General features: G+C 70.9%; 45 protein-coding genes (2 of these 45 only partly in view). 35 read left to right on the top strand and 10 right to left on the bottom strand.

The genetic code is table 11. The features are described 5' to 3' along the window. The 4 genes in view from AB0D53_RS19015 to AB0D53_RS19000 are tightly spaced (each overlapping or abutting the next) and all read right to left on the bottom strand, a layout consistent with a single transcriptional unit that may run on beyond the window. Positions 1-86 carry the beginning of an MFS transporter gene (locus tag AB0D53_RS19015; RefSeq protein WP_362447634.1) on the bottom strand. It extends 1201 nt beyond the left edge of the window, so 86 of the gene's 1287 nt are visible here — the first part of the coding sequence; its start codon is at positions 84-86; its stop codon lies beyond the left edge, outside the window. Continuing rightward, positions 79-1344 (bottom strand): aminotransferase class I/II-fold pyridoxal phosphate-dependent enzyme, encoded by a 1266-nt coding sequence (locus AB0D53_RS19010; protein WP_362447632.1) that lies wholly within the window; start codon positions 1342-1344, stop codon positions 79-81. Before AB0D53_RS19010 ends, AB0D53_RS19015 begins: the two co-directional genes overlap by 8 nt. Further along, positions 1341-2189 (bottom strand): HemK/PrmC family methyltransferase, encoded by an 849-nt coding sequence (locus tag AB0D53_RS19005; protein WP_362447629.1) that lies wholly within the window; start codon positions 2187-2189, stop codon positions 1341-1343. Before AB0D53_RS19005 ends, AB0D53_RS19010 begins: the two co-directional genes overlap by 4 nt. Beyond that, entirely contained in the window at positions 2186-3622 is a 1437-nt protein-coding gene (locus AB0D53_RS19000) for an FAD-dependent oxidoreductase (protein ID WP_362447626.1), read from the bottom strand. Before AB0D53_RS19000 ends, AB0D53_RS19005 begins: the two co-directional genes overlap by 4 nt. A 585-nt stretch (positions 3623-4207) precedes the next feature. On the opposite strand from AB0D53_RS19000, the gene AB0D53_RS18995 reads away from it, so the two are divergent. From AB0D53_RS18995 to AB0D53_RS18975, 5 genes are all read left to right on the top strand, one after another. Further along, positions 4208-4780, top strand: a complete 573-nt coding sequence (locus AB0D53_RS18995; RefSeq protein WP_362447623.1) for a GNAT family N-acetyltransferase — start codon at positions 4208-4210, stop codon at positions 4778-4780. 349 nt (positions 4781-5129) lie between these two features. After that, positions 5130-6143, top strand: a complete 1014-nt coding sequence (locus AB0D53_RS18990; RefSeq protein WP_362447620.1) for a DUF5937 family protein — start codon at positions 5130-5132, stop codon at positions 6141-6143. A 519-nt stretch (positions 6144-6662) separates the two neighbouring features. Further along, the gene (locus AB0D53_RS18985) at positions 6663-7001 is read left to right on the top strand and encodes a chorismate mutase family protein (RefSeq protein WP_362447617.1); all 339 of its coding nucleotides are present in this window, start codon (positions 6663-6665) and stop codon (positions 6999-7001) included. Then, positions 6998-9064, top strand: a complete 2067-nt coding sequence (pabB, locus tag AB0D53_RS18980) for an aminodeoxychorismate synthase component I (RefSeq protein WP_362447614.1) — start codon at positions 6998-7000, stop codon at positions 9062-9064. The genes AB0D53_RS18985 and pabB overlap by 4 nt, the downstream gene beginning before the upstream one ends. Next, positions 9061-9378 (top strand): hypothetical protein, encoded by a 318-nt coding sequence (locus AB0D53_RS18975; RefSeq protein WP_362447610.1) that lies wholly within the window; start codon positions 9061-9063, stop codon positions 9376-9378. Before pabB ends, AB0D53_RS18975 begins: the two co-directional genes overlap by 4 nt. Positions 9379-9510: 132 nt before the next feature. Here AB0D53_RS18975 and AB0D53_RS18970 read toward each other — a convergent pair whose 3' ends face one another. Beyond that, on the bottom strand, positions 9511-9933 hold the full coding sequence (locus AB0D53_RS18970) for a thioesterase family protein (protein WP_362447607.1): 423 nt from the start codon (positions 9931-9933) through the stop codon (positions 9511-9513). 239 nt (positions 9934-10172) lie between these two features. On the opposite strand from AB0D53_RS18970, the gene AB0D53_RS18965 reads away from it, so the two are divergent. From AB0D53_RS18965 to AB0D53_RS18930, 8 genes are all read left to right on the top strand, one after another. Beyond that, positions 10173-11756, top strand: coding sequence for an amino acid adenylation domain-containing protein (locus AB0D53_RS18965; protein ID WP_362447604.1), 1584 nt, complete (start codon positions 10173-10175; stop codon positions 11754-11756). After that, positions 11753-11974, top strand: coding sequence for a phosphopantetheine-binding protein (locus tag AB0D53_RS18960; protein WP_362447601.1), 222 nt, complete (start codon positions 11753-11755; stop codon positions 11972-11974). Before AB0D53_RS18965 ends, AB0D53_RS18960 begins: the two co-directional genes overlap by 4 nt. After that, complete coding sequence (locus AB0D53_RS18955; protein WP_362447598.1) at positions 11971-13296, top strand: FAD-dependent oxidoreductase; 1326 nt, start codon at positions 11971-11973, stop codon at positions 13294-13296. Before AB0D53_RS18960 ends, AB0D53_RS18955 begins: the two co-directional genes overlap by 4 nt. 130 nt (positions 13297-13426) lie before the next feature. Further along, on the top strand, positions 13427-15151 hold the full coding sequence (locus tag AB0D53_RS18950) for a class I adenylate-forming enzyme family protein (protein ID WP_362447595.1): 1725 nt from the start codon (positions 13427-13429) through the stop codon (positions 15149-15151). After that, on the top strand, positions 15148-17121 hold the full coding sequence (locus tag AB0D53_RS18945) for an FAD/NAD(P)-binding protein (RefSeq protein ID WP_362447591.1): 1974 nt from the start codon (positions 15148-15150) through the stop codon (positions 17119-17121). The genes AB0D53_RS18950 and AB0D53_RS18945 overlap by 4 nt, the downstream gene beginning before the upstream one ends. 2 nt (positions 17122-17123) lie before the next feature. Further along, positions 17124-18557, top strand: a complete 1434-nt coding sequence (locus tag AB0D53_RS18940; protein WP_362447588.1) for a lyase family protein — start codon at positions 17124-17126, stop codon at positions 18555-18557. 7 nt (positions 18558-18564) lie between these two features. Beyond that, the gene (locus AB0D53_RS18935; protein WP_362447585.1) at positions 18565-19962 is read left to right on the top strand and encodes a lysine 2,3-aminomutase; all 1398 of its coding nucleotides are present in this window, start codon (positions 18565-18567) and stop codon (positions 19960-19962) included. A 2-nt stretch (positions 19963-19964) separates the two neighbouring features. Continuing rightward, on the top strand, positions 19965-20594 hold the full coding sequence (locus tag AB0D53_RS18930; RefSeq protein WP_362447582.1) for a TIGR03086 family metal-binding protein: 630 nt from the start codon (positions 19965-19967) through the stop codon (positions 20592-20594). Positions 20595-20599: 5 nt separating this feature from the next. Here AB0D53_RS18930 and paaI read toward each other — a convergent pair whose 3' ends face one another. Continuing rightward, positions 20600-21064, bottom strand: coding sequence for a hydroxyphenylacetyl-CoA thioesterase PaaI (paaI, locus tag AB0D53_RS18925; RefSeq protein WP_329819447.1), 465 nt, complete (start codon positions 21062-21064; stop codon positions 20600-20602). Between the two features lie 108 nt (positions 21065-21172). Here paaI and AB0D53_RS18920 point away from each other — a divergent pair, with 108 nt between their 5' ends. Genes AB0D53_RS18920 through AB0D53_RS18905 form a run of 4 tightly spaced genes read left to right on the top strand, consistent with a single transcriptional unit; the run spans position 21173 to position 31469 of the window. Then, positions 21173-21568 carry an acyl carrier protein gene (locus AB0D53_RS18920; protein WP_362447578.1) on the top strand — a complete coding sequence of 132 codons (396 nt, stop codon included), beginning with the start codon at positions 21173-21175 and terminating at the stop codon, positions 21566-21568. Beyond that, the gene (locus AB0D53_RS18915; protein WP_362447575.1) at positions 21565-28017 is read left to right on the top strand and encodes a type I polyketide synthase; all 6453 of its coding nucleotides are present in this window, start codon (positions 21565-21567) and stop codon (positions 28015-28017) included. Before AB0D53_RS18920 ends, AB0D53_RS18915 begins: the two co-directional genes overlap by 4 nt. Further along, positions 28014-29873 carry a beta-ketoacyl synthase N-terminal-like domain-containing protein gene (locus AB0D53_RS18910; RefSeq protein WP_362447572.1) on the top strand — a complete coding sequence of 620 codons (1860 nt, stop codon included), beginning with the start codon at positions 28014-28016 and terminating at the stop codon, positions 29871-29873. Before AB0D53_RS18915 ends, AB0D53_RS18910 begins: the two co-directional genes overlap by 4 nt. Positions 29874-29897: 24 nt before the next feature. Beyond that, positions 29898-31469, top strand: a complete 1572-nt coding sequence (locus tag AB0D53_RS18905; RefSeq protein WP_362447569.1) for a fatty acid--CoA ligase — start codon at positions 29898-29900, stop codon at positions 31467-31469. A gap of 78 nt (positions 31470-31547) precedes the next feature. Here AB0D53_RS18905 and AB0D53_RS18900 read toward each other — a convergent pair whose 3' ends face one another. Further along, positions 31548-34745: an amidohydrolase family protein gene (locus tag AB0D53_RS18900; RefSeq protein ID WP_362447566.1), complete on the bottom strand. Its 3198-nt coding sequence runs from the start codon at positions 34743-34745 to the stop codon at positions 31548-31550. Between the two features lie 369 nt (positions 34746-35114). On the opposite strand from AB0D53_RS18900, the gene AB0D53_RS18895 reads away from it, so the two are divergent. The 11 genes from AB0D53_RS18895 (at position 35115) to AB0D53_RS18845 (ending at position 46436) form a co-directional block, all read left to right on the top strand. Beyond that, positions 35115-35546, top strand: coding sequence for a hypothetical protein (locus AB0D53_RS18895; RefSeq protein WP_362447563.1), 432 nt, complete (start codon positions 35115-35117; stop codon positions 35544-35546). 220 nt (positions 35547-35766) lie between these two features. Next, the gene (locus tag AB0D53_RS18890; RefSeq protein WP_362447560.1) at positions 35767-36636 is read left to right on the top strand and encodes a Gfo/Idh/MocA family oxidoreductase; all 870 of its coding nucleotides are present in this window, start codon (positions 35767-35769) and stop codon (positions 36634-36636) included. 429 nt (positions 36637-37065) lie between these two features. After that, complete coding sequence (locus AB0D53_RS18885) at positions 37066-37998, top strand: helix-turn-helix domain-containing protein (RefSeq protein ID WP_362447557.1); 933 nt, start codon at positions 37066-37068, stop codon at positions 37996-37998. 331 nt (positions 37999-38329) lie between these two features. Continuing rightward, the gene (locus AB0D53_RS18880) at positions 38330-39430 is read left to right on the top strand and encodes a phytanoyl-CoA dioxygenase family protein (RefSeq protein ID WP_362447554.1); all 1101 of its coding nucleotides are present in this window, start codon (positions 38330-38332) and stop codon (positions 39428-39430) included. Next, positions 39412-40809 (top strand): DUF6271 family protein, encoded by a 1398-nt coding sequence (locus AB0D53_RS18875; RefSeq protein ID WP_362447551.1) that lies wholly within the window; start codon positions 39412-39414, stop codon positions 40807-40809. Before AB0D53_RS18880 ends, AB0D53_RS18875 begins: the two co-directional genes overlap by 19 nt. Continuing rightward, positions 40800-41969, top strand: a complete 1170-nt coding sequence (locus AB0D53_RS18870) for a type III PLP-dependent enzyme (RefSeq protein ID WP_362447548.1) — start codon at positions 40800-40802, stop codon at positions 41967-41969. Before AB0D53_RS18875 ends, AB0D53_RS18870 begins: the two co-directional genes overlap by 10 nt. A 13-nt stretch (positions 41970-41982) precedes the next feature. Continuing rightward, positions 41983-42540, top strand: a complete 558-nt coding sequence (locus AB0D53_RS18865) for a GNAT family N-acetyltransferase (protein ID WP_362447545.1) — start codon at positions 41983-41985, stop codon at positions 42538-42540. Positions 42541-42546: 6 nt separating this feature from the next. Further along, positions 42547-43740: an MFS transporter gene (locus tag AB0D53_RS18860; RefSeq protein ID WP_362447542.1), complete on the top strand. Its 1194-nt coding sequence runs from the start codon at positions 42547-42549 to the stop codon at positions 43738-43740. 144 nt (positions 43741-43884) lie between these two features. Then, positions 43885-44583, top strand: coding sequence for a 4'-phosphopantetheinyl transferase superfamily protein (locus AB0D53_RS18855; RefSeq protein WP_362447539.1), 699 nt, complete (start codon positions 43885-43887; stop codon positions 44581-44583). A gap of 23 nt (positions 44584-44606) precedes the next feature. Next, the gene (locus tag AB0D53_RS18850) at positions 44607-45749 is read left to right on the top strand and encodes a P1 family peptidase (RefSeq protein ID WP_362447536.1); all 1143 of its coding nucleotides are present in this window, start codon (positions 44607-44609) and stop codon (positions 45747-45749) included. A 99-nt stretch (positions 45750-45848) separates the two neighbouring features. Further along, a complete protein-coding gene (locus tag AB0D53_RS18845) occupies positions 45849-46436 on the top strand; it encodes a hypothetical protein (protein WP_362447533.1) in 588 nt (195 codons plus the stop codon). Between the two features lie 111 nt (positions 46437-46547). Here AB0D53_RS18845 and AB0D53_RS18840 read toward each other — a convergent pair whose 3' ends face one another. Together AB0D53_RS18840 and AB0D53_RS18835 are read right to left on the bottom strand one after the other, a co-directional pair. Beyond that, positions 46548-47501 carry an acyl-CoA thioester hydrolase/BAAT C-terminal domain-containing protein gene (locus AB0D53_RS18840; protein ID WP_362447530.1) on the bottom strand — a complete coding sequence of 318 codons (954 nt, stop codon included), beginning with the start codon at positions 47499-47501 and terminating at the stop codon, positions 46548-46550. A gap of 7 nt (positions 47502-47508) precedes the next feature. Then, positions 47509-48393, bottom strand: a complete 885-nt coding sequence (locus AB0D53_RS18835; protein ID WP_362447527.1) for a sugar isomerase — start codon at positions 48391-48393, stop codon at positions 47509-47511. A gap of 185 nt (positions 48394-48578) precedes the next feature. Between AB0D53_RS18835 and AB0D53_RS18830 the strand changes: the two genes are divergently transcribed. Further along, positions 48579-49379, top strand: coding sequence for a DeoR/GlpR family DNA-binding transcription regulator (locus AB0D53_RS18830; RefSeq protein WP_362447524.1), 801 nt, complete (start codon positions 48579-48581; stop codon positions 49377-49379). 25 nt (positions 49380-49404) lie between these two features. Here AB0D53_RS18830 and AB0D53_RS18825 read toward each other — a convergent pair whose 3' ends face one another. Then, positions 49405-50658 (bottom strand): ricin-type beta-trefoil lectin domain protein, encoded by a 1254-nt coding sequence (locus tag AB0D53_RS18825; protein WP_362447521.1) that lies wholly within the window; start codon positions 50656-50658, stop codon positions 49405-49407. Between the two features lie 467 nt (positions 50659-51125). Between AB0D53_RS18825 and AB0D53_RS18820 the strand changes: the two genes are divergently transcribed. The 6 genes from AB0D53_RS18820 to AB0D53_RS18795 all read left to right on the top strand — a co-directional run. Next, entirely contained in the window at positions 51126-52100 is a 975-nt protein-coding gene (locus AB0D53_RS18820) for an ABC transporter permease subunit (protein WP_329819914.1), read from the top strand. Beyond that, positions 52097-53056 carry a carbohydrate ABC transporter permease gene (locus tag AB0D53_RS18815; protein ID WP_329819476.1) on the top strand — a complete coding sequence of 320 codons (960 nt, stop codon included), beginning with the start codon at positions 52097-52099 and terminating at the stop codon, positions 53054-53056. Before AB0D53_RS18820 ends, AB0D53_RS18815 begins: the two co-directional genes overlap by 4 nt. A 57-nt stretch (positions 53057-53113) precedes the next feature. Beyond that, the gene (locus AB0D53_RS18810; protein ID WP_362447517.1) at positions 53114-54754 is read left to right on the top strand and encodes an extracellular solute-binding protein; all 1641 of its coding nucleotides are present in this window, start codon (positions 53114-53116) and stop codon (positions 54752-54754) included. A 52-nt stretch (positions 54755-54806) separates the two neighbouring features. Further along, on the top strand, positions 54807-55979 hold the full coding sequence (locus AB0D53_RS18805; RefSeq protein ID WP_362447514.1) for a Gfo/Idh/MocA family oxidoreductase: 1173 nt from the start codon (positions 54807-54809) through the stop codon (positions 55977-55979). A 370-nt stretch (positions 55980-56349) separates the two neighbouring features. Next, positions 56350-57351, top strand: a complete 1002-nt coding sequence (locus tag AB0D53_RS18800; RefSeq protein ID WP_362447511.1) for an MBL fold metallo-hydrolase — start codon at positions 56350-56352, stop codon at positions 57349-57351. 62 nt (positions 57352-57413) lie between these two features. Continuing rightward, positions 57414-57671, top strand: the 5' end (the start) of a protein-coding gene (locus AB0D53_RS18795) for an ATP-binding protein (RefSeq protein WP_362447508.1). The gene runs 1107 nt beyond the window's last position; only the first 258 of its 1365 coding nucleotides appear in the window; it begins with the start codon at positions 57414-57416; its stop codon lies beyond the right edge, outside the window.

Genomic DNA, 57671 nt, shown 5'->3' with positions numbered 1-57671 from the left:
GCGATGGGACGTACCAGTGGCCCCAGCCCCGGGCGGGGCGGTCCGGGCCGCTCCGCCGCGGCCGGCGGAGTGGATTGTTCAGTCACGGCCGTCGAGCTCCTGACCGCCGCTGTAGTGTCCGCTCTCCTCAAGAGTGTTCGCGAGAAGGACCAGGTCCTCCTCGCTGTGCAGTGCGGAGAGGGCGAAGCGCAGCAGGGACTGTCCCTGCGCCACCGTGGGGTAGAACGCGGGGAGCATGATCACACCGCGGTCCTTGAGGCGCCGGACGGCACGCAGACCCTCCTCCTCGGTACCGAACACCGCTCCGCGCACCGGGGTGCGGAGCCCCGCGTTGGACAGCTTCCCGCCGGTCAGTTCGTCGAGCCGGGCGGCGTTCGCCCAGAGCCCCGCCTGGAGTCCGGCGATCTCGGGGGAGAGATGGATGCGGGCCGCCGCGACATTGGCCGCCATCATCGGCACCATCACCGAATGGCCGAAGACCAGCGGATTGGCGAGCTTCCTGACGACGGCGACGTCCTCGTCGGACGCGGCCAGGAGGAAGCCGCCCGAGCCGCCGAAGCCCTTGGACAGCGAGCCGGCCAGGACGACGTTGTGGGGGAGTTTGCCGCCCAGTGCGTCGAAGGCGTAACCGCAGCCCGCGGCACCGTCGATGGAGATGCCGTGGGCGTCGTCGACGTAGAGATAGCCGCCGACGGCCGCCGCCCGCTGCGCCAGGTCGTGCACGGCGATGAGGCCGTTCATCGAACCGACCCCGTCCACCAGGAGGACGGGGGTGCGCCCCTCCGCCGTCGCCTGCTGCAGCGCCCGGTCCACCGAGGCGGAATCCTCCGAGCGGAACCGGTCGACCGGCCCGAACTGCGCGAAGATTCCCCGCAGTACCTGCATCGAGGCATGAGCGGTGCGGTCCACGAACAGATGAGGTCCGCCCTGTACGGGATAGCTGGGCAGCGACCCCGAGGCCAGGAGCGGCAGCACGCCGAGGTGGACGTTGCTGGTGGAGGTGAACACGCAGGGCCGGGTGCCGGGATAGATGCGCGCCAGCAGCTCCTCCAGCTCGGGGAGGTAGGAGGGCCGCATCCGGTTGCGCGAGGACGACAGGTGCACCCCGAAGCGGCCGACGGCCTCGACCACGGCCTCCCCCAGCGAGGGATGGGACTCCAGCCCGAGGTAGGAGCACGACACGAACTCCGTGGCCGTGGTGCCGTCCTGGAGGGTGACCCGCTTGCGGTCGCGGGCGACCACGGTGTGCCCGGTCAGCCCCTCGGCGAAGCACTGGTCCAGGGCCGAGGACGTGCGGTCCCTGCGGGTGGTCAGCCAGTTCTGTGGTGCTCGGTCCGTGCTCACCCGGTACCTCCCTGTCCGGTGCGGCGGGCGACGGTGATCCGCGGCTCGCCTGCGGTGTCGACGAAGGTGGTGATCTCCTCGAAGGAGTCACCGTGCAGGAGCTCGCGCACCTGCTCGGGCTGCGCCCGGTCGTGTTCGAGCGCCAGATGTCCGCCCGGACGCAGCGCCGCGGCGGCGAGGACCACGATCCGGCGGATCAGATCGAGACCGTCCACGCCGCTGTAGACGGCGGCCCGGGGCTGGTGCTCGGACCATTCGGGCAACAGCCGTACATCGGGGGAGACATACGGCGGGTTCGCCATGACGAGGTCGGTCCTGCCGAGGTACGCGTCGAGGCAGCCCGGCTGCGTGAGGTCGGCGGCGTGCACGGAGACCGGGCCCAGCACGTCCCGGTGCCGCGCCGCATTGCGGTTCAGATACTGCAGACAGGTGTCGTCGCGCTCCACGCACGTCACCGACGCGTCGGGGCGGCGCCGCGACAGGGCGAGGCCGAGGGCCCCGACGCCCGAGCACAGGTCGAGCGCGGTGCCCTCGTACGGCAGTGTCTTCTCGTCGGCCGCCCAGGCCACCAGCGCGGTGCTCTCGTGCCGCGGTACGAACACGCCGCTGCCGACGAGGAGTTCCAGGCCGTCGAACCCGGCCGAACCGATGATGTGGCCGAGCGGGATGCGCCGGCAGCGTTCCGCGACGGCGGCCTCGAAGCGGGCCTGTGCCGCGGGTGTCCCCGGGGCGAGGAAGCGTTCGCGCAATGCGTCCAGGTCGCCTTCGACGTCCCACACCCCTGCCTCGGTCAGGCGGGTGCGGGCCGCTTCGAGGGCCGATCGCGACTGCTCCGCCGTCATCATGACCAAGCCCCGTAGTAGCGCGTGAGGGACTCGCGGATGCCGTCGGTCATGGCGGCGACGAGCTCGGCGGGGGGAGTGAAGGACGGGTGCAGCTCCTCCACCAGGGCCCCGTAGAAACGGCGCAGGTGCCGCTCGATGCGCGGCGGCCACTCGGGCGCGACGTTCCACCGGTACTCGTAGCCGGTGGCCATCATGTGCTCGACCGTCGTCGTCACGACCTGCTCACGGGTCCCGCCGGCCAGCGGAGCGCGCACCGGGGAGAAGGACGACAGGAAGTCGTACTCGCTGGTGCCGCCCTCGATGAGGGTGGCGATGTGCCGGGCCAGCAGCGGCGACTGGTGCAGTCCGTCGCGGTAGGTGCCGGTGGCCAGCCACAGGCCCTCGGCCCCGGCCGCGCCGATCAGCGGGAAGCCGTCGGCGGGCACGGGCCGGTTGCCGACCTGCACGGACAGCAGCGAGGACTCGGAGAGGTCGGTGTGCAACTGGTCCACGGCACAGCCGAGCAGGAACTGGAGGTCCCCGACCGCGGCGAAGCGGCGCGGCTGCTCGGAGATGATGTTGGTGGCCCCGAGGTAGAGCACCCCGTCGGCGCGCGGCACGGCGTGCAGACCGCAGGCGAAGGCCCGGTTGGGGGTGCGCACCACGGACGAGGGCAGCGCGCGGTCCTCGGTCTCCACCAGTACGGAGACTCCGTAACCGCTCACCATGGGGGGCATCTGGGCGCGTGCCTCGGCCACCTCGTCCAGCAGTGTGAGGGACTTGGCCCCGGCGGCCACGACGACGTGGTCGGCGGCCAGGATCTCCCCGCCCACCAGCTCGACGCCGGTCGCGCGGCCGTTCGCCACCCGGACGCCCAGCGCCTCGGCATCGACGATCTTGCCGCCCGCCTTCACCAGCGCCTGATCGAGCTTGACCAGCAACCGGTGCGAGTCCACGGCGCGTTCACCCGGGATGAGCAGGCCGCGAAGCGAACGGGAGAGATCGTTCGGCGCCAGCCAGTCCAGTTCCTCGGGGTCGACCGTCTCGTACGGCTCCTCGTACTCCCGCAGCGTCGCCTCGATGGCCCGGTAGTTGCCGGAGTCGACGGGCGCCGATCCCATCGTGTTGAGCAGGACGAACGTCCCGTCGGCGCTGAAGAGGGTGCGGGAGTCGCCCGAGTCCTGACTGAGCCGCTCGTCCCACTCGTTCCAGTAGCGGCGGGCCCGGTGGTCCATGTCGAGCTTGGCCCGCCCGTGGTCACTGGCCAGCAGCGAGGTGGTGACCTCGCCGAAGCAGCCGAGCATCGCGCCGGCGGCGAGGGAGGCGGCGTACGGACGGTTCTCCCGGCCCACGCGCGTGACCTGGAATCCGCGGCTGCTCAGCTCGTAGGCGATCGAGGCGCCGACCGCCCCGTTGCCGACGACGACGGCAGTCTGCTGTGGCCCTGCGTGCATGATTCTCCTCGTGTCTTCGGGCAGGGCACGACGCCGCTCGGACGCGTGCCAACCGTGAGAAAGGGACGTATGCGGATGTCGTGGTGCCTGGAGCGGTCACTCCGGCCGGGCCGCCCGGGACGTAGGTGGTCGACGAGGCGGAGGGCTGGGCGCCGTTTCGGGGGACAGGGGTCGCGGGGCAGGGGACGGCCGGTGAACCGGCTCGGCGAGCCTTGCCGGCGTCGTCCGCCGGGGCGGCCTGCGGACGCGGGCGACCGCGGTCACCCGTTCTTTCACCGCGCGCACGCCGCCTGCCACCGGGGCGTGAAGTGCGGTGGGTGAGCACATCGTTGTGCGACCGGACCGCGGCCCGGGTACTGCCGCGCCGCGTATTCGTCTGTTCCGAGCCGCTCGAGGGTGATCGGTGAGAAGTGGGCGGTGGGGTGCTGTGAGCCCCCACATGCGCCCAGGACTGGCACATCGTCCATGTCGCCGCATCACACAGCGTTCCCCCGCTTGCAGATGCCCCTGGTCAGGTAGCGCAGTGGAGTCTAAGTTGCTGATGATGGGACGTCAATCATGGATTTCCGAGGAAGCCGGATGGGTATGAGTACGACTGTTTTCTCACAGCCGTTGACAACGGATCGGCTGGTTCTCCGTCTGTTCGCGGAGAATGACCTGGACGATATGCACGCATATCAAGGACTGCCCGAGGTGGCGAGGTATCTCTACCGGCCGCCGCGTGATCGCGCGCGCTGCGCGGAGGTCATCGAACGCATCGGGCAGGGCACCAACTGGAAGGAGGACGGAGACAGCCTCACGCTGGCGGTCTGCCGTCGTGACACTCCCGGGGTGATCGGCGAGGTGATGGTCTCGCTGTCCGGCGCGCACGCCGCGCAGGCCGAGATCGGGTGGGTCTTCCACCCGGACCACGGGGGCCGGGGCTATGCCACCGAGGCCGCGCTCGCCCTGCGTGACCTGGCCTTTCAGCAGCTATCCGTGCACCGGCTGTTCGCCCGTATCGATGCGGACAACGGGGCTTCCGTACGGATCTGCGAGCGGCTTTCGATGCGCCGGGAGGCGCACTTGATCGAGAACGACCGCGACGACCGGGGCTGGGGCAGCGAGTACGTCTACGCGATCCTCGCCCGGGAGGCCGAACTCGCCGGGACCGACTAGGCCGAGGGCGGCCGGACCTCTCGGCACCCCGTCCCGAGGCCGCGATTTTCGGACAGATTCAAGGCCGATTTCTTCCGTGTCGGGCATCGGACTCAGTGTGTCCGGAATACCGCTTCATTTGTTCCGGTTCGGACCGGCGTGAATCCAGGTCGGGACTTGCTGAGGCCGTCCGCTTTCGCCGGAACGGGCGTAGGCGGACGGCCTCTTCCATTCCGGATGGGCCATGCTCCGTTGCGGCCGCGTTGGTTCAGGTGTCCGGTTTTGGTTTCATGCGCGCATCTTCTCGGGCCTACCGTTCACCAGCACCCTTAACCAAGGGCGCCGGACCGATGGGTGGGACGGGGAAACGTTGATCAGCTACAGCGCGACCGCCGACGATGTCGCGAAGGTGCGGTTCTCGATGTCTCCGCTGGGGGAGACCGTCTACAGCTTCCGGACACTGGCCTGTCCCTCGCGCAGAAGCCAGCACCAGCCCTGGGTGGACGACATCCTCGGCAGACTGAAGGGGGTCGACCTGCGCCTTCTGCGGGCCGTGATCCCGGCGACCGGCTATGTGCCGGACTTCCTCACCCCGGCGCCGGCCGGGTCACCGGCGGACGTGGAGAGCGAACTGGAGGCGGTCCGCGCCACCGAACCCGCCCACTTCGTCGACGAGGTGGCCTGGATGCTGGGGGACACCGGAACACCGTCCGGCTGGCGCCGGGAGGCGGCGTCACTTCACCGCAAGATGCTGGACGAGCCCGAGAAGGCCATCGAACAGATCACGCAACTTCTGCGGATCTACTGGAAACTGGCCCTTGAACCGTACTGGCAGAGGCTGTATGGCGGGCTCGTCTCCGACGTGCGTTCCCGGATGCGGCTGATGGAGAACGCGGGGGCGGCCTCCGTCTTCTCCGCCCTGAACGAGCGGATCGGGTGGCGCGACGACCGCCTCACGGTCCGCAGCGCCTACCAGTTCGAGGAGACTCTCGGCGGCCAGGGCATCGTCCTGGTGCCGAGTGTCTTCTGCGGCCCGGAAGTGCTCACCATGCTGCCGCCGCTCCAGTCGATGATCGTGTACCCGAGACCCGGGGCCGCGAACATCTGGCACCACGACGGGCAGGACCGCCACAGCTCGCTCGCGGCGCTCCTCGGCGGTGTCCGGGCCTCCGTGCTGGAGGCGCTCCTCATGCCGGCCTCCACCGGCGAGCTGGCCGCTCAGGTCGAAGTCACACCCGGAGCCATCAGCCAGCACGTCTCGGTCCTGCGGGGCTGTGATCTGGTGACGAGCCATCGGTCCGGGCAGCGGGTCATCCACTCGCTCACGGAGACCGGGGAGGCCCTCGTCCGGGGCGCCGTGAGCACGGGAGCCCGCAGCCTGTGAGCCGCCGCGGGCCCTGCGCCGACCCCCGTGCACACAGATCCTTTTAGCCACAGCTAAAAGGTTTGGTGGCCTCTCCGGCGTGTGTTTTGCTCTAGTCGCCACGTCGGCAGGCCGCAGGAAAGAGCGCCGTGCGATCTGTCGCCACGAGTTCCCGCACATCCCTGGCACCCAGTCGGAGGGAGCATCCCGCCACCGCGACCTCGTCCGAAGGCAACCACACGCGGAGCGCCGCTGCCGCAGGCAACGGCAAGCTCGGCCTGTCACCGACCTCACCCCGATCCGGCCGTACTGGGCCGTGCGCATCACCGCACGGGGTGGGTCCCATTCGAAGAACGCGCCCTGGTCGGCACCCTGTCCGCAGCCCCGCTCGCCCATCCATCACTCATCGCTGACGTCCTGCGCGACCTACGCGGCCGGTCGCTTCCTGGCCGATGCACCGAGCTGTCCGAACGGCTCGGAGGATCACCGTGCCCAGGGGGAACCGCCCCGTTGCACCACGACATTCAGAAAGGCAGTGGCATGACGACGACCTCGAACGCTGAAGTCGCTCTGGAGAGTCTGCGCGCCGAACTAGACCTCGTCGACGCGACGTTGCTCGACACCCTGAAGAGCCGGATCGACCTGTGCGTACGCATCGCGGAGCACAAGCGGGAGCACGGGGTCCCGATGATGCAGCCGCACCGGATCGGTGTCGTGCAGGAGCGGGCCGCCCGCTACGGAGCCGAGCACGGAATCGACGGGACGTTCCTGCGGCGGCTGTACGACCTGATCATCGAGGAGACCTGCCGGGTCGAGGATCTGGTGATCGACGCGCCCGACACCGACGGGGGCCGGCCGGTCCGGGGCACGGCGTCATGAGCCGTTCCGTACGCACGCTCCTGGTCGACAACTACGACTCGTTCACCTACAACCTCTACCAGCTCCTCGGCGAAGTGAACGGACAGCCGCCCGTCGTCGTCCGCAACGACATCGACTGGTCCGCACTGCATCTGGGCGACTACGACAACATCGTGGTCTCGCCCGGACCCGGGCGCCCCGACCGGGAGCGCGACTTCGGCGTCGGCAGCCGCGCGATCCGCGACTCCGGGCTGCCCGTCCTCGGTGTCTGCCTCGGCCATCAGGGCATGGCCGCCCTGTTCGGGGGCACCGTCGATCACGCCCCCGAGCCGATGCACGGCCGGCTGTCCCGGATCCGGCACAACGGCGAGGATCTGTTCGCCGGGCTGCCCTCACCGTTCTCCGTGGTCCGGTACCACTCCCTGACCGTCACCGGACTCTCCGACGAACTGGAGGGCGTCGCCTGGACCGAGGACGGCATCCTCATGGGGCTCCGCCACCGCACCCGCCCCCTCTGGGGAGTCCAGTTCCATCCCGAGTCCATAGCGAGCGAGTACGGCCGCGAACTGCTCGCCAACTTCCGGGACCTGACTCTGAAGCGCGCGGAGACCGGGACGCCGGCCGTGCCCCCGTACCGGTTGCACGTACGCGAACTGGAGCAGCTGCCCGACACGGAGGCCGTGTACACCGAGCTGTTCGCCGGCCGTCCGCACAGCTTCTGGCTCGACAGCGGCTCCCACGCCGACGGGAACTCCCGCTTCTCCTTCCTCGGCGACGGCAGCGGACCGCTCGCCGAGTACGTCACCTACCGGGTCAGGACCCGCACGGTGAGCGTCGAACGGGCCGGGCGCCCCGACGAGCACGTGGCCGGCGACTTCTTCGACTACCTCGACGGTGAGCTGCGGCGGCGCGCGCTGCCGGCCGACACCGGACTGCCGTTCTCCTTCAACCTCGGATACGTCGGCTATCTCGGCTACGAGCTCAAGGCCGAGGCCGGGGCGAGCGCCGCGCACACCGCGCCCACCCCCGACGCGGCGCTGCTCTTCGCCGACCGCGCCGTCGTCGTCGACCACACCGGGCGCCGCACGTACGTGATGTGCCTCGGCGAAGGGCCCGAGGACCCGGAGGCGGCCAAATGGCTCGACACCACGGCCTCCCGGCTCGCCCTGCTCCCCGCCGGAACCGGCCAGGTGCGCCCACCGCTCACCGAGGCGCCGGCGCAGACCGGCGCCTCGCTCGTGCAGCGCCACGACGAGCAGGGGTACCTGGCGCGGATCGGGCAGTGCCTGGACAAGATCCGTGACGGGGAGTCGTACGAGATCTGCCTGACCAACATGGTCTCCACACCCGCCGTCATCGACCCGCTGGCCACCTACCGCCGGATGCGCGACATCAGCCCCGTCCCCTACGGCGCACTGCTCGACTTCCCCGGCGTGGCCGTGCTCAGCGCCTCCCCGGAACGGTTCCTGGCCATCGGTACGGACCGGGTCGCGGAGTCGAAGCCGATCAAGGGCACCCGGCCGCGCGGCGTCACCCCGGAAGAGGACCGGGCACTCCGCGAGGACCTGCGGGCCAGCGAGAAGGACCGCGCCGAGAACCTGATGATCGTGGACCTGCTCCGCAACGACCTCAACACCGTGTGCGAGGTCGGATCGGTGCACGTTCCCAAGCTCTTCGACGTCGAGACGTACCCGCCGGTGCACCAGCTGGTGAGCACCGTCCGGGGCACACTGCGCGTGGGCGTCTCCGCGGTGGACTGCGTCCGCGCCTCGTTCCCCGGCGGCTCGATGACCGGTGCGCCCAAGCTGCGCACCATGGAGATCATCGACCGGCTCGAAGGGGGAGCGCGCGGGGTGTACTCCGGTGCCCTGGGCTGGTTCTCGCTGAGCGGCGCCGCGGACCTCAGCATCGTCATCCGCACGATCGTCGCCACCGGCCGGGGCACGTCGTTCGGCGTCGGCGGAGCGGTGATCGCGCTGTCCGATCCGGCCGCGGAGTTCGAGGAGACCCTGGTCAAGTCGCGGACGATGGTCGCGGCCCTCGCCGCGGGCGGGCTCTTACGGGGCGAGGCGGTGGACACGTGAGCGCCGCGCTGGGAGTACCGGCAGACCTCACCGAGGCCATGGCGGAACCGGAGGTCCGCGCTCTGCTCGCCGACCTGGACGGGAAGATCATCTCGATGGTGCTGCGCAGGGTGGAACTCGCCCGGTACGACCAGTCGTTGCGGCGGCTGTCGGGCATGCCCGTCTCGGAGCTCGCCTGGGAGAACGGAGTGCTGGAGCGGTACGGCGACGAGCTCGGCCGCAAGGGCGTCGACATCGGACGGGCGGTGCTCGCGCTGTCCAGGCTCCAAGCGGAGCACCAGCCGGCACGGCAGGGGCCGCCGGAGCCGCAGTGAGAACGGCCGGGGGCCCGGGCCTGTCCGGCCCTGATCCGCGGACAGGCCCGGGCCGGGCATCCGGAAGTGCACTCGGGACGGAGCTCCCGCGGATACCCCCTGATGCCTTGCCGGGAGAATCTCAGGCGAAAATCAGAGACCCATGATTTCCGGGTGATCGGCCAGCTTGGCAAAATGTTCGGCCGGGTTGGATATCATTTTCCTCTTGTCCAGGTCGATGAGTCCTGCGACACTCGAAAGATCGCAGGCTAGGACACCGTCGGCCCGACGGATTTCCTGTTCGACGCGGAATGTTTTTCCTTCGCCCCAGATCCACTTGCAGGTGACGTCGACTTCGTCTCCGCCGCGCAGTTCGCGATGGAAACGCATGGTGTTCTCCAGGACTGCGGGGCCTATTCGCGTGGAGATCAGTTTGGAATGCGAGATTCCGGCGGCGCGCAGGCTCTCCCAGCGTAGATGCTCACAATATTGCAGGTAGACGGCCTGGTTCAGGTGCCCCTGGGTGTCGAGTTCGTAACCCCGTACGGCGATTCGCAAGTGGAATGGATCCGTCATGTGCAGTCGACCTCCTTTGTGGATTAGCTAAATTATTACCGCATGTAACCAAGGTGGACAACCCCGTTCCGGATTCTCCATTTCCGTGTGACGTGGGCCACGTTGCCCGTCCTCCTTGACCCGTCGAGTGGTTATGGTGATAGCTTCATGAGTATGCCTTGCTCGGTGATCGACTTAAAAAAGATTCACTCGCGGCTCGATATCCTTCTCGGCGTCCCGTCGAATGAAGGGCAATTCTGATGGCGGGTATTGTTCCCGCTCTTCTGGAAGTGGCCCGTAGGTATCCCGGCAATTGTGCCGTCGAATACGGCGGGCACGGACTGAGTTATGCGGAGCTGGTGCGCGGGGTCCGTGCGACGGCCCGGGAACTGGGGCCCGCCCCCGGACCCGTGGGGGTCCTGACGGACCGCTCCCCGGCCACCGTCGTCGCCCTCCTGGGCGTTCTGGCCGCGGGCGGGACCTACTGCCCGGTGGACCCGGCCTTCCCGGTCGCGCGGCAGCGGGCACTCCTCGAAGCCGCCGGCTGCGCCAAGGTGCTCGTCACCCGGCCGGGCACCCCTGTCCCGGAGGGATGGGAGCCCGTCGAACTGCCCGGTCTCCGCGCCCTGCCGGACGATCCCCACTCCTTACCGGACGAGGAGCACCCCGTCCCGTCCGCTCCGGAGGCGGCGGACGCGGAAGCGCCCGCGTACACGCTCTTCACCTCCGGATCCACCGGCCGGCCCAAGCCCGTCCTCACCCCGAGGCAGGCCATTGCCGCCTCGGTCGCCTCGCTCCGCGAGCTCTTCGCGCTCACCCCGGCGGACCGGGTCCTGCAGTTCGCCTCGCTGAACTGGGACACCTGCCTGGAGGAGATACTCCCCGCGCTCACCACGGGCGCCACCCTCGTCTTCCACGACGAGGCGTACACCGGCTCGATACCCCGGCTGCTCCGGGCCGTCGACGCGGCCGGTGTCACCCTGCTCGACCTGCCGACCGCCTTCTGGCACGAACTCGTCCGCCACCTCGCGGAAAGCGACGAGCAACTGCCCGCCGGGGTACGGACGGTGGTCATCGGCGGCGAGGCGGCCGGTCCGGCCCGGCTCGCGCAGTGGCGTGCCCTGGCCACCGACCGGGTCCGGCTGATCAACACCTACGGCTGCACCGAGACCACCCTGATCACGCACGCGGTGGACCTGCACGGCCCCGAGGCCCCCGGCCCCGGTGCCTGGTGGGGTGAGCGGGGCGTCCCCATCGGCAAGCCGCTGCCGCACGTCACCGAAGCCATCGGCCCGGACGGTGAACTCAGCGTCGCGGGACCCGCGTTGGCGACGGGCTACCGGAATCTCCCGGAGGCCACCGCCGAACGCTTCGTGACCCTCCAAGGCCCGGGCGGCCCCGTCCGCTGGTTCCGCACCGGCGACCGGGTCTCCCGGCGGCCCGACGGCCACCTGGTCCACGAGGGCCGCCTCGACGCCGAGATCAAGGTACGGGGCATCCGCGTCGACCCCGGCGAGATCGAGACCCATCTCACCGCCCACCCGGAAGTCGGCACCGCCGCCGTCGTGGGCACCAGGACGGCGGATCGCACGACGGTGACCGCGTACGTGGTGCCGCAGCGCGCCGACGCCGACGCCGCCGCCCTCGTCCGCGAGGTGCTGCGCGATCTGCGCGCGACCGTGCCCGGTCATCTCGTCCCGCACCGGGTGACCGTCGTCCCCGAACTCGTCCACACCGCCGGCGGAAAGATCGACCGGCTCGGCACCCATCGGCTGCACACGCCCGCCGCGGCCTCCGCACGCACGGAACACCACAACAGCCCTACAGAACAGGACAATCGATGAGTCGCGACGACATGGTCGACATCTTCCGAAGGGTTCTGGAGACCGACAGCGTCTCGGTGGACTCCGACTTCTTCGCATCCGGAGGCGACTCGCTCCTGGGCACCCGGGTGCTGAGCGCCGTCGCGCGGGCGGAGGGCGTGGAGCTGAGCTTCGAGGACCTCATCGAGGCGCCCACACCGGCCGAGCTCGCCGACCGCGTCGCGAGCGTGACCCGATGAGCGTCGTCGTCGTGGGCGCCGGGATCGCCGGCCTCACCGCGGCCGCCGATCTCGCCGGACGCGGAGTGGACGTCCAGGTCCTGGAGGCCCGCGACCGGGTCGGCGGCAGGACGCACGGCATCGAGATCGCACCCGGCGAATGGGCCGACGCCGGTGCCGCCTACCTCGGGGAGCGGCACACCGAACTGCTGGAGCTGATGGCCCGCCACGACCTCAAGACCGAACCCACGGTCATGGAGGGCGACAGCCGCTTCGACGTCCGGGCCGCCGCCGCGGCGGAGAGCGTCCAGGGGCGCTTCCCTCCGCTGAGCGGTGTGGCGCTGGGCGAGTTGTTCGACCTGCTGGACGAAGTCACCCGGTCCGTACGCGTCGATGCGCCCTGGCTCGGCCCGGACGCCGCGCACCTCGACTCGCTGACGGCCGCGGAGTGGGCGGACGCCAACCTCCGTCACCCCGACAGCCGGCTGTTCTTCCCGCTCTTCCTGGGGGAGATGATGGCCGCGGCCCCGGCCGACGTGTCCGTCCTGCACATGGCCTTCTACCTGCGTTCCGGAGGCGGGCTGCGCTACCTCAACGCCTTCGCCGGGGGCGCCCAGGAGTGGCGGATCGAGGGCGGCGCCCACCGGCTGAGCGAGGCTCTCGCCGACGGGCTCGGCGACCGGGTGCGGCTCTCCGAGCCGGTCACCGCGGTGGAGCAGGACGACACCGGTGTGACCGTGCGTTCCGCGAGCGGTGCCACCCGCGCCGACGCGGTGATCATCGCACTGCCCCCGGTCCTCGCCGACCGGATCGACTTCACGCCCGGACTGCCCGCCCCGCGGTCGGGGGAACGGACCGGACCCGGCTGCGCGGTCAAGGTCCACCTCGTCCACCCGTCCCCGCTCTGGCGTCGGCAGGGGCTGTCCGGCTGGTCGGTGAGCGCGGACGGGCCGTTGCTGTCCACCGTCGACGACTCGCCCGCCGACGGCTCCGCAGGCGTGCTGACCGGATTCGTCACCGGCGAGGAGGCCCGCCGGTTCGCCGCGCTGCCCGCCGGCGAACAGCGGGCCGCCGCGATCGCCCAGGCCGGCCGGCTGTTCCCCGGCCTGCCCGAGCCGATCGGCTTCCACGTGACCGACTGGGTCAACGACCCCTACAGCCGCGGCTGTTACGCCGCCCTGTTCGGCCCCGGTGACTGGCTCGCGCTCGGTCCCGGACTGACCCGCCCGCACGGTCGCGTCCACTGGGCCGGTACCGAGACCAGCACCGAGTTCTTCGGCCTCATGGAAGGCGCCATCCGATCGGGCCGACGGGCCGCCGCCGAGGCGGTCACCGGCTCGTAGGAGCCGTTCGCCGACAGGGCCCGTCCGGTCGTGATCCGCCGGACAGGCCCTGGGGCAGTCCGGCCGGACCAGGCCCGGCAGCCACCGGCCCGCACGCCACGAGACCACCCGACGTTCCCTGGAGACCACCGTGACCATCAGCCCCGTCGCCCCACTCGCCGTACGGCAGCAGTTCATGACCGACCCCACTCTGGGCGCCGGCAACTTCCTGCAGAAAGCGCTGGAGGCGAACCCGAACAGCACCGTCCCGTACGCCTTCACCCACACCACCGACCACCGTGGCCAGGTCGTTCTGCGCGGGCACAGCCTGCGCGACCTCGCCGCCCTGCGTGACCGGTACGCCCACTGGTACCGGGCCAACGGGGTGGAGCGGGGCGAGCCGGTCGCCGTCTACGTCGGTGAGGGCCTCGAACCGCTGCTGCACTTCCTGGCGCTCACCGCCCTGGGTGCGGTGCCGGCGCTTATCAACAACGCCATGCCGGAGCGCACCGCACTGCGCTACATCGACCACGTCGGCGCGGTGGGTCTGGTCGCCGACGACCCGACCCGGCTCGTCGCCGCGTACCGCGCCGACCCCAACCGCCGCCGGCCGCGCTTCATCGTCCCGGCCGCCGAGATCAAGGCGTACGACCCGCTCGACGACCCGGGGGCCGCGCTGCCCGACGGCTACCCGCACCAGCACGCCGCCGACGAGGTCGTCGCGCTCATCCACTCCTCCGGCACCACCGGCACCCCGAAGTCGACGATGCTCGCGCACCACCAGTTCTGGGCCGGCAAGGAGCCCCGGATGGAGCGGTTTCCCGCCTCGTCCGACGACCGGCTGATGTCCCTGATGCCGCACACGCACGCCGGCGGGCTCAGCTACTTCCTCACCGCCACCCTGCTCGGGCTGCCCACCGTCGTCATGAGCGACTGGCGGCGCGCCGCGGTGGAGCCGGTCATGGAGGCCTTCCAGCCGACCATGGTCGCGTCCTTCCCGCGCACGTTCGTCGAGCTGGCCACCGGTGCGCCGCCCACCCGTGGCGCGGCGAAGGTGCACAGCTGGTTCAACACCGGTGACGGCGCCCACTACGGCCACATACGCCGCCTGGTGCAGCTGGGCGAGCGGCCCGCCGGGCTCATCAAGCCGTGGCTGCTGCCCCGCGACCACGAGGCCGAAGCGGCCCTGCCCGGCTCGCAGTTCATCGACGGCCTCGGTTCCTCCGAGATGGGCATGGCCCTGTTCGGGCAGGTGACCACCCCCGAGACCGAGCGCAACGACCGCTGTGTCGGCAAGCCCACCGAGGCGGTCACGGCCGCGGCCGTCCTCGGCACCGACGGCAGGGAAGTGCCCGTCGGCACCGTCGGGCTGCTGGCCGTCAAGACTCCCTCGCGCACTCCGGGCTACTGGAACGACCCCGAGCTGACCCGCAGTTTCGAGCTCGACGGCTACTGGCTGACGGGCGACGTGGCCCGCACGGACGAGGAAGGGAACTTCTACCACCTCGACCGCACCGTGGACGTCATCGACACCGAGGACGGTCCGGTCTACAGCCTGCCCGCGGAGGAGGTGCTGCTCGCCGACTGCGGGGACCTCGTGCAGGACTGCGCCGTCGTCGGCGTGCCGTCCGCGAACGGCACCCTGCAGGTCCCCATCGCCGTCGTGAGGATGCAGCCGGGTGCCGTCGAGCCCTCCGCGGACGAGCTGCGCGAGCGCGCCAACAAGGAGCTGGCCGCCGCCGGCCTCACGCCGCTGGCCGCCGTGATCGTCGCCGGTGACCCGGACGGCTTCCCGACCGGCGTCACCGGCAAGGTCCTCAAGCGGGAGCTGCGCACCCGGTGGGCCACCTTCTTCACCGGCGGCGTACAGGGATGACCACCCGCGTGCGGCAGCACAACACCCTCACGGTGTGCGTGGTGGGCGGCGGCCCCCGAGGGCTGTCCGTGGTCGAGCGGCTCTGTGCCAACGCCGCCGCGTCGCGGCAGCGCCTGACCGTGCACCTCGTCGACCCCCATCTGCATCTCGGCGGGCGTGTCTGGCGGGCCGACCAGCCGTCCGTGCTGCTCATGAACACCGTCGCCTCGCAGGTCACCCTGTTCACCGACGAGAGCGTGACCTGCGAGGGGCCGATCTCCGACGGACCGAGCCTGTACGAGTGGGCGCGGCTCCTGGAGAGCCTCGAACAGGAAGTCCCCTGTCCACCGCACGTGTACGAGGAGTGCCGGCGTCTCGGCCCGGACTCGTATCCGACGCGGGCGCTGTTCGGGCGCTACCTCGGCTGGGTCCTCGACCGGGTGGTACGGACGGCCCCCGACCACATCGCCGTCGAGTCGCACGGCGCGACCGCACGGGAGGTGCTCGACGAGGACGACACCACCCAGACCGTCCGTCTGGACGACGGCACCCGGCTGACCGGCCTCGACGCGGTCGTGCTGGCCGTGGGCCATGTGGACATGCCGCGCAGCGCCGAGGAGCGGGCGCTCGCCGCCTTCGCCGCCGAGCACGGCCTCGTCCACCTGCCCACGGGCAATCCGGCCGATGCCGATCTCGACCGCATCGCGCCGGGGCAGCGGGTCGCCCTGCGGGGCATGGGGCTCAATTTCTTCGACTACATGAGTCTGCTCACCGCGGGCCGCGGCGGCTCGTTCGTGCGCGACAGCACGGGCGGCGCGCTGCGGTACCGGCCCAGCGGCATGGAACCCGTGCTGCTGGCCGGCTCCCGGCGCGGCGTCCCGTTCCATTCGCGCGGCGAGAACCAGAAGGGGGCCACCGGAAGGCACCATCCGCTGTTCCTGACCCCGGACGCGATCGGCCGCCTGCGTGCCCGGCGGGCGGCGGGCGAACCCGTCGGCTTCGTCCGGGACATCTGGCCGCTGGTCGACCGGGAGGTCCGGGCGGTCTACTACCACACCCTGATCTCGGAAAGCCTCGGCCGGTACGACGGTGACGTCTTCCTAGAGGAGTTCTGCCGGGACGGCGGGAGCGGGGAGACCGAGGAACGGCTGCTGAGCCGGTACGCGGTCGACGGCGCCCGGCGCTGGGACTGGGACCGGATCGCCAGGCCGTACGGCCGCCGGACGTTCGCCGGCACGGAGGACTACGACACGTGGCTCGTCGGCCATCTGCGTCAGGACGTCGCGGAGGCCCGGCGCGGAAACGTGCGCGGCCCGCTCAAGGCCGCCCTCGACGTGATGCGGGACCTGCGCAACGAGATCCGCCAGGTCGTCGACCACTCCGGCATCACCGGCGACTCGTACCGGGACGATCTGCGTTCCTGGTACACACCGCTGAACGGGTTCGTCTCCATCGGCCCGCCGCCGAGCCGCATCGAGGAGATGGTGGCGCTCATGGAGGCCGGGGTGCTGCGGGTGGCCGGGCCGGGGATGACGGTCCACCCGTCGGCCGGGCGCAAGGCGTTCCTGGTGCGGTCCGCCGCGATCCCGGACGCCGAGGACGAGGCGACCGTCCTGATCGAGGCACGGCTGCCCGAGGTCGATGTGCGCACCACGGACGATCCGCTGCTGCGGCAGCTGATGAGCACCGGCGCCGCGAGCGCGTACACGATCCCGAACCCGAGCGGAAAGGGCCTGGCCACCGGCGGCCTCGCGGTCACCGGCAGGCCCTACCGGGTGCTGGACGCGAGGGGCGAGGCCCATCCGCACCGGTTCGCCTTCGGGATTCCCACCGAGTCGGTGCACTGGGCGACCGCTGCGGGCATCAGGCCCGGGTCCGACTCGGTGATCCTCGGCGACGCGGACGCCATCGCCCGCGCCGCTCTGGCCTCCGGGACCCGGTCCGGCGCGATCGGGGCGACGGCCCCCGGCACGACGGCGGAAGGAGAGTGACCTTGGAGACGACCCGCCCGGACGAGGAGACGGCTGGCGCGGTCGACGCGGGGCTGCTGAGCCCGGTGTGGGCCGCGGGCGGCGACCCGCTCGGCGACCGGGCGTGGGTCGCGGCCATGCTGGAGGCGGAGCTGGCACTCGCCCGCGCCCAGGCGCGGCTCGGCGTCGTGCCCGCCTCGGCCCTCGGACCCATCGAGGAGACGATCCGCTCACGGCCCGTCGAGGTGGTCCGGCTCGCCCGGCTGGCCCGGGGGTCCGCCAACCCGGTGGTGGAGCTGGTCCGCGTACTGACGCAGGCGGTGCGCCGGGTCGATCCGGTGGCGGCCGAGTACGTGCACCGGGGCGGCACCAGCCAGGACATCCTCGACTCCGCCGCGATGCTGCTCGCCGCCCGCGCGCTGGACCGGGTCGACGCGGACCTCGTCCGGGTCGCGGACGCGCTCGCCCGGCTCGCCGCCGAGCACGCCGGCACACCGATGGCGGGCCGGACCCTCACCCAGCACGCCGTGCCGATCACCCTCGGGCTCAAGGCGGCGGGCTGGCTCACCCTGGTGCTGGACGCCGGTGACCGGGTCCGCCGGGTCCGGGAATCGCTGCCCGCCCAACTGGGCGGCGCGGCGGGCACCCTGGCCGCCTACCTGGAGTACGCGCGCCTGGCCGGCCTCGACCCCGCCGGGCACGCCGCCGGACTCTCCGCCGCGTTCGCCGCCGAGCTCGGCCTGCGCGATCCCGAAGCGCCCTGGCACACGGTCCGCACCCCGGTCGCCGACCTCGGATGGGCCGTCGTCGCGGTCACCGGCGGCCTCGGCAAGTTCGCGACGGACGTCCTGGGCATGGCCCGTACCGAGGTCGCCGAGGCGGCCGAACCCGGACCCGAGGGAACCGGGGCGTCCTCCGCCATGCCCCAGAAACGCAACCCCGTGCTCGCCACGCTGCTCGTGTCCGCGGCCCGTCAGGCTCCCGCCCAGGCCCTCGTGCTGGGGCAGAGCCTGCTCGCGGAGGACGAACGCTCCGCAGGGGGGTGGCAGTCGGAGTGGCAGCCGCTGCGCGAGGCACTGCGCCTCGCCGAAGGGGCCGCGCGCACCGCGGCCGAACTCGCCGAGGGCATCGTGGTGTTCCCCGGCCAACTGCTGGACAACCTGCGTCTCACCGGAGGCGCGGTCGTCTCCGAGAGACTGAACGCCGTCCTTGCGCCCGTGCTGGGCAAGGCCGCCGCCAAGAGCCTGCTCGCCGAAGCGGCGCGCAGGGCCACCCGGCCGGGCCACACCTTCGAGGACGCTCTCGCGGCGTCCCCGGAGCTCGTCGGCGCGGCGCACAAGTTCACCGACGGCCCCGGGCTGTCGGACCTGCTCGACCCGGCCAACTATCTGGGTGCCTCGCAGGAGCTGGTGGAGCGCGTGCTGCACCGGCACCGCACCCGGCTGTCGATCAGCTAGGAATCTGATGAATACCTTGACGTCAGCGGGCCCGCACAGCCTGCCCGCGCAGCAGCCCTACGAGTACGAGCGCCTGATCCCCGTGGAACCCGACTGGCGCCGCCTGCCCGGCTGGCGGGACGTGACGCCCGCGCAGTGGCGCGACGCGCAGTGGCAGCGCGCCCACTGCGTGAAGAACGCCAAACAGCTGGCAGCGGTGGTGGGTCCGTTACTGGAGGACCGGTTCTACGAGGACCTGGAAGCCGACCACGAGCAGTTCGCCACCATGTCGATGCTGCTGACCCCCCAGATGCTGAACACCATGGTGCCCGACGCCCCCGCCGACGCGGCCGGCTTCACGGACGCCTTCCTCGCCGACCCGATCCGCCGCTACATGCTGCCCGTCGCCTCCGACCGGGAGAAGGAGTGGCCGAGCCACCCCTACGCCGAACGCGACTCGCTGCACGAGACGGAGATGTGGGTGGTCGAAGGACTCACCCACCGCTATCCGACCAAGGTCCTGGCGGAGCTCGTGTCGACCTGCCCCCAGTACTGCGGGCACTGCACACGGATGGACCTGGTGGGCGGCTCCACCCCGCAGGTGGAGAAGCAGCGGCTGACCCTCAGGCCCGCCGACCGCCAGGACCAGATGATCGACTACCTCAAGCGGAACCCGGGCGTACGCGATGTCGTGGTGTCCGGTGGCGACGTCGCCAACGTGCCCTGGCCGCGCCTGGAGTCGTTCCTGATGCGGCTGCTCGACCTGGAGAGTGTCCGGGACATCCGGCTGGCCACCAAGGCCCTCGCCGGACTGCCTCAGCACTGGCTCCAGGGGGCGGTGCTCGAAGGCCTGGAGCGGGTCGCGCGGACCGCCGCGCGACGGTCCGTCAACCTCGCCGTGCACACACACGTCAACCACGTCCAGTCGGTGACGCCGCTGGTGGCCGAGACGGCACGGGCCGTGCTCGACACGGGCGTCCGGGACATCCGCAACCAGGGCGTCCTGATGCGCGGGGTCAACACCACCCCGAAGGCGCTGCTGGACCTGTGCATGGTCCTCCAGGGCGAGGCGAACATCCTGCCCTACTACTTCTACATGTGCGACATGATCCCGAACGCCGAGCACTGGCGCGTCGCGGTCTGGGAGGCCCAGGAGCTCCAGCACGCCGTCATGGGCTACCTGCCCGGGTACGCGACGCCGCGGATCGTCTGCGACGTGCCCTACGTCGGCAAGCGCTGGGTGCACCAACTCGTCGAGTACGACCGGGAACTCGGCGTCTCGCAGTGGACGAAGAACTACCGCACGGGTATAGAACTGGACGATCTGGACGCGCTCACGCGTCGTTATCCGTTCTACGACCCCATCACCACGCTGCCCGAGTCGGGCCGACGCCGGTGGCGGGAGAACACAGTGGAGAAGGGCTGACCATGACCGACACGGACACGATCACGGACACGTCGCAGGGCGGGATCCAGGAACTCGACCGCCGGGCCGTGCTGCGCAGCGCGGAGATCGTCGCGCAGGCCCGCGAGGACCAGTGGGACGACCCCACCCCGTGCGGCACCTGGTCCCTGCGGCGCCTCCTCGCCCATATGACCGCGCAGCACCTCGGCTTCGCCGCGGCCGCCGAGGGCGGACCGGTCGACGAGGCGGTCTGGCAGGAGACGCCGCTCGACGACCCCCGCCGCGCGTACGCCGACTCCGTCGACCGGGTCCTCGACGCGTTCGCGGCCGACGGCATGCTGGACCGTACGGTCGTCCTGCCATGGATCCACCCGACGATGAAGTTCGCCGCCCCGCGCGCGGTCGGCTTCCACCTCGTGGACTACGTGGTGCACGGCTGGGACGTCGCGGCCTCGCTGGGCGTCCCGGCGGCGTACGACGAGGACCTCGTCCTCGCCGCCGCCGAGGTCGCCCGCAAGGAGGTGCCCGACGGGCCTTCGCGGGAACGCCCCGGTGCCTCGTTCCGCCCGGCGGTCGGGCTCACCGGCCCGGCGAGCGCGCAGGACCGCCTGCTCGCGTCGCTGGGCCGCGACCCGCGGTGGTCGCCCAGGTGACGGACTCACTCACCGCTCTCGGGGGCCGGCCGCACCGGCCGGCCCCCGAGGGTGTGGCTCTGGCCCCGGAACTCGGCGATCGGCACCCCGTCCGAACGGCGCACGGTCACGTCGTACACACCGCTGCGTCCGAACCGGCTGCGCTCCACGGCCTCCGCGACCAGGTCGTCGCCCACCTCGGCCGGGCGGAGGAAGGTGACCTGCGCCCCCTGGGCCACGGTCGCCGGGCCGTGCGTGTTGCAGGCGAAGGCGAAGGCCGCGTCGGCCAGCAGGAAGAGGAAGCCGCCGTGCCCCGTGCCGTGGCCGTTCACCATGGTCTCCGCGACCCGCATGCCCACGGTCGCCCGCCCCGGCCCGGCGTCCCGCAGGTCGATGCCGAGCAGTTCGCAGGTGCGGTCCTTGGCGTACAGCTCCTCGGCGCGGCGGCGGGCCGCGGTCTCCAGGTCCTGCTCCCCGATGGTCCCCGTCATGACGCAGCCCTCAATTCCCTTGTGCAATGCCGGACTTAGAGGCCCCGATCCTTCCATCCGCGACCAGTGCGGTCAACCGGAACCGAATATCCGCGACAAAGGAGCAGCATGACTTCGCGCACCCCCTGGCTTCAGGAATTGTTCGACACTCCGCCGTCCGAACGCCGGACGCTTCTCGAATCACTGGTCGTCGCGGAGTTCAAGCGTGAACTGATGATGGGCGAGGAGGATGTGCTGCCTCTCCAGGTGAGTTATTTCGAACTCGGACTGACCTCGCTCGGTGCCGTCGACACCAGGCAGCGCCTCGAACAGGAACTGGGCCGGCCGCTCGATTCGGCCTTCCTGTTCAATCACCCGACGGTCGGGGATCTCGTCGAATTCCTGACCACCGAGGTGGTATCCGAGTTCTTCTCCGCCACCGCGCCCGGCCCCAAGGCCCAGCAGGATGCGGAAGTTTCCACGAAAGACCTGGTCAACGACGTTCTCAAGGAGCTCTACCAGTGACCGAAACGGCCTCGCCCCGCCCCGATGCCCTGCTGAGGAGCCTACTTCTGGAGAAGTACGAGCCGATCGCCGTCATCGGAATGGGCATTCGGCTCCCAGGGGACAACAACACCCCCGAGGAGTTCTCCGCATTTCTCAGGGAGGGGCGCTCGGGAACCGGCCCCGTACCCGAGGACCGTTGGGACATGGAGGCCGTGCAGGCCGCCGAGAAGGAGGCCGGCCGACGCCCTGTGGCGGCGGGCGGCGGATTCGTCTCCGGTATGGATGAATTCGACTCAAAATTCTTCAACATATCTCCGAAGGAAGCCGATTTCATGGATCCCCAGCACCGCTGGGCCCTGGAATCAGCCTGGCGTGCCCTGGAATCCGCGCACATCGATCCGGCCGCCCTTCGCGGTGGAAACGGCGGCGTGTATCTGGGCGTCGGACAGATGGACTTCGCGATCGATGTCGAGGCACTGGACCCGCTGGACCTCGACGCCCATGTCGCGGCCGGCACCGCCCACAGCGCCGCCGCCGGACGCCTGTCCTACTTCCTCGGCTGGCGCGGTCCCTGCCTGAGCGTCGACACCGCCTGCTCCGCCTCATTGGTGGCGCTGCACCTCGCCGCCCAGGGACTGCGCCGCGGCGAGTGCGACATCGCCCTCGCGGGTGGCGTGAACGTGAACCACCATCCGCGCAACCACATCGTCTACTCGCGCGCCGGAATGCTGTCGCCCGACGGCCGCTGCAAGACCTTCGACGACTCCGCCGACGGCTACGGCCGCAGCGAGGGCTCCGGCATGCTCGTCCTGAAGCGGTACTCCGACGCCCGGCGCGACGGCGACACCGTGCTCGCACTGGTCCGCGGCTCCTCGGTGCGCCAGGACGGCGAGAGCGGCGGCCTGACCGTCCCCAACGGCACCGCACAGGTCGCCCTCATGCGCGACGCCCTGACCGCGGCCAACCTGGAGCCCGCGGACATCCAGTACGTGGAGGCGCACGGCACCGGAACCTCCCTGGGCGACCCCATCGAGCTGGGCTCCATCAACACCGTGTTCGCCGCGTCCCGCACGGACGGCGAACCGCTGGCCGTCGGCTCGGTGAAGACCAACATCGGCCACATGGAGGCCGCCGCGGGCGTCGGCGGCGTGGCCAAGGTCGTCCTCCAGCTCCAGGAAGGCGTGATCTACCCGCACATCAACCTGGAGACGCCGTCGCGCCACATCCCCTGGGACCGCTATCGCGTGACCGTCCCGACGCAGCTGCGCGACTGGCGGGCCGACGGGCCCCGGCGTGCCGTGGTCAACTCCTTCGGATTCGCTGGCACCATCGCCTCCGTCGTCCTCGAACAGGCGCCGCCCGCCACGGCGTCCCCTGCGGCGGCGGACGACGGCACCGCCGTCTTCACCCTCTCCGCGAAGGACCACGGGGGACTGCGGGCACAGGCCGAGGCCTATCGCCGCTTCCTCGACGCACACCCGGACCTCGCCGTCCCCGACCTCTGCCGCAGCGCCAACCTCGGCCGCGCCCACCTGCCCGCCCGGCTGGCCGCGCACGTCTCCTCGCGCGAGGACCTGGAGCGACTGCTCGACCGGCAGTCGGCGGGCGAGGCCCCCGCCGCCCCGGACCTCCGCTTCACCGAGGCCGCGTTCCTCTTCAGCGGGCAGGGCGCGCAGTACGTCGGCATGGGGCGCGGCCTCTACGACCGCTACCCCGAGTTCCGCCGTCACCTCGACGACTGCGACCGGCTCTTCGCCGACCGTCTCGGCCGCTCCATCAAGGAGATCATGTTCGGCGAGGCGCCGGACAGCGAGCAGGAACTCAACCGGACCCTCTACACCCAGCCCGCGCTGTTCTGCCTGGAGTACGCGACGGCCCGGCTCTGGATGTCCTGGGGGGTGCGCCCCGGCATCCTGCTCGGGCACAGCGTCGGCGAGATCGCGGCGGCCGCGGTCGCGGGCCTGTTCTCGGTCGAGGACGCGGTCCGGCTGGTCTCCGTCCGCGCCCGGCTCATGCAGTCGGTGTCGGCGGCCGGTGGCATGGCCGCCGTCTTCGCACCGGCGGAAGAGATCGCCCCGCTGCTGGAGGCGTACCCCGACCTCGGTCTCGGCGCCGTCAACTCCCCGCGCCAGTGCGTGATCTCCGGAGGCAGCGACGCGCTCGCCGAGGTCATGGAAACCCTGCGGACGCGTGGCGTCGACGTCAAGCGGCTGCCGGTGTCGCACGCCTTCCACTCGCCCCTGATGACCGAGGTGTTCGACGCGTTCCGCGCGGCCATCGCCGACATCGCCTTCCACGAGCCGCAACTGAGCTTCGTCTCCAACCTCACCGGCGAGGTGGCCACGCTCGCCGAGGTGGGCACCCCCGATTACTGGGTCCGCCACATCGGCGAGCCCGTCGACTTCGCCGCCGGTATGCGCTGCGTCCAGGCCCGCGGGCCGCACGTCCTCATCGAGGTCGGCCCGTCCGCCGCGCTGATCGGACTGGGGCGGCACAACGGCGACCCCGACGCCCACCTGTGGGTGTCCAGCATGGCCAGGTCCGACACCGGCGCCACCACCGTGGGCACCGCCCTCGCGCAGTGCTACCGGGCCGGACTCCCCATCTCCTGGACGGGCTACCACGCCGGGCGCGGCGGACGGACGGTGCCGCTGCCGGGCTACGTCTTCGCGAAGAAGCGCCACCCGCTGCCCTCGACCCGCCTCCGGGGCACCCGGGCCGGCCACGCGTCCGGACCGGCCCACCACCCGCTGCTGGGCCGGGACATCACCGCCCAGGACCGTCGCGCGGCGGGGGAGCGCGAATTCAGCGCGCTGATCGCCCCGGACTCCCCGGCCTATCTCGCCGACCATGTCGTCATGGGCCAGGCGGTGTTCCCCGGGGCCGGGTACGTCGAAGTCGTGCTGGCACTCCAGGACGCGGTGCACGGGGAGACCGGCCGGCTGATCCAGGACCTGCGCATCCACGAACCGCTCTTCCTGCGCGAGGACGAGCCGGCCGAGATCCGTACCCGGCTGCGTCCCCACGAGGGCGCCGGGGGCGCCGACGGGCCCGCCGCCGTGGAGATCGTCAGCCGCGTGAACGGCAGGGACGGTGTGATCGAACGCGTCCACGCCACCGCCACCCTCGGCGCCCCGCCCACCGGACCCGCGGAGCTCGGCGAGGTCGTGGACCGGCTGCGGAAGGCGGCCGCCGACCCGGGCGAGCCGCAGGCCCGGCAGCACGGCGAGGACCTCTACGAACGGTATGCCGAGCTGGGCCTGCCCTACGGACCGGAGTTCCGGCGCGTCGTGCGTGTCGACCGGTACGCCGACGGCCTCGCCACCGGTGAGCTGCGCGGCCTGGACACGCCCGCCGCCGAGCACCTGCGCGCGTCGGTCCTGGACTGCGCGATGCAGACCCTCGGCGCCGCCGTCGACCTGGACGGCACCTATCTGCCCGTCGGCTTCGACGGCGTCGAACTGCTCAAGCACCCCAAGGGCGATCTGCGCATCCTCATCCAGGTCGACCTCGACCCGGCCGGTGAGCTGCTCGCCGACCTCGTCGCCCTGGAGGGCACCCGGACGGTCTTCGTCGTCAAGGGCGTACGCCTCAAGCGTGTCGCCGACGCCCCGGCCGACCCCGCCGAACGCATGCTGCTGCGCCCGCGGTGGCTCAAGCGGTCGCTGCCGTCCGCCCGAACGGGCTTGGAGGGCCGCCGGGTTCTCGTCGTCCGGCCGGGCAACGGTCTGCCGGACGACCTGTCCGACCGGCTCGCCGGCACCGGTATCGAGGCACTGCACGCCCCCGACGCGGCCGGTGCCGCCGCCCGGCTGGCCGAGGACGGCGCCGTCACGGACCTGTGCTGGTTCTGGACGCCCGCGCCCTCGGCCGAGGGCGAGGAGCGGCTGCGCACCGAGACCGAGCGCAACTTCCGCGAGCTGCTCGCGCTGGTGGCCGCGGCCACCGGCCCGGCCGCCGGCCGCGGCCCGCGGGTCATGCTCGTGACCGAACGGGCCCAGTGGCTGCCCGGTGACACCGCTGCCACAACGCCCCAGGACGCCCTCGGCGCCGCCACCCTGTGGGGGTTCGGCGCGGTCCTGCTCAACGAGTACCCGGCCCTGCGGACCGTCCTGCTCGACCTCGACGGAACCGGCCTCCAGCCGCTCGTCGACGAGTGGCTCGCCGGTGACGGCGCGGGCGGCGAGCACCAGATCGCGTACCGGTCCGGCATCCGGCATGTGAAGCGGCTCTCCCCGCCCGCCCCCGGGACACGCGAGGACGTCAACACGGAACTCACGATCACCGAGTACGGCCAGTTCTCGGCCGTCCGACCGGTCCCCGTCGAGGACCGGCAGCCCACCGGGGACGAGGTCACCGTCCAGGTCCACGCCGCCGGACTCAACTTCAAGGACGTCCTGAACGCGCTCGGCATGCTGCGCCAGTACGCCCTGGACCACGGCATCCCGTACGAGCCGCTCCCGCTCGGCTTCGAGGCCTCCGGAACCGTCGTCGAGGCGGGACCCGACGCCGCGTTCCGGCCCGGTGACGAGGTGGTGCTGAGCCGGATCGGCTCCATGCGACGGCGCGTGACCGTCCCGTCCACGGTCGTCGTGCGCAAGCCCGCCGGCCTCAGCTTCACCGAGGCGGCCGGACTGCCCGCCGCGTTCGTCACGGCCTTCCACGCACTGCACCACCTCGCCGGCATCAAGGCGGGCGACCGGGTCCTGATCCACGCGGCCGCCGGCGGCGTGGGACAGGCGGCCGTCCAGCTCGCCCGGCTCGCGGGTGCCGAGGTGTACGCCACCGCCAGCCCCCGCAAGTGGCCCCTGCTGCGCTCCCAGGGCGTGGCACACATCATGAACTCCCGCACCCTGGACTTCGCCGACGAGGTACTGGAGGCCACCGGAGGCCGAGGGGTCGACATCGTCCTCAACAGCCTCAACAAGGACTACATCCCGGCGGGACTGCGCGCTCTCGCCACCGACGGACGCTTCGTCGAACTCGGCAAGATCGGGATCTGGTCGCCCGAGGAGATGAGGTCGGAGCGACCCGACGTCGGCTACCACAACTTCGACCTCAGCGAGCTGCCCGCCGAGGAGCTCGAACGCCTCAACGGCGACATCCTGCGGACGGTCGCCGAGCACATCGAGGCCGGCCGGCTGACCCCCCTGCCGGTGGTCGGCTACTCGCCCGACGAGGTCGAGGAGGCCTTCGGCGTCCTGAGCCGGGGCGCCAACCTCGGCAAGATCGTGCTGGAACTGCGCGACGAACGCGACCTGCCCGCACGGCCGGTGAGCATCGACGCGGGGGAGACGTACCTCGTCACCGGCGGTCTCGGCGCGCTCGGACTGGCCTCCGCGCGCAAACTGGCCCGGGAGGGAGCCCGCCACATCGCGCTCGTCAGCCGCCGCGCCGTCGACGAGGACGAGCGGGCCTCGATCGCCGCCGGACTCGGCGAGGGCGTCGAGGTCCACGTCCACCAGGGGGACATCGCCGACGCGGCCGACGTCCGGCGGATCGTCGGTGAACTCGCCGCGGCGGAACACCCGCTGGGGGGTGTCCTGCATGCCGCGGGCGTCCTCGCCGACGCCCCGCTCGCGGCCCAGACCTGGGAGAGCATGGACACCGTCCTGCGCGCCAAGGTCTACGGCACCTGGCTGCTGCACCGCGCGGTCGCCGAGGTCCCCACGGTCCGCTTCTTCGTCGGCTACTCCTCGGTCTCCTCGGTGCTCGGCGCCGCCGGCCAGGCCAACTACGCGGCGGGCAACGCCTACATGGACGTCCTCATGCAGTGGCGGGCGGCCGCGGGCCTGCCCGGACTCAGCGTCAACTGGGGCCCGTGGGGCGACATCGGCATGGCCGCCTCGCTCACCGAGCGCCAGATCGACGGCATCGCGGCACGCGGACTGAAGTTCATCAAGCCGGGCGCGGCGTTGAACGCGCTGTTCACCGCGCTCGCCCGGCCCGGCGCCCAGGCCGTCGTCGGCGAGTTCGGCTGGGATGCCTACATCGACGCCCTGCCCACCCCCAACGCACTCTTCGAAGGGCTGCGTTCGGGGCGCGATGGCGGACCGGACCGGACCGAGTTCGACATCGAGGCGCTGCTCGGCCGGCCGAGGCCCGAGCGCGAGGTCGCGCTGCGCGAACTGCTGCGGGACCGGATCGCGAACGTGCTGCGGTACGACTCGCCCGAGGAGATCGATCTCGACGCACGGCTGGTGGATCTCGGTCTCGACTCGCTCGGATCGGTGGAACTGAAGAACGCCCTGGAGACCGCGCTCGGGATTCCGCTGCCCGCCTCCACCCTCTTCGACTACCCCGCCGTGCGGCCCCTGGCCGCCTTCATCGACGAGCAGCTCGTACCGGACCGGACCCAGGAGGGACAGGACACACCGTCGCGGCAGTCGCCCGACGAGGACGTGCGCGATCTGACCGACGCCGAGGCGGACGACGAACTCGACGCCCTGCGCGGGATGTTCGAGTGACGGGCGGCTCGACGGTGACGGGCTACATCGACCACCTGGAGACCCTGTCGAAGAAGCAGCTCATGGTGATGCTGGCCCGGCAGCACCACGAGCGGACGCAGCCGGTCGCCGTCATCGGCATGGGCTGCCGGCTGCCGGGAGGGCTCGACGATCCCCGGGCCCTGTGGAGCGCCCTGCGCGAGGGGCGCGTCCTGTCCACCGAGACGGCCGGGGTGCCCACCGACAGCCTCGGCCGGCCGCGCTGGAACCCGGCGGCACCGGACCTGGCGCCGCTGGCCGGACGGCTCGGCCAGGGTGCCTACCTGACGGATGTGGACCTCTTCGACGCCGACTGGTTCGGCATCGCGGAAGAGGAGGCCCGGCACATGGACCCGCAGCAGCGCCTGCTCCTGGAGGTCGCAGCCCAGGCCCTCGCGGACGCCAACCTCTCCCGGGAGCGCCTGCGGGGGCGCGACGTCGGTGTCTACGCGGTCGCCGGGCCGGTGGAGTACCCCTACGCCTGGCTGCGCGGCGGGGTCCCCGGGACAGGCCTGTCGCCGCACATGAGCACGGGCACCTCGCCCAGCGCCTTCAGCGGCCGGATCGCGTTGTCCCTGGGGCTCAACGGCCCGGCGGTCACCGTCGACACCGCGTCCTCGTCCATGCTGACCGCCGTGCACCTGGCGGTGCGGGCGCTGCGTGCCCGCGAGTGCGACATCGCCCTCGTCGGCACCTGCAACCTGCTGCTCTCGCCGTTCAGCACCGGCATCCTCGACCGCGCCGGGATGCTCTCTCCCACCGGTCGCAGCAGGCCCTTCACCGGGCGTGCCGACGGACACGTCCGCGGTGAGGGCTGCGGGGTCGTGGTCCTCGAACGGTACGCCGACGCCGTGGCCGACGGAGACCGGCCGTACGCGCTCGTGCGCGGCAGCGCCGTGCACGCCCAGGGCGACCGGCCCAGCATCTCGGTGGCCCCGGCGCGCGGCCAGCGGGCGGTCGTCGAACGCGCTCTGCGCGACGCGGGAACGGCACCCGAGGAGGTGAGTTACGTCGAGGCGCAGGCCAACGGCTCCCGGATCGGCGGCCAGATCGAGGCCGAGGCCCTGGCCGACGCGTACGCGCGACGCACCCCCGGCGCACCGCCGCTGTACATCGGCTCGTGCAAGGCGAACATCGGCTACCTGGAGACCGCCTCCGGCGCCCCCGGGCTGATGAAGACGGTGCTGGCGCTCGCCCACGCGGAGATACCGCCGCAGCCGGGTGAGGACGAGGCCGACCCGGACATCCCGTGGGACCGGATGGCGCTGCGGCTAGCCGCGAAGCCGACGGCCTGGCCGACGGAGGGCCGGAGGCGGGCGGCCGTCAGCGGCTTCGGCTTCTGCGGCACCCTGGCGCACGTCGTGCTGGAGAGTGTTCCGGAGCGCCCGGATCCGGACACCGGGGCCGCCGAGGACGCGGGCCCCTGGCCGCTCCTGCTGTCGGCACACAACGCCGAGGCGCTGGCCGGCACGGCCGACCGGCTGGTGAGGCATCTGCGGGAGAGCGCCGACTGGTCCCCCGCCGCCGTCTGCCGGACGCTTGCCGAGGGCCGGGACCACCGTGCCGTCCGCTACGCGGCCGTCGTCCACGACCGCTCCGGCCTTCTGGCGGCGCTGGAGCGCGCGGCCTCGGGCGCCCCCTCGGCGGGGTTCGACGGCGACGGCTCGCCCGGGTCCGCCGCCGACGCGGCGCGGCACGTCCGGCGGTATCTGGCCGGGGAGGCCCCCGCCACCGCCGAGCTGTGGCCGCAGGACACCGCACGCCCCCGGCTGCTCCACCTCCCGGGCCCCGCACTCGTCGGACGGCGGCACTGGCCCGATCACCACAACTGGCTCTGAACCTCCACGGACAGGAAACCCCGCATGTATTACCCGAACCTCAGAACCGCCGCCGACACGGTGGCGTTCCACGCGACCCACCATCCCCGGCGCACCGCCGTGAACTGCGAGGGCCGGGAGGTCACGTACGAGCAGCTGCACCGGGAGAGCAACCGTTCGGCCCGCGCCCTGCTCGCCGCCGGCGCCGGGCGCGGCTCGCGTGTCGCCTACCTGGGCAAGGAGTCCGAGGACTACTACGAGATCTTCTTCGCCTGCGCCAAGACCGGAGCCGTACTCGTCCCGATCAACTGGCGGCTCAGCCCGGGCGAGGTGGAGCACATCCTGCGCGACTCCGGCGCCGAACTCCTCTTCGTGGAGGAGGAGTACGCCGAGGTCGCGGCCCGGATCCGTGCGGAGCTGCCCGCCCGCCCCGTGATCGTCGGGCTCGACGGCGGCTCCGTCCGGGGCGCGGGCTTCCGGGAGTGGAAGGCCGGGCTCCCGGATCACGGGCTCGCCGTCGAGGCCGCGCCCGACGACCCGGTCACACAGATCTACACCAGCGGGACCACGGGCCTGCCGAAGGGCGTCGTCCTCGCCCACCGCAGCTTCTTCGCGATCCGCGATCTGCTCGCGGAGCACGGACTCGACTGGATCGACTGGCGCCCGCAGGACATCAGTCTGATCAGCATCCCCGGCTTCCACGTGGCGGGCATCTGGTGGGCCATGCAGGCGTTCAACGCCGGGGTGACCAGCGTGGCCATGCGCATGTTCACCCCGCACGACGCCGTGCGGCTGATCCGGGAGCTGGGCGTCACCACCACCTGCGCCGTGCCGTCGATGCTCCAGATGATGGTGTCCGAACGCGGTGTGGGACCCGCCGACTTCGCGTCGTTGCGCAAGGTCACCTACGGGGGGTCCCCGATCTCCGAGACGCTGATGCTCCAGTGCATGGAAGTCCTCGGCTGCCAGCTGGGCCAGTTGTACGGACTCACGGAGAGCGGCAACACCGCGCTGTGCCTGCCGCCCTCGGACCACCGCCCGGGCAGCCCGCGGCTGCGCGCCGCGGGCCGCCCGTACCCCGGAGTCTCGGTGCAGGTGGTCGACGAGAAGGGCGGCGTCCTGGAGCCCGGTGCCGTCGGGGAGATCTGTCTGCGCACGCCCGCGGCGATGCTGGAGTACTGGAACATGAAGGAGGCGACGGAGGAGACCCTCGCCGACGGCTGGCTGCACACCGGCGACGCCGGATACCTCGACGAGGACGGCTACGTCTATGTGTGCGACCGCCTGAAGGACACCGTCATCGTCGCCGGTGAGAACGTCTACCCGGCGGAGGTGGAGAACGCGCTGTGCACCCACCCGGCGGTGGCCGAGGCGGCCGTCATCGGGGTGCCCGACGAACGCTGGGGCGAGGCGGTGCGGGCCTTCGTCGTGCTGCGTCCGGAAAAGTCGGCCACCCCTCGGGAACTGAAACTCCACCTTCAGGGCCGGCTCGCCGATTTCAAGTCCCCGAGCGGTTACGAGTTCATCGAGCGGATTCCGCGGAACCCCAGCGGGAAAATACTCAGGCGTGAACTCCGCAAGGATTTCTGGGCCGAACGCGAACGACAGGTGAACTGATTCGGGGACCCTTTTCCCGACGCGGTTCCGGGACCGGTGGAAGCCGGTCCCGGAACCCGTGCGCCGGTGTGCGCGAAATCAGCGGGAGCGGCAGCAACCGACGTGCTGCCATTCCGCCTCGTGCCAGTACTGGGCGGAATTCCCGCGCGCACTGGGCGCCGCGGCCCCGACCGTGTTGCGGGGCGTGGCACGGCCGGTGGCCGTGGCGGACGGGCGGAACGGTGCGAGCAGCTCCGGTACGTCGTACGCGTGGCCGCCGACCATGACCCGGCGTACCGCCGCCGCCGTGTCGATGTCGGTGAGCGGGTCCCCGGCGACGCACACCAGGTCGGCCAGGTGGCCAGGCGCCACCCTGCCCAGCCGGTCGCCCAGACCGAGGGCCCGTGCGGCGTTCCCGGTGGCCGTGAGCAGTGCCTCGCGCGGGGTGAAGCCGTACTTCACCATGATCCGCAGGTTCTGGTGGATGCTGATGCCGATGTCGTCCAGGGCCGAGTCGGTGCCCGCCACGACCAGGCCCCCGGCCCGCTGCACGCGCAGCAGCATGTTGCAGTCCCCGACGGTCCAGGAGTGATTGACCTCGGCATCCGTACCGCCCGACGCGGCGTCATCGGCCTTCTGGACCAGCCTGTCGTACTCCCAGTCGGGGTACAGCACCCTCGTCCGTTCGTCCTCGACGAGGGAGCGGTCCTCGACGAACAGTTCGGAGGCGAACAGGAGGGTCGTGGAGATCCACATGCCACTCGCCACGAGCAGGTCCACCGAGTCCTGGAACGACCGCCCGGCGGCGAAGCTCAGCGTCCGTGAGTAGCCGAGGCGGTTGCCGCCCCCGGTGTGTTCCATGCCGTCCAGGCCGGTACGGGCCGCCGGGTAGAGGTAGTGCGAGGTCACGGGGATACCGGCGGCGTGCCCGCGGGCCACGACCTCCCGTTCGTACTCCAGCGGCAGCCGGATGTACGACTTCAGCAGGTCGTAGCGGAGGGCCAGGGCCCGCTGGATGTCCCGGTCCAGCTGCTCGGGCGAGAGGACCGGCCGCATGACGTGGTGGCGTCCGCGGGTTCCCTCGAACCCTTCACCTGAGCCGAAGTAGCGCGGCCCGACCTTGGTGCCGGCCGCCAGCGCCTCGCGTGTCTCGACCATCTGGTAGGACGGGTCGGCGGGGGTGCGGCTGGTGGTGACACCGTAGGCGAGCCAGGCGCGGCCCTGCCGGTCGCCCCATTGAGGGCCTCGCCAGTGCCAGTGGTTGTGGGTGTCGATCAGGCCCGGCATGACGGTGAGGTCCGCGGCGTCGACGACCCGGTCGCCCCGCACGCTCCCGCGCCGCACGACCTCCTCGATCCGGCCGCCCCGCAGAACGACGTCGGCGCCGTGCCGCAGCGAGTCGGACGTACCGTCCCATACCGCACCCGCGCGCACCACGGTCCGCCCGGTGGGAGCGGAACGGCGGGTCCAGGACAGCCGGGTCGGCACGGTGCGCGGAGTGCCGCCGTCGAGGGACACCGCGCGCAGCCGGCCCAGCGACAGGTAGAGCAGCGTGCCGGTGCGCGTGGCGACGGACAGCGAGTCGGCGATCTCGTCGGTGAGCCGCACCGGCTCGCCGGTGATCCGGCCGGCCGCGTCCACCGGGACCTTCCACGCCTGGCTCGCGATGCCGACGACGAGATGGGTGCCGTCGGGCGTCCACAGCGGGCCGTCGCCGTTGCGGGTGGAGAGCGAACGTCCCGGCGCCACCGGCTGGTAGCGCAGTTCGTTCGTGGTCAGGTCGACGGTGAGGATCTGGTTGACACCGTTGAGGCTGCGCCGGGAGTACGGGGCGGCCGCGGCGAGCGCCAGGATCCGGCCGTTGGGCGACCACGCAGCCGGGCCGGGCTGGTAGAGCGCGGGGGTGACCTGGGTGACCGAGCCGTCGGCCAGGGTCAGCACCCAGTTCGCGCCGCTCTCGTCCTGGTACGCGATGCGGGAGCCGTCCGGTGACCAGCGGGGCGCGAGCTGGGCGTTCGGCAGGTCGGTGATCCGCTCCGAGGCGCCCTCGGCGATGTCGTACCGCCACAGGTTCGCGGTGCCCGCCCGGTCGCTGACGTAGACGAGGGACCGGCCGTCGGGCGCCCAGTCGGGGGAGGAGTTGTAGTAGCCGTCGGCGACGATCTTGACGGGCCGCTCGGCGCCGGTGAGCAGCCACAGGGCGTTCAGCGCCCGGAAGGCGATCTTCCGGCCGTCGGGGGAGAGCGCCGGGTCGGCGATGCCCAGGACGTCCTGGGGGCGGTCGCCGGTCAGGTCGGGGCCCTGCCGGGCTTCGTGGTCCACCCGGCGCACCTCGACCGTGGCGGTGAACGGGACCTCGGTACGCCCGCCTCCGTCGAGGGGCCGCCGGTAGATCCGGCCGTCGGCGGTGTAGAGCAGCTCGCCGGACGGCAGCCAGACCGGTGCGAGCGGGAAGACGTCCTCGTCCTTCGTCAGGGCCCGGTCCCCCAGCATGAGCTCGGCGCGGGCGCCGGTGACCCTGATGTACGCGAGCCGGCCGTCGGGCCCGGACGCCGGGGCGTACAGCGCGGCGTCCGCGGGGCCGGTCAGCAGCGTCCGGGTCGTTCCCGTGGCCACGTCGACCGACTCGATCGAACCCTGGTCCGCGACGTACACCACCTGTCGCCCGTCGGCGGACCACGTCGGCATCGAGAGGTTCCGGTCCTGCTGGGTGATCGCCCGCCGGGCGCCCGTCGCCGTGTCGAGGATCTCGATGCGAGCGGTGTTGTCCCGGTCCGAGGCGAACGCGACGAAGCGGCCGTCGGGCGAGAACTTGGGCTCCTGGTCGTACCCGTCCCCGGTGGTCAGGCGACGTGCCCCGGACCCGTCGGCACCGACGCGCCACAGGTCGTACGTTCCCGCGCGGAAGGACTGGAAGACCAGGCTCTTTCCGTCCGGCGCCCAGTGGGGCTGCGTCGCGTCCAGCGAATCGTCGGTGAGCCGGCGTGCCGTACCGCCTCCGGCCGGCATCAGCCAGATCGCGTTGAGCGCGTCGATGGCGAGCGTCCGGCCGTCCGGTGACAGCGCGGCGCACAGGTTGGCGCTCTCATGGGTGTCGACCCGGACGAGGCCGTCGGCGGCCGCGTGGCCGGCCGGAGTCCCGTCGGCGTGGGCGACGGCGCCCCTGCCGAGCTCGCCCGCGAACCATAAGGTTCCCAGCCCGACGGCACCCGAACGATGCAGCAGGGTACGGCGGGACAGAAGGCCCGATCCTTCCTCGGGAACTTCCTCGGATGCTCCGGATGTCTGTGCGGTCACGATGGATCCCCCTCGCGCGACGGAAGGCAACGCACGGTCATTCCCGATGAGTTGCCCCGTCGTTCGGACGTGTGTTCGTTCGGCGCATCGAAATATATGGCATCGGCCAATGCGATGGAGGGATTCAGGTCAGATCGCCGAGGACGGCAGGGGGATTTCCGTGCATTGATCCGAGGGTCATCCATTTCTCCGTCGTACGCTCCGGGACCCATTCCGGGCGCCGGGCCGGACGGTGGGCGGCCGCGATCCCATTTACGGCGGGGCCGGGTGGCGGTGCCGGGGAATTGCGGTGATCCTGGCAGGGGAACGTGGCTGTCTTCGCACGGGCCAGGCGCGTCGGTGGCCACGTCGAACAGGAAGGCTGTGGCCATGACAGCGATACCGAACAAGACGCCACCGGGCCACCGGGGGTCCGGCAGCGCGAAGGTCGACGGAGCGTCCCAGGTGGCCGGGTCCCTGCTGATGCTCAGCGGGCCGCTCAGCATTCTCATGGGCGCGTCCGGTATCGCAGAGGACAACCTGTTCGCCGCCTCGACCCGGTACGCCTACCGGTTCGATCTCACGGTCTGGGGTGTGATCCACCTCGTGGTCGGAGTGGCGCTCGTCGTCGCCGGCCTGGCGATCCTGTTGAACAAGAGCTGGGGCCGCGGGGCCGGTGTGGCCGTGGCGGGGATCAGTCTGATCACCCAGTTCATGTTCGTTCCGTACTACCCGGCGTGGGCCATCCCCGTCATGGCACTCGACCTCGTGATCCTCTTCGCGCTGACGAGGTTCCATGTCGGAGCCGACGCCGGTCGGTGACCCCGGGCAGGTCACGATCCCGGTCCGGGCCGCGTCGGCACGAGGCGCCGAGGGGGCCCGCCGGCCCATGGGAACCGGCACGGGGGAGCCGGACCGGGACGCCGCCTCGTGACCCGTTCGTCCCCCGTGGGAGACTCGGTGCCGCGCTGCGCAGGGGCGCCCCTCACGCCCGGGAGGGCGTGGTTCCACAGGCCTGTCGCCTCGAAGGGAAGCTTTCCGGATGCGCATCGGGATCGTCGGCACCGACAACAGCCATGTCGACCAGATCGTGCGCCACCTCAACACCGACGGGGCGGCGGGCGACGCGCGCGTCGTGGCGCTCAGCGGTGGGCGCGGGCGGCGCAACGACGCACTGGCGGCCACCGGCGGGATCGCGGAGATCGTCGACGAGCCCGCGGAACTGCTGGGCCTGGTGGACGCCGTCGTCGTCGCGGACCGGGACGGCGCACGCCACCGGGACCAGGCGATTCCCTTCCTGTCCGAGGGGCTTCCGGTGTTCGTCGACAAGCCCCTCGCCCGCACTGTCGAGGACGCCCGGGCCCTGATCGACACCGCGCGCGCCCATGACGCGCCGCTGACCTCCTCCTCGGCGCTCCGGTGGATTCCGGACACCGAAGCGCTGGCGGCCCGTTCGGCCGCGGGAGGAAAGCCGGAGCTGGTCGTCGTCTCCGGGCCCGCCGATCCGGCCGGCGACCACGGCGGGATCTTCTTCTACGGCATTCACGCGGTGGACATCGCACTCCGTCTCGCCCCCGGCGAGATCTCCGGCGTCCGCACGGATGTCACCGACACCACGGTCGTCGCGTCGTTCACGGCCGGCGACACCCGCGTCGTCGTGAATCTGGTCAAGCCGGGGAGCGCGGACCAGATCCCCTTCCACGCGATGACGTTCACCCGGGAGGGCATGGTCCAGCAGACCCTCGTCCCGGGCGCGGACTACTGCGTGCCCGGCCTCGAAGCGTTCCTGGAGATGGCCCGCACGGGCAGGCCGCCGATCGGCTACGGGGATCTGCTGCGCCCCATCGAGGTTCTGGAGACCGTCGCCACGGCCCTGGCCCTGACCGAGGCTCCGGCCGGCGTCCGGCCATAGGCCGGGCGAGGCGCGGCCAGGTTACGGCCTGGCGAAGGGAAGCAGACCAACAGGCGTACACCAGAGGGCGTTTGGCCTGGTGGGGGTGGTTCTCGGGTGTCCACCCGGCCGGCTCGGCGGCCCCGCGAGCGGCACGACCACGTCACGGGTGGTCACAATTCGCGCGCATGTCATCGCCCTGGGTGATGGGTGGTGTGACCTGGAGCACAGGCTTCTTGACAGTCGCCGGGCGGGTGTCGAAAGCTCATTCATCATTGGTCTGGACCACAATGAATGGGCGGGTTTCATGGTCAAGCCGTCGCATGCTTCCGCTGTGGGTGTGCAGCGTTCGTTGACTGAACGCCGGTTCAGATCAAGACGGTTGGTTCATCCCCGGCCTGCCGCCGGGGTGCCTGCCCCGGTGCGCTCAGGTGCGGGCCGGGGGAACTGATGGACCGACAGCTGTCCGATGTGCGGCTCGCTCTGTGCGAGCTGTGGCAGGCGTTCGGTGCCGCCGCGTTACTGGTCCGGTACGGCCCCGACGTCCCCTGGCCCCATGCCTCCTGGGCCCGCGAGGCGCACGCGGCACTGACACCGCGACTGCGGTCGGTGGTCGAGCTGGCCCGGCCGCGCGGGCGCATTCCTTCGTTCCTGTCGGGCGGTGTCACTTCCCGGCGCGCGGGCGTCGCCGATGAGCTCGACGACATGGTGTCCGCATCGGCCGGGCTCGTCCGTGACGAACTCGCCCGGGAGTACCCACAGGCCTTCGCGGACCCACTGGTCGCCGCCGTGATCCGCGACCCCGAGGCGCAACTCCGCTACCTGGCGGTGGAGTTCTCCAACTTCTGGCGGAGCGCGATCGAACCGCGCGGGGTCGGGCTGGCGCGCTCCCTGGAGGAGGAGATCCTCTTCCGCTCGCGCACCCTGGCGGTGGGCGGGGGAGCGGCACTGCTCCGCGAACTCGGGCTCCCCTCCGAGCGCACGGACGGTGTGGACCGCGTGACCGCCGTACCGATGCTGTTCGCGGACGGCACCCCGTGGTGGTCGGTCGCCGGCGGGCGCACCGTGCTCTCCTTCACGGCGCGGGGGGCGGGACTCCTGCACGCCGATCCCGGGCCGCGCGGCGCCGAACAGCCGCCGCGCGAGGACAGGCTGGCGATCCTGCTGGGCCGGGGGCGCGCCTCCGTCGTCCGTGAACTGGCCGTACCGATCACCACGTCCGCCCTCGCCGACCACCTGGGGCTCGCCGCGAGCACGGTCTCCCAGCACCTCTCGGCCCTGGTCTCCGCGGGCGTCGTGCAGCGCCACCGGGCCGGTACCCGCGTCCTGTACGAACTGAACCGTTCCGGCATGGCTCTGACACAGTGTCTGACGAACAAGTGAGCTCCGCCGCCGGTCCACGGTTGTGTCCCTCACCAGCCGGTTCGCCGGGAACAGCCCGTCGGCGTGGTGCCCGGCCGAGGCGATTCGGCGTACACCGAAAGGCTTGTCCGCCACCGCGCGGTCGACGAGAGTCGAGCCGGGGAACGGCTCGGCCGAAGGCCGACAGGACGCCGGCCCCGTGAGGCCGGCGATCCGTCGGCCCGCCGACCGGGCAACCGGGCCACGTCCAAGGCCCGGTCCCGGCACCACACACCGCCGGCACCGACGACGAGGTCGGTCGCGCGGATGCCGTTCCCGGTCCCCACCGACGCTTCGAACCTGGAGTGAACGCATGCCGACGCCCGATCCGTATCTGCACCGAGCTCCCTCCGGCCGCCCGTACTTCAGCTCGGACGGTGAGGCATATCTGGCCCGTACGCCACTGAGGGACATCCGCAAGTCGCACGAGCTCCGGGTGCTGTCCGAAGCGGACTTCGACTTCTGGCAGACCTACGGCTACGTCGTCGTCAAGGAGGCCGTCCCGGCCGCCGCGGCGAAGCGCCTGCTGGACTTCACCTGGGACTTCCAGGGACTCGATCCGGCACGGCCCGAAAGCTGGTACGGGGACCGGCCGTTCCGCACCGATCTCGACCGGGAACTGCATGTCTACGGCTTCGTCGAGGCGTACCACCACCAGCTCATCTGGGACAGCCGGCAGGCTCAGCGTGTCTATGACGCGTTCGTCGACGTGTGGGACTGCGAAGAGCTGTGGGTGACCCTGGACCGGCTCAATCTCAATCCGCCCAACATCAGGAACCGTGACCGCGCGCTCATCGCGCCCACGGACAAGGGCTTCGACATCGAACTTCACTGGGACGTCGATACCACGCTCGGCGTGCTGCCCCAACGGGTGCAGGGGATCATCGCGTTGAACGACACCCGGCCCGAGCTGGGCGGCTTCCAGTGCTCGCCCGAGCTGTTCCGCCGGTTCGAGGAGTGGAAGACCGCCCAGCCGGCGGACCGGGACCCGATCAGGCCGGACGTCGACCGGGCGGAGTTTCCCGTGGTCCGGCCCGAGCTGGAGGCCGGGGACCTGCTGATCTGGAACGGTCTGCTCGCGCACGGGGTGGCACGCAACACCTCGGAGGACGGCGTGCGCGCGGTCCAGTACCTCTCCATGATGCCGGCGCTGGAGTCGCACGAGGAACTGCGGCGCTCCCGGGTCGAATCGTGGCGCCGGCTCGGCACACCCGACTGGAACGGGACGCTGGTCGGCGATGCCACGAAGCACGAATCCCTCAGGTACGGCACCGCCGCGCTGAACGGCCTCGGCGAGAGACTGCTGGGGCTGACGTCCTGGAACGAGCAGGGAACCGGGCAGAGGGACGAGCGCGGGGACGGGCTGGAGACCGAATGGGCGACGGGAGAGCCGGTATGCGCAGAATCTGCCTGACCCTTCCGACCAACAGGGCCTGTGCCGAAACGATTTCGGCCATCGGTGAGGAAGCGGACTACGCGGCCGACCGCTTCGGCGTCGAGGTGCACCTGCTGATCCTGGACTCCTCCGGGCAGCAGACGTTCGCCGAACACGCCCGGGTCGTCGGCGAGGGCCGCCGGGCCCCGCAGGTGATCGTGCACCACCTCGACGAGGCGGAGCAGCGGGACTTCCTGCGCCGGGTGATCCGGCGTTCCGGTGTCGTCCAGCCGGACCTGATGCTCGATCTCATGCTCCCGGCCGGTGTGTCCTACGGCGCCTGCACCAATCGTGCCTTCCTGATCGCCGCAGCGCTCGGGTGCCGGTCGGTCCACCGCAGGGATTCGGACAGCACGTATCAGGTGCTGAACGGCGAGACGGTCTTTCCCGTCCACCACGAGCTCCTCTCGCTCGGAAAGACCGCGGCCGACGCGGTGGACGGCGTGTCCGAGACCGTGCTCGCTCCGGAGCACGCGCCCAAACCCGTGGTGATGGTGGGCAGTTCATTCGTGGGTGAACTGTCGGTGGACATCGGCGAGATGGCCCGGCTGGACCCCGGCGTCCACCACGACGTCGTCAGTCTCTGGGCGCCGCGCCACTGGTCGGACGAGCAGAAGCGGGACCTGGTCGACGAATCCTTCAAGGGAGCGGGTACCGATCCGTTCACCGGCGATCACTCGATCCTGACCCTGGTCGATCCCATGCGGGTCGACATGTGCAACATCAGCTTCCTGGATCAGGTCTACGAGCGGGTGCCACTGCCACCCGCGACCGACACCATCGGCAGCGACTACTTCCTCATGCACCTGGTGCACGACGGCAGGCTGCCCGGAGTCCTGCACAACCGCAACATCGTGAACTACTACACGGCCGAGCGCAGGACCGACGCCGGGTTCATGGCCTATCAGCTGCGGTTGACGAAGTTCTTCCTGTCGATGCTCTACTTCAACCGCATCTACGACCGGATGGCTGCGGCCGGTGACTCACTGACCGACGAGAACTTCCACGTACGCCCGGAAGCGGTGGCCGAGTCGGCCCGGGAGAGTGCCGGGGCGGACCGCGACGAGAACGTACACCGGCTGGACGTCCTGCATCGCTCCTACCGGAAACTGGGCGGCAGATACGCCGAGTTCGCCGACCTTCTCGTGTCGCGTGGCCGGCGACTGCTCGACGAGGCCCAGTCGGACATCGAGGACTTCGCCCTGCTGACCGAGGCCTGGCACCCACTGGTGGAGGCGAGCGGATCCACCGGGCTCCACGGGTCGAGGACGTCCGCAGGCATCCACGGGGCGAGCACGTCCGCCGGCGTTCACCGGCCGGGCCGGCAGACCGTACCGGGGTCGCCGTCATGCGCCTGAACGCACCGATGCGCGCCGCACTGGAAGCCTCCGACGACGACCGGATCTTCTTCGATCTCGCGGGAATCGAAGCGCAGTACGACCTGCTGCTGAGCGAGTTGCCGGACATCGCCGTCCGCTTCGCCATGAAGGCGTGCCCCGTGGACGAGGTCCTCGTCCGACTGGCGGCGAAGGGATCGGGTTTCGACGCCGCAAGTCCCAACGAGATCGCCCAAGCCCTCAGAACCGGTGTGCCGGTCGAGAGGATTCATTACGGCAACACCATCAAGTCGGACCAGAACATCGCCGACGCCCATCGCCTCGGCGTGCGGGACTTCGCGACCGACAGCCTGGAGGACGTGGCGGCGACAGCGGCCCACGCCGCCGGTTCCCGGGTGTTCTGCCGGCTGGCCACCAGCGGGGACGGGGCGCTGTGGGGTCTCAGCCGGAAATTCGGCTGCTCCGGAGCCGACGCGGTACGCGTCATGGAGGCGGCGCGCTCGGCGGGCCTGACACCGTCCGGACTCTCCGTTCACGTCGGCTCGCAGCAGATGACGTCCGAGGCCTGGCAGGACGCCTTCGAGCGCCTTGCCGATGTGCTCACGGCCCTGAATCGGCGGGGCATCCTGCCGGACCGGATCAACCTCGGCGGCGGCCTGCCCGCCCTCGGCTACCTCGACAGCCGGGGCACACCCCTGGACCCTCCGCTGGACAAGATCTTCGCCGTGATCCGGGAAGGCATGCAGCACCTCGGCGCCGCCTCCCGGTCCCCTCTGGACTTCGTCATGGAGCCGGGACGTCATCTGGTCGCCGACCACGGCGCGATCAGGGCACATGTGTCACGGCTCTCCTCCCGCGGGCAGATCGACGGTGCACGCGAGCACTGGCTCTATCTGAGCTGCGGGAAGTTCAACGGGCTCTACGAGATGGACCAGTTGCAGTACCGGCTGCTGTTTCCCTCGCACCCCGGGACGGAAAGCGTCCAAGCCGTGGTCGCGGGCCCCACGTGCGACAGCGACGACGCGTACGCCCATGACCACCATCGCGTCCGCGTCCCCGTGTCCGCCGCATCGGGGGACCCGGTCTGGGTTCTCTCCAGCGGCGCCTATGCCACCGGATACATGACGCAGGGGTTCAACGGTTTCGATCCGCTTCCGTACACCTGCGTGAACAGCGACTAGAGGGGTCACGACCGTGCGTATACGGCACATCGCCGACCGCGACTGGGACGCCGTCGTGGCGCTCGAAGCCGGTGTGTACTCCGACGACGGACTGTCGGAGGGGCGGGCGGCCCTGAAGTCCCGGGCCGACGCCTCGCCCGGCACCTGCTTCGTACTGGAACAGGGATACCGGACGGCGGGCTACCTGCTGTCCCTGCCCTACCCGACGTTCCGGTACCCGGAGCTGGGCAGGACGGAGGAGACCGTCCTGTCTTCGCGCAATCTGCATCTGCACGATCTCGTCATCGCCGAGGAACTCCGCGGCAGAGGGCTCGCGAAGGCGCTTCTGCACCACTTCACGGGAACGGCGCGATCACAGGGATACGAAGAGATCTCCCTGGTCGCCGTCTCCGGCAGCGACACCTTCTGGGCGGCGAACGGATACCGGGCCCACCGGGAGGTCGCACCCCCGAGCGGTTACGGGCCCGACGCGGTCTACATGTCCAGGCCGGTGCCGGGCGCCCGCGCCGGAAGCAAGAACCCCGTCCATGCGCCATCGCATCGGACACCTATGGAAGACGAAGTGGGCTGATTACCTGTGTCCGGTGTTCCTGACCGATTCCGACGGTCGCAGCTCGCGATCGCGGCGTTGTTCTGCTTTCTCGGGTTCCAGTACGCGACCTGGGCATCACGGCTCCCCGCCATCAAGACCCGGCTGGATCTGACGGAAGCGGAACTGGGCCTGTTGCTGATGGCCTGCGGTGCGGGCGCGGCAGCGTCGTTCCCTCTCACCGCCGCACTGATGAGACGCATGGGCTCGCGGCGCCTCGCGCTCGTATCGGCCGGATGTCTGAGCCTGCTCCTGCTCGCGCTCTCGGTGGCGCCGGACTACCCGGTGGCGCTCCTCGTCATCTGCTGCGACGGAATCGCCGTCGGCTGCCTGAACGTCGCGATGAACGCACAGGGGGCGGCTCTCGAAGTCACCTATCAGCGGACCGCCATGGCGAAGCTGCATGCGACGTTCAGCGCCGGCTCGCTGTTCGCCGCGCTCCTCGCGTCCGGTGTGAACCTGGTGACCAAGGACATCGCCGTGCACTTCGGCGTGGCCGCCGTGCTGCTGCTCCTGCTGGTCGGTCTCACCCGGTCGGGCCTGCTGACGGAGGAACAGCGGACACCGGTGAAGGACCAGGAGCCGAGCCAGGAGCAGGCGCAGGCGCCGGAGAAGAGGCGTCGCAAGCTGAACATGCCCTCCCGCGTGACGGTCTGGATGGGCTGCGCGATGGTGTTCGGCACGGTGACCGAGGGCGCCATGAACGACTGGTCCGCGCTGTACATGAAGGACGTGGTCGACGCGGCGCCGGAAATGGCGCCCATGGGCATCGCGGTGGTCTCGGTCATGATGGTGCTGGCCCGGATCTTCGCCGACGGCTGGCGCAGCCGCTGGGGCGACGGGCGCATCGTCCGCGTCGGCAGCGTGGTCGCCGGTGCGGGGCTCGCGCTCGCCCTGTTGGCCGGCGGTGTGGTGCCGACGCTGATCGGGTTCGCCTGCGTCGGACTCGGCGTCGCGGCGGTGACGCCGTGCATCTACGTGGCGGCGGCAGCGCAGGGCACGGACGCGCTGGCCCTGGTCGCCGCCATGGGCACGACGGGCCTGCTGGCCGGACCCGCGGTGATCGGCTTCATCGCGAGCGCCAGCAGCCTGGTCTGGGGCATGGGTGCCGTCGCTGCCTCGGCGGTCCTGGTGGCCCTGTGCGCCACGCGGATCCGCTGGCCGAGGCTCGCCGAGTCCTGAGGAAGGCGGAGGATGGCGCAGAGGGCGCTGACGGCAGGGCTGTGTCCGATGCGACACTGTGGAGTCGGCGTTCGTGCCATCGGACGGTGGGGAGAGCGCCCGGCACCAGGCAGGATGGGGGAGTCCAGCCGGTAAGGGGAGACCATGATCGAGAAAATCCTGCCGTCCCGGGTAGCGGTGGCAGAGGCGTTCTCCGACCTGCCGGACGCCGTGCTGCTGCCCGGCGAGGAGGAGCTGACCCGCGGCTTCGTGGCGAAGCGGCGCAAGGAGTTCACCACGACGCGGCACTGCGCCCACCGCGCGCTCGGTTCGCTGGGCATCGCTCCCGTCCCCGTCCTCAAGGGCGAACGGGGCGCCCCGGTCTGGCCGGAGAACACGGTCGGAAGCCTGACCCACTGCACCGGCTACCGCGCCGCCGCCGTGGCCCGGCGGCCGGATGTCCTCACCGTCGGCATCGACGCCGAGGAGAACGCGCCACTGCCCGGCGATGTGCACAACAGCATCGCCCTGGCGTCCGAACAGCGACGCGAGCGCGAACTGCGCCTGGAGCACCCGGTGATCCACTGGGACCGTCTGCTGTTCAGCGCGAAGGAAGCGGTCTACAAGGCGTGGTTCCCGCTCACCCACCGTTGGCTGGGCTTCGAGGAGGCCGACATCGAGCTGCGCCTCGACGGCGGCTTCACCGCCGAACTGCTGGCCCCGGACCTGCAGCCGGTGCCCGGGGCGGGGATGAGGGCCGTCCCCACGGTCTTCCACGGCCGCTGGATGTCCGGGAAGGGGCTGCTGCTGACCGCGATCGTCATCGAGAACACCCCCGGCACCCAGGGGCTGTCCGGCGGGTAGGTGTTCCCGTAACCTCTCTCCGCATGAGCGGAGATCACCCGGGCGAAGACCGTAAGCGCGCACGTGAGTTGGGCATTCCCCTGACCGGCGAGCCGGGGCCGTGGAACGCGATCACGGACGTGCCCGGTGTCGAGGTCGGGTACGTCACCCTCGTCGCCGGCGACGACGTACGCACCGGAGTGACCGCGCTGCTGCCGCGCGGCCGGGACGGGGTGGGCACCCCTTGCGCGGCCGGTTGGCACTCGTTCAACGGCAACGGCGAGATGACCGGGACCGCGTGGATCGAGGAGAGCGGCTCCCTCGCCGTTCCGGTGGTCATCACCCATACCTACGCGGTCGGCCCGGTGCACCGCGGTGTGGTCGAGTGGGTGCGCGCCAACTGCCGCGGCATGGCACCCGAGTGGCTGCTGCCGGTCGTCACGGAGACCTGGGACGGCCACCTCAACGACATCCACGGTCCGGCCGTGGAGTCCCGGCACGCGGCCGCCGCGATCGAGGCGGCCGCGTCCGGCCCGGTCGAGGAGGGATGCGTCGGCGGCGGGACGGGCATGCGCTGCTACGGCTTCAAGGGCGGCTCGGGCACCGCGTCGCGCGTGGTGGAGTACGGCGAGGACCGGTACACCGTCGGCGCCTTCGTCCAGGCGAACTTCGGCGCACGGCGCGAACTGGTGGTGGCCGGTGTGCCGGTGGGCCGGGATCTGACCGACCCGGTCGAGGCGCCGGCCCCCGTGGCGGAGCCCGACGGGGAGCGCCCGGTGCCTCCCGGCGCGGGTTCGGTGATCGTGGTGGTGGCGACCGACGCCCCGCTGCTGCCGGGTCAGTGCAAGGCGCTGGCCCGGCGGGTGACGCTCGGCCTGGCCCGTACCGGCACCACCGGCAGCCACTTCTCCGGAGATCTCTTCCTGGCCTTCTCCACGGCCAACCCGACCGCGCTGACCAGTACGTTCCCCGAGGACGACGGCAGCGCGCCCTACGAGTCGATGCGCTTCGTGCCCTGGGGCCGGATGGACCCCTTCTACGGAGCGGTGGTCGAGTCGGTGGAGGAAGCGGTGCTCAACGTGCTCACCGGCGCGCACTCGATGACCGGCCGGGCCGGACACCATGTACCGGCGCTTCCGCTGGAGCAGGTGAGTGAACTCCTGGCGGCGCGGGGCGCGGTGTCGTAGCCCCATCGGCTTCATATACGTCGTCCTCCGGCGGCTCCTGCGGCCGTTCAGCGGCGGGCTCGCTGGCCCGGCACAGTTTCGTCGGCCATACTGCCCGCCGTGGAGCAGCGCATAGATCCGAACACTCAGCCCGGATACGCCGCAGGGACAGACCCGGCGTTCATCCCCGGTCTCACGGCCCCCGTCGCGGCCGGGAAGCCGGATTCGAGCCTGGAGCAGACAGACCTGGAGCAGACAGAACCGGAACAGACGCAGCCGGAACAGGCGGTGCCGGAACAGGCGGTGCCGGACGGGACGGTGCCTGAAGGGACGGTCACGGAAGGGACCGAGCAGCGGCAGGACGACGCCGCCGAAGCCGAGTCCGACGCGGGGAAGGTCCCCGCGGCGGACGGGACGGCGGCGGAGGACGGACCCTCGTTCGAGGTGAGCGACCGCCGCGGTTCGATCACCGTGGACCGTGAGGGCGTCCGGTTCCGGCTGGACGACCAGGAGGCCGACTTCCGGTGGGACGAGATCGGCGCGGTCGAGGTGAAGACCCCGCGGTTCGGCCGCCGGTTCACCGTGACGGTCCACATGTCGACCCGCCGGTGGTTCAACGCCGAGGTCGAGGCACCGGCCAGGAGCAGCCTCAAGGAGTGGGCGTCGGACCTCGACGAGGTTCTGGACGCCTACTTCGAGGAGTCCTGACCGCGGCGGTGCCGTGGGAGGGGCCGGGCCGGCGGACGGAACGACCGCCGGCCTTCCCACGCACCGCGGGCCGCCTCACCACCGCGGGCCGCCTCACCGCGACCGGCCGCCTCACGCGCCTTCGGCCGGAGCGGGCGTGCCGCGCAGCGCGTCCAGGATGCAGGGCCAGGCGGCCGCCCCGAGGGCCGCGTCCGCCGCGGTCGAACCGCCGTACAGGAACTGCGCGGAGACGGGCGCGGGGCCCTCGCCCGGCAGCCGTGGGCGGTGGCCCGCGTCGGGGCCGCCGACGACCCGTACGGGCAGCCCGGCCGCCCTGCGACGGGCGGCCAGCTCCTCGGCAAAGCGCAGCGAGGGCCACATCCTGTCGTCGCCGCCCGCGACCAGGACGAGTTCGGCACCGGACCTCTCCACCGGGATTCCCGCCGCGCCGACGTGGTCGGCGTACGTCCGCAGACTCTGCTCGTACCAGCCGAGGACGGCCACGGGACCGCCCTCGGGCCCTCCGGGCGCCGGTGCCCAGGAGTCGTCGAGGGGGACGAACGGCAGCGGCTCGCCGCGCCAGGTCCAGGAGGACCGGTACGGCCGGGCCCGCCCGTCCCGGCCGGGGCCCACGTTCGCCCAGGTCACCGAGGTGGGCGAGAGCGCCACCACGACGTCGACACCGGGCAGGAGCACCGACAGGTGCAGGGCGGCCTCCGCGCCCTTGGACGTACCGAGGACGCCGATCCGCCGCGCACCGCCCGCGCGGAGCACCCCGACCGCGGACTCGAACGTCTCCAGCGGGACCTCGCAGATGCCCGGCGGCCGGCCGGGGCCCCCGAACCAGCGGATCGACAGGGCGGTCATGCCCTCCCGGGCCAGGAGCCTGCACCGCTCCTCCTCGATGCGTCCGCTGGACCCGGACAGCACCAGCACCCCGACCTCGCGGCCGGGTACCGGCCCGCCCGCGGTCCGTGCGAGAAACCCCTCGCGAACGCCCGGGTACAGGGCTTCACGAGGGGTTCCGCGAGCAGCCTCGCGAGCGCCTTCGCCGGGATCGCCGAAGGTGCGCTCGACGATGTGCACCGGCCGGTCAGGCGTCCGTGAGCACGACCGAGCGGGTCAGGTGGCGGGGGCTGTCCGGGTCCAGACCGCGGGCGGTGGCGCGGGCGATCGCCAGACGCTGCACGCGCACCAGCTCCGCCAGCGGGTCCAGCCCGCTCTCCACCCAGCGGGCACCGGTCGCCAGCACCTGCTCCTCAAGACCCTCGGGGGCGGCGCCGAACATCCAGGTCGCGGTGCCCGAGGTGGCGATGCTGATGGGGCCGTGGCGGTACTCCATCGCGGGGTACGACTCGGTCCAGGACAGCGACGCCTCCTTCATCTTGAGCGCCGCCTCGTTGGCGAGCCCCGCCGTCCAGCCACGGCCGAGGAAGCTGAACTGGGTGCAGTCCACCAGGCCTTCGGGCAGCGGCTCGGCCAGCGCGGTCTCCGCGTCGCGCACCACGTCCTCGGTGTGCAGGCCCAGATGGGCGCGGAGCAGGGTGAGGGCGGTGGTGGCGAACCGGGTCTGCACGACGGACCGCTCGTCGGCGAAGTCGAGCACGACGACATCGTCGGCGGCCGTCATGACCGGGGTGTTCGGGTCCGCGGTGATGGCCACGGTGCGGGTGGCACCACGCAGCCGGTCGAGCAGCTCCAGGACCTCGGTCGTGGTCCCCGAGCGGGTGAGGGCGACGACCCGGTCGTAGCCGCGGCCCAAGGGGAACTCCGAGGCGGCGAAGGCGTCGGACTCGCCCTGACCGGCCCCCTCGCGGAGCGCGGCGTACGCCTGAGCCATGTAGAACGAGGTGCCGCAGCCGACGACCGCGATGCGCTCGCCGGTGGCGGGCAGAGCGGCCGACTGCGTCCGGGCCAGCTCGGCGGCGCGACGCCAGCACTCCGGCTGACTGGCTGTCTCGATCTCGACAAATGACACTTTTGCACTCCGTACTCGTAGTGGGATGCTCGTTTGCGCACGTTATACGCGACCTGCGAGCATTATCAAGCATTCTGTTTGCAGAAGACTTGACTGGGCGGAGCCTTGTGCGACGCTTGCGCGTGTCCGGTGACCGTACCCAAGGGGATGGGTGCCCGAAGCCCGGGTTCGTGAGGAGAGTTGCCTTGTCCAGGGATGCCCGGTGGAACGCGCTGCTGGAGCTTGTCGGTAAGAACGGCCGGGTGGACGTCGAGGACGCCGCCGTCACGCTGGACGTCTCGGCCGCGACCATCCGCCGTGACCTGGATCAGCTCGCCGAGCAGCAGCTGCTCACCCGCACCCGCGGCGGCGCGGTGGCGCACGGTGTCAGTTACGAACTGGCCCTGCGCTACAAGACCGGGCGCCACGCCCCGGAGAAGCAGGCCATCGGCCGCGCGGTCGCCGAACTGGTGGCGGTCGGCGAGGTGGTGGGGCTGACCGGCGGCACGACGCTCACCGAGGTGGCCCGTTCGCTGGCGGTGCGCTCCGACGTCGTCGGCGACAGCGCCGCCCACATGGGCGGCCAGCCGACCCTGACCGTGGTCACCAACGCCCTCAACATCGCCAACGAGCTGGTGATCCGGCCGCAGATCAAGATCGTGGTGACCGGCGGAGTGGCCAGGCCGCAGTCGTACGAGCTGACCGGTCCGCTGGCCAGCGGGGTGCTGGGCGAGATCACGCTGGATGTCGCCGTGCTGGGCGTCAACGCCATCGACACCGAGCGCGGTGCCTACGTCCACCACGAGGGCGAGGCCAGCATCAACCGGCTGCTCGCCCAGCAGGCGCAACGGGTGGTCGTGGCCGCCGACTCCTCGAAGATCGGCAAGCGGGCCTTCGCCCGGGTCTGCGATCTGGGACAGGTCGACTTCCTGGTCACCGACAAGGGGATCACGGCCGAGGCGACCGCCCGCTTCACGGAGGCCGGCGTCACCGTCATCGCCGTGTGAGGTGACGCCGGCCCGTCCGGCGGGGTCAGGCGCGGGGCGCGGTCCACCGCTGATCGGCCCTGCCGGTGCAGTCGCGCAGTTCCACCCGGTGTCCGGTCCCGTTGCCGCCCGGGGCGTACAGGCACCGGCCGGTCGCGTCGTTCACGATCGAGCCGTGCGCGCCGTAGGTCCAGGTCGTCAGCGGTCCGGGCGTGCCCGCACAGGTCGTGATGGTGACCGGGACCTTCTTGCCGCCGCCGGCCGCCCCGGGTGCCGCGGTCAGGCAGAAGTTGTTGACCAGGCGCAGCGTACGGTCGGCGCCGTGCACCCAGCCCTGGTCGGTGCGCCGGTGGCAGGTCTCGACGACGGCGGCCCGGTTCTCGACGGCGGCCAGATCGGCGTCCTCGGCCCATTCGAGCCTGTCCTGGTCCACGCCGTCCACGTCCAGGCAGTTGCCCGCCCGGTCGGTCACCGCGTCCCGGGCGGAGTTCCCGATGCCCAGGACCTGCACGCCGCCGTCGGGGCCGATCGTGCTGGAGACATTGGTGCAGTCGCCGTTGTCCTCCGGCCGGGTGGCGGTGGCGGTGACCCGGGTGCCGTCCGCGGTCGTGGCCTCGGGAAGGCCGAACACGGCCGCGCTGTAGGGCTGCTGCAGACAGGTGGAGCGGCGCATGCTCCACTCGTAGTACTCGACCCAGTCGACCATGCCGGCCGTCCTGATCCCGGTCGCCGGGGTCAGGATGCTGCCCAGCTCGAACGAGGTGTGGGCGGTGGTGTCCTCGACGGTGGCGGTGAACCAGCCGCCGCCCTGCGCGGCCACGTCGAACGTGTAGGTGTGGCCGGCCTTCCACGGCACGTTCATCCGGCAGCTGTAGCCGGTGCCCTCGCCGCCGAAGTCCTGGCACCAACTGCCCTTGCTGCCCGGCCTGGCCCGGTCCACGTCCCACACGGAGAAGAGGAACATCTGGTCCTCGCCCCCGTTGTCCTGCATGCCGATGTAGCCGCCGCTGCCCTTGTCGAAGCCGAACTGGTGCGACCAGAAGGTGTGCGAGGTGAAGCCGGGGTCGGCGGTGACCGTGGTACTCCACGTCACGGACGACAGGTCGGGCGTCCCGGCGGGGAAGGTGTAGTGCGTGTACGTGCCGGGGGTGTCCCCCCAGCCGTTCTCGTCGGCCTCCGCCGTGGCGGCCGTGGACAGGGCGATGCCGGCGGCAAGAGCCAGTGCGGCGACGGCACTTCCGGCGATACGGCCGATACGGCCGAGCCTGCCGGATCCGGACCTGGACATGCGAGAGCTCATACGGGTCTCCCAGCCTCTGCTTGAGAATGTTGAATTCTGTGCTCATCGACACAAGATCGAGCACGAGGACGCATCCTGGATGGCGATCAACCGGCTGGCAAGAGGTTCGGTGATCAACATCGAACCTCTTTCGTGTCCCCGCTGCACCCTCGTCGAGCCCTCTCCGGGCTCTCCCTTTGCCTCCTTCATGCCTCTGACGTGCCCGATTGCGGGTTTCTGCGAGGCTGAAGGCGACCTCGGGCAAGGCTTTTCAATGTCCTTAGATGTTCGTTACCTGCGTGAAATGAACAACTCTTGCCATCGGGGTGCATGTCGTGAACCATGTGGCTGTCGCCGCGAGGGAGCAACGGCCGCACTGTCACCGGTGCGTGTCGCAGTCGTGATCGCGGGACACTCCCTTTGCTCCATCAGCCCTGGAGGTGCCTGTGACGATGGCAGATGCGCCGGTCTCGGCCGTGCGGTCGCCTGTGCCGCAGCCCCGTGACCCTGACGACCCGGATCGCTCCGGCGGGAAGAAGCGCAAGGACATACGCGTACGACTACCGCTCCGGCACCGTCTCAAGCGGGACAGATCACTTCTGCTCTTCTGCCTGCCGGGCGTCCTGTACTTCGCGCTCTTCTTCTACCTGCCGCTCGCGGGCAACGTCATCGCCTTCCAGGACTACCAGCCGTTCCTGGGTTTCAAGCAGAGCCCGTTCGTCGGTCTCGCGAACTTCACGGCGCTGCTCTCCGAGCCGGAGTTCTGGAGCGCGGTCTCCAACACGCTGCAGATCACCGCGATCCAGCTGGTGCTCTACTTCCCGGCCCCGATCGCGCTGGCGCTGCTGCTGAACTCGCTCATCAGCGAGAAGATCAAGCGGTTCATCCAGACCGTCGTGTACCTCCCGCACTTCCTGTCCTGGGTCGTGGTGGTCGCGATGTTCAAGCAGGTGCTCGGCGGTGCGGGATCAGTCACCACGCTGCTGATGGAGCACGGGGTCAACATCGGCAATGTGATGACCGACCCCGGTACCTTCAAACTGCTGATCACCGCCCAGGCCATCTGGAAGGACTGCGGCTGGGGGACGATCATCTTCCTGGCGTCCATCGCCTCGATCGACATGGGCCAGTACGAGTCCGCCGCCATGGACGGAGCCGGCTGGCTCCGCCGGATCTGGCACATCACCCTGCCGGGCATCCGGCCGGTGATCCTCATGCTGCTGATCCTGCGGCTCGGCGACATCCTCTCGGTCGGCTTCGAGCAGATCATCCTCCAGCGCGACGCGGTCGGCCCGGACGCCTCCGAAGTCATGGACACCTACGTCTACTTCCACGGCGTCATCGACGGCAGCTGGGGAATGAGCACGGCCGCCGGCCTGATGAAGGGCGTCATCGGATTCGCCCTCATCCTCGCCGCCAACAAGCTGGCCCACCGCTTCGGTGAGCAGGGAGTGTACCGATGAGTCAGCAGACCCTCTCGGCGCGGCTGCGCACCGCCCGCCCCGGCGCCCGCGGAGGTGAGCGCCGCCGCCCCTCGTCCGGCCGCCCGCCGTGGATGGAGCGGCCCCACTGGTACGGGCAGGGCGCCAAGGCGGCCGCCCTGGTCGTCCTCACCGTGATCGTGCTCTACCCCTTCCTCCTCGCCATCGGCACCAGCCTCGCCGGGCGGGAGGAGCTCAACGCCAACGGCGGCTACGTCCTGCTGCCCAAGCACCCGACGCTGGAGGCCTACCGGGTCATCCTCTCCGGCGGGGTCGTCACTCAGGCGGCCCTGGTCTCCATCTTCATCACGCTGATCGGCACCGCGCTGAGCCTGGCCTGCACCGTGATGATCGCGTACGGCACCTCGCGGCCCGGCACCGTCCTCGGCAAGCCGATCCTGCTGCTGGTGCTGGGCACCTTCCTCTTCGCGCCCGGCATCATCCCCACGTACCTGGCGGTCCAGCAGTTCAAGATGCTGGACACCTACGCGGCGCTGATCCTCCCCGTACTGCTCAACGCGTTCAACATCGTGGTCGTGCGCTCGTTCTTCCAGAGCATTCCCGAGGAGCTGTACGACGCCGCGCGCATCGACGGCGCGGGCGAGGTGACCGTCCTCTTCAGGATCGTGCTGCCGCTCTCCAAGGCGGTCCTCGCCGTGGTCGGCCTCTTCTACGCGGTCGGGTACTGGAACAGCTTCTTCAACGCGGTGCTCTACCTCAACGACTCCAGCAAGTTCCCCATCCAGGTGATCCTGCGCAGCTACGTGCTCAACGGCCAGAGCATCAACGCGCAGGCCATGGGCGTGCACGCGATCCCGCCGGCGACCTCCTTGCAGATGGCCGTGCTGATCATCGCCATCGTGCCCATCTTCTGCGTCTACCCCTTCCTGCAGAAGTTCTTCGTCAAGGGCGTCCTCACCGGGGCGATCAAGGGCTGATCCGCCCGCCCGGACATCCCGTCGCCCCACGCACTTCACATATTCCAAGGAGCACCCATGTCCACCAACATGTCCAGGCGCGGTTTCATGGGCGCGGCGGGGATCGCCGGCCTGACCGTGGCCGGTCTGACGTCCCTGACCGCGTGCGGCAGCGGGGCCACCATCAGCAAGGGCGGTGCCAAGGCGTCCGCCAAGCTGAAGCTCCCGTCGTACGTCCCCGCGCAGACCGCCCCCGCGGACCTCGCCGGCAACGCGGCCGGGCTGGACGCCACGTATCTGCGCTACCCGAAGAAGCTGACCAGATCCGTGGCCAAGGCGCCCGGCGACGGCAGCCGCATCACGGCCCTCACCGAGACGTTCACCACGCCTGCCCCGCCGCAGGGCAAGAACGGCTACTGGCAGGAGCTGAACAAGCGGCTCGGTGCGCAGTTCGACATGACGATCGTCGTCGACCAGGGCGTCGACGCGTACCTCACCAAGTTCAACGCCATGATGGCCAGCGGTGACATTCCCGACCTGGTCTGGTTCCCGCCGAACCAGGGCATCCAGCGCGTGCCCGAACTGCTCGACGCCAAGTTCCACGACCTCACGCCGTACCTGTCCGGCGACGCGGTCAAGAAGTACCCGAACCTGGCCAACCTGCCGACCACCGCGTGGAAGACCGCCGTGATCAACGGCAAGATCCGCGGCGTCACCGTCGCCTACGGCTCCATGGGCCAGGTCTACGTCGTCAACGAGGACTACTGGAAGCCGGTCGGCGGTGCCGAGTTCAGCAGCGCCGAGGACTTCCTCGCCAAGGGCAAGGAGCTTCTCGACGCCAAGCGCAACAAGTACGTCCTGGAACCGGCGTACGTGAACCACGTCGGCATGTTCGGCCAGTGGTTCGGTGCCCCCAGCGGCTGGCGCCTGGAGGGCGGCAAGCTGACGCACATGTATGAGACCGAGGAGTACCAGGAGGCCCTGGCGTTCGGCGTCAAGGTCGCCAAGGCCGGTCTCTTCTGGCCCGACCCCAACCTTTCCACCGTCATGGAGAAGATGGCCCAGGGCACGCTGGGCGCCTATGTGCAGTCCTTCCCCAGCTTCCTGGTCGACGTCAAGAACTACGACTTCCCGTTCGGCATCATCAAGCCGTTCGCCGCCAAGCCCGGCGCGCAGCCGCGCTACAGCATGGGATACGGATCCGTCGGCTACACCGCCATCAACAAGAAGGCCGACGACAAGCGGGTCAAGATGCTGCTGGGCGTGCTCGACTACCTGGCCGCGCCCTTCGGCACCGAGGAGCGGCTCTTCCTCGACAACGGCATCGAGGGCACGCACTTCACCCGTTCGTCGGGCGGTGACATCAAGCTCACGCCGAAGGGGAACGCGGAGGCCGTCACCACCGCCATGCCGCTCGCCTTCCTGGCCGCCGGTCCCGAGTACATCTACCTGCCGGGCAAGTCGGAGCTGGCCGGGCGGATCCACGGCTGGCAGCAGGAACTCCTCAAGATCAACCAGACCAACCCGACGAGCGGCCACTTCTCCGACACGTCCACCAGCAAGAGTGCCTCCCTCACCACCGCGATGAGCGACTGCCAGAAGGACATCATCGCGGGCCGCAAGCCGATCTCCGCCTACAAGGAGGAGCTGCGCAAGTGGCGCTCCGGCGGCGGCGACAAGATGCGCGCCGAGTTCGAGGCCTCGATCGCCGGCAAGTAACCGCAGTCAGTAGTCTCCGCCCGCACCACCCGTACAGACAGAAGGGACCCCCGTGTCAGACCTGCGACTCGGCGTCATCGGGCTCGGCCTGCGCCGTTCCATCGCGACGTCCGCCCACCACCCCGGACAGGGTTCGGCGATCACCGCCGTCTGCGACCTCGACCCCGAGGTGCGCCGGCGCGAGGCCGAGCGCTTCGGCACCGATGTCGCCGTCGAGGACTACAAGGTGCTCCTCGGCCGGGACGACCTCGACGCGATCATCGTCGCGACCCCGGACGACACCCACGAGACCATCGCCATCGACGCGCTGCGGGCCGGGAAGGCCGTCTTCGTCGAGAAGCCGCTCGGGATCACCGTCGAGAGCTGCGACAACATCCTGCGCGCCGCCTACGAGACCGGGACCCGGCTGTACGTCGGGCACAACATGCGTCACATGGGCGTCGTGCGACTGATGCGCGACATCATCGCCCGCGGCGACATCGGCGAGCCCAAGGCCGTGTGGGTGCGGCACTTCGTCGGCTACGGCGGTGACTACTACTTCAAGGACTGGCACGCCGACCGGACCCGCACCACGGGTCTGCTGCTCCAGAAGGCCGCGCACGACATCGACGTCCTGCACTGGCTGGCCGGCGGCTACACCCGCCGCGTCAACGCGCTCGGCGACCTCCTCGTCTACGGTGACCTGCCGCGCCGCGAGGCGGACACCCCGCGCCCGGCGAACTGGCTGCGCGAGTTCGACTGGCCGCCGACGGCCCGCAAGGACCTGCACCATGTCGTGGACGTCGAGGACGTCTCGGTCATGAACATGCAGCTGGACAACGGCGTCGTGGCCGCCTACCAGCAGTGCCACTTCACGCCCGACTACTGGCGGAACTACACCGTCATCGGCACCGAGGGCCGGCTGGAGAACTTCGGTGACGGCCCCGGTGACGAGGTCAGGGTCTGGAACACCGGCCCCAGCGGATACCGCGCCGAGGCCGACATCACCTACCGGGTGCCGGAGGCCAAGGGCTCGCACGGCGGCGGGGACGGCCGGATCATGGAGGAGTTCTGCCGGTTCGTGCGCGACGGGGGTGTCACCGACACCTCGCCGGTGGCCGCCCGGATGAGCGTCGCCGCCGGTGTGCTCGCGACCCGTTCCCTGCGCGAGGGCGGTGCCCCCTTCGAGGTGCCGGCCCTCGACCCGGAGCTGATCGCCTACTTCGAGGGCGGGCAGGTCCGCTAGGCCGGTCCCGCGACCGCCATGACCGGCGCGTCCGACGTCCCGGTCCGATGCTCGGGAGACCTCCGGGGACAGTGCCTTCCGGCACTGTCCCCGGAGGTCTCTGTGCACCTATTTTCGGCCATGCTCGGTGGGTAATCGGCTCATTCCGGTTTGGCGGCACTCCGGCGGGGGCTCGACGCGACGCGTGACACCGTCGGGTGAATTGGGGAAGGTTGTCCGGAAGGTGGCGGGTGAGGGTGGAGCATGTCGGTTTCGCAGGGTCACCATGCCCTCGGAATCAGGGTGTGTGAGCGATCAGTTTGCGCCAACAGGATCTCGGGGTGGCCGGGTTCGAACGCGTGGCCGGAATTCGGTCGGCATAATCGCGTCCATGTCGATCACGGGTGGAGACGTCGTTGACCTGGGGCAGGGGCTGTACGCATGGCTCCCGCCGAAACGGGGCTGGGGGCTGGCCAACTGCGGTCTGCTCGTCTCGCCCCGCGGTGCGCTCTGGATCGACACCCCGTACGACGCCGTGCTGGCCGGCCAGTTCCTGGCCGAATCCACCAAGCGGCTGCCCGACGGCGTCGGCATCGACCGGGTGATCGTCACCCATGCGAACGGCGACCACTTCTGGGGCGCGGGCGTGCTTCCGGACGCGGAGATCATCGCCACCCGCGAGGCCCGTGAGCACATCCACTACGAACCCACGCCGAAGCAGCAGCACGCCCTCGTCGCCGCGGGCGATCCGGCCACCCCGCTCGGTGGTTACCTGGCCCGGCACTTCGGCCCCTTCGACTGGTCGCAGACCGAACCGGTGATGCCGACCACCTACTTCACCGGCGAGCTCGAACTGACGCTGGGGGAGTACCCGGTCCGGATCTCCGCGCTGCCGTCCGCGCACACCACCGGCGACCTGATGGTCCATCTGCCGGCGCAGGGAGCCGTCTTCACCGGGGACATCATCTTCTCCTCCACCCCGCAGCAGCCGGGCGACCACCCGGTCCACTGGGCGGGCCCGCTGAGCAACCTGATCTCGGCCTGCGAACGGGTGCTGGCCACCGGTGCCGAGACCGTCGTCCCGGGACACGGACCGCTCCTCGACCGGGCCGGGGTCCGCGACCACATCGTGTACCTGGAGTACGTACGCGAGCGCGCCCACGCCTTCCACGCGGCGGGGATTCCCGCCGTCGAGGCCGCCCGCCGGGTCATCGGCGAGGGACGCTACCCGGAACTGGGCCTTCCCGAACGGCTGGTGGTGACCATCGGCAGCGAGTACCGGCAGCTCGACGGCTCCGAACTGCCCGGCGTGCTCCAGGTGATGACCGAGGTCGCCGTGGTCGCTCAAGAACTGGAGGGGCCGCATGAGCCGGCCCGCCCCGCGCAGCAGTAGGCGGGGCTCCTGCCACCGCTTCGGCCGGCAGACCGACCCGACGACAGAAACGCGGTGACGGCATGGGATGGATAGTGGCGGTGATCGCCGTCGCCGCCGCCGTGGCGGCGGCGGTCCGCGCACAGAACGCGGCGCGCGCCGAGAACATCGCGCTGGCCCGCGCCGAGCTGGCCGAACGTCAGTCGAAGGCCGCCGACGCCCGTACCGCGGCCCTCACCGACGAGATCCGCCAGCTGGCCCGCAACCGGATACCCGCCGCCGCGCTCGCCCTCTCCCACCCCACCGCCAAGGTCCCCGGACTGCGCGAGGCTGCCGAGGTC

Origin of the sequence: Streptomyces sp. NPDC048295 (assembly GCF_040652135.1) — a bacterium.
In the GTDB taxonomy this organism is placed as follows: Bacteria; Actinomycetota; Actinomycetes; order Streptomycetales; family Streptomycetaceae; genus Streptomyces.
The sequence above is the reverse complement of the archived record's forward strand: the minus strand, read 5'-3'. Positions and strand labels throughout refer to the sequence as shown.

Coding starts and splice junctions, on each gene's coding strand:
- AB0D53_RS18970 (WP_362447607.1), bottom strand. CDS start 9,933: ATGACGGATCCATTCCACTTGCGAATCGCCGTACGGGGTTACGAACTC.
- AB0D53_RS18905 (WP_362447569.1), top strand. CDS start 29,898: ATGTATTACCCGAACCTCAGAACCGCCGCCGACACGGTGGCGTTCCAC.
- AB0D53_RS18825 (WP_362447521.1), bottom strand. CDS start 50,658: ATGAGCTCTCGCATGTCCAGGTCCGGATCCGGCAGGCTCGGCCGTATC.
- AB0D53_RS18930 (WP_362447582.1), top strand. CDS start 19,965: ATGACCGACACGGACACGATCACGGACACGTCGCAGGGCGGGATCCAG.
- paaI (WP_329819447.1), bottom strand. CDS start 21,064: ATGACGGGGACCATCGGGGAGCAGGACCTGGAGACCGCGGCCCGCCGC.
- AB0D53_RS18945 (WP_362447591.1), top strand. CDS start 15,148: ATGACCACCCGCGTGCGGCAGCACAACACCCTCACGGTGTGCGTGGTG.
- AB0D53_RS18885 (WP_362447557.1), top strand. CDS start 37,066: ATGGACCGACAGCTGTCCGATGTGCGGCTCGCTCTGTGCGAGCTGTGG.
- AB0D53_RS19000 (WP_362447626.1), bottom strand. CDS start 3,622: ATGCACGCAGGGCCACAGCAGACTGCCGTCGTCGTCGGCAACGGGGCG.
- AB0D53_RS19005 (WP_362447629.1), bottom strand. CDS start 2,189: ATGATGACGGCGGAGCAGTCGCGATCGGCCCTCGAAGCGGCCCGCACC.
- AB0D53_RS18880 (WP_362447554.1), top strand. CDS start 38,330: ATGCCGACGCCCGATCCGTATCTGCACCGAGCTCCCTCCGGCCGCCCG.
- AB0D53_RS18850 (WP_362447536.1), top strand. CDS start 44,607: ATGAGCGGAGATCACCCGGGCGAAGACCGTAAGCGCGCACGTGAGTTG.
- AB0D53_RS18855 (WP_362447539.1), top strand. CDS start 43,885: ATGATCGAGAAAATCCTGCCGTCCCGGGTAGCGGTGGCAGAGGCGTTC.
- AB0D53_RS18815 (WP_329819476.1), top strand. CDS start 52,097: ATGAGTCAGCAGACCCTCTCGGCGCGGCTGCGCACCGCCCGCCCCGGC.
- AB0D53_RS18895 (WP_362447563.1), top strand. CDS start 35,115: ATGACAGCGATACCGAACAAGACGCCACCGGGCCACCGGGGGTCCGGC.
- AB0D53_RS18935 (WP_362447585.1), top strand. CDS start 18,565: ATGAATACCTTGACGTCAGCGGGCCCGCACAGCCTGCCCGCGCAGCAG.
- AB0D53_RS18960 (WP_362447601.1), top strand. CDS start 11,753: ATGAGTCGCGACGACATGGTCGACATCTTCCGAAGGGTTCTGGAGACC.
- AB0D53_RS18800 (WP_362447511.1), top strand. CDS start 56,350: ATGTCGATCACGGGTGGAGACGTCGTTGACCTGGGGCAGGGGCTGTAC.
- AB0D53_RS18985 (WP_362447617.1), top strand. CDS start 6,663: ATGACGACGACCTCGAACGCTGAAGTCGCTCTGGAGAGTCTGCGCGCC.
- AB0D53_RS18955 (WP_362447598.1), top strand. CDS start 11,971: ATGAGCGTCGTCGTCGTGGGCGCCGGGATCGCCGGCCTCACCGCGGCC.
- AB0D53_RS18920 (WP_362447578.1), top strand. CDS start 21,173: ATGACTTCGCGCACCCCCTGGCTTCAGGAATTGTTCGACACTCCGCCG.
- AB0D53_RS18995 (WP_362447623.1), top strand. CDS start 4,208: ATGAGTACGACTGTTTTCTCACAGCCGTTGACAACGGATCGGCTGGTT.
- AB0D53_RS18890 (WP_362447560.1), top strand. CDS start 35,767: ATGCGCATCGGGATCGTCGGCACCGACAACAGCCATGTCGACCAGATC.
- pabB (WP_362447614.1), top strand. CDS start 6,998: ATGAGCCGTTCCGTACGCACGCTCCTGGTCGACAACTACGACTCGTTC.
- AB0D53_RS18810 (WP_362447517.1), top strand. CDS start 53,114: ATGTCCACCAACATGTCCAGGCGCGGTTTCATGGGCGCGGCGGGGATC.
- AB0D53_RS18870 (WP_362447548.1), top strand. CDS start 40,800: ATGCGCCTGAACGCACCGATGCGCGCCGCACTGGAAGCCTCCGACGAC.
- AB0D53_RS18965 (WP_362447604.1), top strand. CDS start 10,173: ATGGCGGGTATTGTTCCCGCTCTTCTGGAAGTGGCCCGTAGGTATCCC.
- AB0D53_RS18875 (WP_362447551.1), top strand. CDS start 39,412: ATGCGCAGAATCTGCCTGACCCTTCCGACCAACAGGGCCTGTGCCGAA.